Annotated in this window: 55 protein-coding genes (1 of these 55 running past the window's edge); 24 read left to right on the top strand and 31 right to left on the bottom strand. The window is 68.1% G+C overall.

Annotated features, from left to right (window positions below; genetic code table 11):
* Positions 1-127 precede the first annotated feature (127 nt).
* A complete protein-coding gene (locus OHA21_RS38740) occupies positions 128-2,563 on the bottom strand; it encodes a phosphoketolase family protein (protein WP_328463733.1) in 2,436 nt (811 codons plus the stop codon).
* A gap of 278 nt (positions 2,564-2,841) precedes the next feature.
* The gene (locus OHA21_RS38735) at positions 2,842-4,050 is read right to left on the bottom strand and encodes a globin domain-containing protein (RefSeq protein WP_328463731.1); all 1,209 of its coding nucleotides are present in this window, start codon (positions 4,048-4,050) and stop codon (positions 2,842-2,844) included.
* Positions 4,051-4,562: 512 nt separating this feature from the next.
* On the opposite strand from OHA21_RS38735, the gene OHA21_RS38730 reads away from it, so the two are divergent.
* The 8 genes from OHA21_RS38730 (at position 4,563) to OHA21_RS38695 (ending at position 16,736) form a co-directional block, all read left to right on the top strand.
* Positions 4,563-8,231 carry a nitrate reductase subunit alpha gene (locus OHA21_RS38730; RefSeq protein ID WP_328463729.1) on the top strand — a complete coding sequence of 1,223 codons (3,669 nt, stop codon included), beginning with the start codon at positions 4,563-4,565 and terminating at the stop codon, positions 8,229-8,231.
* Positions 8,231-9,913, top strand: coding sequence for a nitrate reductase subunit beta (gene narH, locus OHA21_RS38725; protein ID WP_328463727.1), 1,683 nt, complete (start codon positions 8,231-8,233; stop codon positions 9,911-9,913). Before OHA21_RS38730 ends, narH begins: the two co-directional genes overlap by 1 nt.
* Positions 9,910-10,530: a nitrate reductase molybdenum cofactor assembly chaperone gene (gene narJ, locus OHA21_RS38720; RefSeq protein ID WP_328463725.1), complete on the top strand. Its 621-nt coding sequence runs from the start codon at positions 9,910-9,912 to the stop codon at positions 10,528-10,530. The genes narH and narJ overlap by 4 nt, the downstream gene beginning before the upstream one ends.
* Positions 10,527-11,279: a respiratory nitrate reductase subunit gamma gene (narI, locus tag OHA21_RS38715; protein ID WP_328463723.1), complete on the top strand. Its 753-nt coding sequence runs from the start codon at positions 10,527-10,529 to the stop codon at positions 11,277-11,279. The genes narJ and narI overlap by 4 nt, the downstream gene beginning before the upstream one ends.
* An 81-nt stretch (positions 11,280-11,360) precedes the next feature.
* Entirely contained in the window at positions 11,361-12,599 is a 1,239-nt protein-coding gene (locus OHA21_RS38710; protein WP_328463721.1) for an MFS transporter, read from the top strand.
* A gap of 12 nt (positions 12,600-12,611) precedes the next feature.
* Complete coding sequence (locus OHA21_RS38705; RefSeq protein WP_328463719.1) at positions 12,612-12,944, top strand: cupin domain-containing protein; 333 nt, start codon at positions 12,612-12,614, stop codon at positions 12,942-12,944.
* 13 nt (positions 12,945-12,957) lie between these two features.
* On the top strand, positions 12,958-14,190 hold the full coding sequence (locus tag OHA21_RS38700) for a molybdopterin molybdotransferase MoeA (protein WP_328463718.1): 1,233 nt from the start codon (positions 12,958-12,960) through the stop codon (positions 14,188-14,190).
* Positions 14,191-15,047: 857 nt separating this feature from the next.
* Positions 15,048-16,736, top strand: a complete 1,689-nt coding sequence (locus tag OHA21_RS38695; RefSeq protein ID WP_328463716.1) for a hypothetical protein — start codon at positions 15,048-15,050, stop codon at positions 16,734-16,736.
* Positions 16,737-16,936: 200 nt separating this feature from the next.
* Here OHA21_RS38695 and OHA21_RS38690 read toward each other — a convergent pair whose 3' ends face one another.
* From OHA21_RS38690 to OHA21_RS38680, 3 genes are read right to left on the bottom strand one after another with little or no spacing between them, the layout of a single operon-like run.
* A complete protein-coding gene (locus OHA21_RS38690) occupies positions 16,937-17,338 on the bottom strand; it encodes a MazG-like family protein (protein ID WP_328463714.1) in 402 nt (133 codons plus the stop codon).
* Positions 17,335-18,144: a nucleotidyltransferase domain-containing protein gene (locus OHA21_RS38685; protein ID WP_328463712.1), complete on the bottom strand. Its 810-nt coding sequence runs from the start codon at positions 18,142-18,144 to the stop codon at positions 17,335-17,337. Before OHA21_RS38685 ends, OHA21_RS38690 begins: the two co-directional genes overlap by 4 nt.
* Entirely contained in the window at positions 18,141-20,009 is a 1,869-nt protein-coding gene (locus OHA21_RS38680; RefSeq protein WP_328478809.1) for an ABC transporter ATP-binding protein, read from the bottom strand. The genes OHA21_RS38685 and OHA21_RS38680 overlap by 4 nt, the downstream gene beginning before the upstream one ends.
* Before the next feature lie 605 nt (positions 20,010-20,614).
* Here OHA21_RS38680 and OHA21_RS38675 point away from each other — a divergent pair.
* Positions 20,615-21,169, top strand: coding sequence for an NUDIX hydrolase (locus OHA21_RS38675; RefSeq protein ID WP_328463710.1), 555 nt, complete (start codon positions 20,615-20,617; stop codon positions 21,167-21,169).
* A gap of 125 nt (positions 21,170-21,294) precedes the next feature.
* Here OHA21_RS38675 and OHA21_RS38670 read toward each other — a convergent pair whose 3' ends face one another.
* The 20 genes from OHA21_RS38670 to OHA21_RS38575 form a co-directional block, all read right to left on the bottom strand.
* A complete protein-coding gene (locus OHA21_RS38670; protein WP_442874956.1) occupies positions 21,295-21,954 on the bottom strand; it encodes a mycothiol-dependent nitroreductase Rv2466c family protein in 660 nt (219 codons plus the stop codon).
* A 3-nt stretch (positions 21,955-21,957) separates the two neighbouring features.
* The gene (locus OHA21_RS38665; protein WP_328463708.1) at positions 21,958-22,635 is read right to left on the bottom strand and encodes a 3'-5' exonuclease; all 678 of its coding nucleotides are present in this window, start codon (positions 22,633-22,635) and stop codon (positions 21,958-21,960) included.
* Between the two features lie 91 nt (positions 22,636-22,726).
* The gene (locus tag OHA21_RS38660) at positions 22,727-23,683 is read right to left on the bottom strand and encodes a phosphoribosylaminoimidazolesuccinocarboxamide synthase (protein ID WP_328463706.1); all 957 of its coding nucleotides are present in this window, start codon (positions 23,681-23,683) and stop codon (positions 22,727-22,729) included.
* A 23-nt stretch (positions 23,684-23,706) separates the two neighbouring features.
* Positions 23,707-24,483 carry a hypothetical protein gene (locus tag OHA21_RS38655; RefSeq protein ID WP_328463704.1) on the bottom strand — a complete coding sequence of 259 codons (777 nt, stop codon included), beginning with the start codon at positions 24,481-24,483 and terminating at the stop codon, positions 23,707-23,709.
* Positions 24,480-25,187 carry a dTMP kinase gene (locus OHA21_RS38650; protein WP_328463702.1) on the bottom strand — a complete coding sequence of 236 codons (708 nt, stop codon included), beginning with the start codon at positions 25,185-25,187 and terminating at the stop codon, positions 24,480-24,482. The genes OHA21_RS38655 and OHA21_RS38650 overlap by 4 nt, the downstream gene beginning before the upstream one ends.
* A 112-nt stretch (positions 25,188-25,299) precedes the next feature.
* On the bottom strand, positions 25,300-25,941 hold the full coding sequence (locus OHA21_RS38645; protein ID WP_328463700.1) for an HAD family hydrolase: 642 nt from the start codon (positions 25,939-25,941) through the stop codon (positions 25,300-25,302).
* Positions 25,923-27,017, bottom strand: a complete 1,095-nt coding sequence (locus OHA21_RS38640) for a DegT/DnrJ/EryC1/StrS family aminotransferase (RefSeq protein ID WP_328463698.1) — start codon at positions 27,015-27,017, stop codon at positions 25,923-25,925. The genes OHA21_RS38645 and OHA21_RS38640 overlap by 19 nt, the downstream gene beginning before the upstream one ends.
* Positions 27,014-28,045, bottom strand: a complete 1,032-nt coding sequence (locus OHA21_RS38635; protein ID WP_328463696.1) for a radical SAM protein — start codon at positions 28,043-28,045, stop codon at positions 27,014-27,016. Before OHA21_RS38635 ends, OHA21_RS38640 begins: the two co-directional genes overlap by 4 nt.
* Positions 28,046-28,168: 123 nt before the next feature.
* A complete protein-coding gene (locus OHA21_RS38630) occupies positions 28,169-29,032 on the bottom strand; it encodes a class I SAM-dependent methyltransferase (RefSeq protein WP_328463694.1) in 864 nt (287 codons plus the stop codon).
* Positions 29,017-29,508, bottom strand: coding sequence for a phosphoribosyltransferase (locus OHA21_RS38625; RefSeq protein WP_328463693.1), 492 nt, complete (start codon positions 29,506-29,508; stop codon positions 29,017-29,019). Before OHA21_RS38625 ends, OHA21_RS38630 begins: the two co-directional genes overlap by 16 nt.
* Complete coding sequence (locus OHA21_RS38620) at positions 29,498-30,211, bottom strand: 7-carboxy-7-deazaguanine synthase QueE (protein ID WP_328463692.1); 714 nt, start codon at positions 30,209-30,211, stop codon at positions 29,498-29,500. Before OHA21_RS38620 ends, OHA21_RS38625 begins: the two co-directional genes overlap by 11 nt.
* Positions 30,208-30,591 (bottom strand): 6-pyruvoyl trahydropterin synthase family protein, encoded by a 384-nt coding sequence (locus tag OHA21_RS38615; RefSeq protein WP_328463691.1) that lies wholly within the window; start codon positions 30,589-30,591, stop codon positions 30,208-30,210. The genes OHA21_RS38620 and OHA21_RS38615 overlap by 4 nt, the downstream gene beginning before the upstream one ends.
* A 33-nt stretch (positions 30,592-30,624) precedes the next feature.
* Entirely contained in the window at positions 30,625-31,170 is a 546-nt protein-coding gene (gene folE / locus OHA21_RS38610; RefSeq protein WP_328463690.1) for a GTP cyclohydrolase I, read from the bottom strand.
* A 423-nt stretch (positions 31,171-31,593) separates the two neighbouring features.
* Positions 31,594-32,307, bottom strand: a complete 714-nt coding sequence (locus OHA21_RS38605) for a creatininase family protein (protein ID WP_328463688.1) — start codon at positions 32,305-32,307, stop codon at positions 31,594-31,596.
* A complete protein-coding gene (locus OHA21_RS38600; RefSeq protein ID WP_328463686.1) occupies positions 32,298-33,458 on the bottom strand; it encodes a hypothetical protein in 1,161 nt (386 codons plus the stop codon). The genes OHA21_RS38605 and OHA21_RS38600 overlap by 10 nt, the downstream gene beginning before the upstream one ends.
* Positions 33,459-33,672: 214 nt before the next feature.
* Positions 33,673-34,131, bottom strand: coding sequence for a PPC domain-containing DNA-binding protein (locus OHA21_RS38595; protein ID WP_328463684.1), 459 nt, complete (start codon positions 34,129-34,131; stop codon positions 33,673-33,675).
* On the bottom strand, positions 34,128-35,201 hold the full coding sequence (locus tag OHA21_RS38590; protein WP_328463682.1) for an asparaginase: 1,074 nt from the start codon (positions 35,199-35,201) through the stop codon (positions 34,128-34,130). The genes OHA21_RS38595 and OHA21_RS38590 overlap by 4 nt, the downstream gene beginning before the upstream one ends.
* Positions 35,202-35,239: 38 nt before the next feature.
* Positions 35,240-36,802: a hypothetical protein gene (locus tag OHA21_RS38585; protein WP_328463680.1), complete on the bottom strand. Its 1,563-nt coding sequence runs from the start codon at positions 36,800-36,802 to the stop codon at positions 35,240-35,242.
* A gap of 131 nt (positions 36,803-36,933) precedes the next feature.
* Positions 36,934-37,155 (bottom strand): DUF397 domain-containing protein, encoded by a 222-nt coding sequence (locus OHA21_RS38580; protein WP_229070853.1) that lies wholly within the window; start codon positions 37,153-37,155, stop codon positions 36,934-36,936.
* A gap of 2 nt (positions 37,156-37,157) precedes the next feature.
* Positions 37,158-38,087 carry a helix-turn-helix domain-containing protein gene (locus OHA21_RS38575; protein WP_328463674.1) on the bottom strand — a complete coding sequence of 310 codons (930 nt, stop codon included), beginning with the start codon at positions 38,085-38,087 and terminating at the stop codon, positions 37,158-37,160.
* A gap of 511 nt (positions 38,088-38,598) precedes the next feature.
* On the opposite strand from OHA21_RS38575, the gene OHA21_RS38570 reads away from it, so the two are divergent.
* The 11 genes from OHA21_RS38570 to OHA21_RS38520 all read left to right on the top strand — a co-directional run bounded on the left by OHA21_RS38570 (position 38,599) and on the right by OHA21_RS38520 (position 50,192).
* On the top strand, positions 38,599-39,291 hold the full coding sequence (locus tag OHA21_RS38570) for a hypothetical protein (RefSeq protein WP_328463672.1): 693 nt from the start codon (positions 38,599-38,601) through the stop codon (positions 39,289-39,291).
* Between the two features lie 109 nt (positions 39,292-39,400).
* Positions 39,401-40,225: an SAM-dependent methyltransferase gene (locus OHA21_RS38565; protein ID WP_328463671.1), complete on the top strand. Its 825-nt coding sequence runs from the start codon at positions 39,401-39,403 to the stop codon at positions 40,223-40,225.
* A gap of 52 nt (positions 40,226-40,277) precedes the next feature.
* Entirely contained in the window at positions 40,278-40,670 is a 393-nt protein-coding gene (locus OHA21_RS38560; protein WP_328463669.1) for a hypothetical protein, read from the top strand.
* Between the two features lie 247 nt (positions 40,671-40,917).
* Positions 40,918-42,375 (top strand): SAM-dependent methyltransferase, encoded by a 1,458-nt coding sequence (locus OHA21_RS38555; RefSeq protein WP_328463668.1) that lies wholly within the window; start codon positions 40,918-40,920, stop codon positions 42,373-42,375.
* Between the two features lie 1,038 nt (positions 42,376-43,413).
* Entirely contained in the window at positions 43,414-44,286 is an 873-nt protein-coding gene (locus OHA21_RS38550) for a GOLPH3/VPS74 family protein (RefSeq protein ID WP_328463667.1), read from the top strand.
* 53 nt (positions 44,287-44,339) lie between these two features.
* Entirely contained in the window at positions 44,340-45,830 is a 1,491-nt protein-coding gene (locus tag OHA21_RS38545) for an APC family permease (protein ID WP_328463666.1), read from the top strand.
* 66 nt (positions 45,831-45,896) lie between these two features.
* Positions 45,897-47,024: an IS701 family transposase gene (locus OHA21_RS38540; RefSeq protein ID WP_328478805.1), complete on the top strand. Its 1,128-nt coding sequence runs from the start codon at positions 45,897-45,899 to the stop codon at positions 47,022-47,024.
* A 196-nt stretch (positions 47,025-47,220) separates the two neighbouring features.
* The gene (locus OHA21_RS38535; protein ID WP_328463664.1) at positions 47,221-47,814 is read left to right on the top strand and encodes a GNAT family N-acetyltransferase; all 594 of its coding nucleotides are present in this window, start codon (positions 47,221-47,223) and stop codon (positions 47,812-47,814) included.
* Between the two features lie 383 nt (positions 47,815-48,197).
* Positions 48,198-48,479: a helix-turn-helix domain-containing protein gene (locus tag OHA21_RS38530; RefSeq protein ID WP_328463662.1), complete on the top strand. Its 282-nt coding sequence runs from the start codon at positions 48,198-48,200 to the stop codon at positions 48,477-48,479.
* Positions 48,480-48,602: 123 nt separating this feature from the next.
* Positions 48,603-49,769: a hypothetical protein gene (locus tag OHA21_RS38525; protein WP_328463660.1), complete on the top strand. Its 1,167-nt coding sequence runs from the start codon at positions 48,603-48,605 to the stop codon at positions 49,767-49,769.
* Between the two features lie 66 nt (positions 49,770-49,835).
* A complete protein-coding gene (locus OHA21_RS38520; protein WP_328463658.1) occupies positions 49,836-50,192 on the top strand; it encodes a helix-turn-helix domain-containing protein in 357 nt (118 codons plus the stop codon).
* Between the two features lie 133 nt (positions 50,193-50,325).
* Here OHA21_RS38520 and OHA21_RS38515 read toward each other — a convergent pair whose 3' ends face one another.
* Genes OHA21_RS38515 through OHA21_RS38505 form a run of 3 tightly spaced genes read right to left on the bottom strand, consistent with a single transcriptional unit; the run spans position 50,326 to position 52,822 of the window.
* Positions 50,326-51,786, bottom strand: a complete 1,461-nt coding sequence (locus tag OHA21_RS38515; RefSeq protein ID WP_328463656.1) for a tyrosine-type recombinase/integrase — start codon at positions 51,784-51,786, stop codon at positions 50,326-50,328.
* Complete coding sequence (locus tag OHA21_RS38510) at positions 51,783-52,136, bottom strand: DNA-binding protein (protein ID WP_328463654.1); 354 nt, start codon at positions 52,134-52,136, stop codon at positions 51,783-51,785. Before OHA21_RS38510 ends, OHA21_RS38515 begins: the two co-directional genes overlap by 4 nt.
* The gene (locus OHA21_RS38505; RefSeq protein WP_328463652.1) at positions 52,133-52,822 is read right to left on the bottom strand and encodes a hypothetical protein; all 690 of its coding nucleotides are present in this window, start codon (positions 52,820-52,822) and stop codon (positions 52,133-52,135) included. The genes OHA21_RS38510 and OHA21_RS38505 overlap by 4 nt, the downstream gene beginning before the upstream one ends.
* Before the next feature lie 289 nt (positions 52,823-53,111).
* Between OHA21_RS38505 and OHA21_RS38500 the strand changes: the two genes are divergently transcribed.
* Positions 53,112-53,522 carry a hypothetical protein gene (locus OHA21_RS38500; RefSeq protein WP_328463650.1) on the top strand — a complete coding sequence of 137 codons (411 nt, stop codon included), beginning with the start codon at positions 53,112-53,114 and terminating at the stop codon, positions 53,520-53,522.
* Between the two features lie 404 nt (positions 53,523-53,926).
* Here the strand turns inward: OHA21_RS38500 and OHA21_RS38495 are convergent, their stop codons facing one another.
* Genes OHA21_RS38495 through OHA21_RS38485 form a run of 3 tightly spaced genes read right to left on the bottom strand, consistent with a single transcriptional unit; the run spans position 53,927 to position 55,684 of the window.
* The gene (locus tag OHA21_RS38495; RefSeq protein WP_328463648.1) at positions 53,927-54,793 is read right to left on the bottom strand and encodes a hypothetical protein; all 867 of its coding nucleotides are present in this window, start codon (positions 54,791-54,793) and stop codon (positions 53,927-53,929) included.
* Complete coding sequence (locus tag OHA21_RS38490) at positions 54,768-55,322, bottom strand: DNA cytosine methyltransferase (RefSeq protein WP_328463646.1); 555 nt, start codon at positions 55,320-55,322, stop codon at positions 54,768-54,770. The genes OHA21_RS38495 and OHA21_RS38490 overlap by 26 nt, the downstream gene beginning before the upstream one ends.
* The gene (locus tag OHA21_RS38485) at positions 55,319-55,684 is read right to left on the bottom strand and encodes a hypothetical protein (RefSeq protein ID WP_328463644.1); all 366 of its coding nucleotides are present in this window, start codon (positions 55,682-55,684) and stop codon (positions 55,319-55,321) included. Before OHA21_RS38485 ends, OHA21_RS38490 begins: the two co-directional genes overlap by 4 nt.
* A gap of 345 nt (positions 55,685-56,029) precedes the next feature.
* On the opposite strand from OHA21_RS38485, the gene OHA21_RS38480 reads away from it, so the two are divergent.
* The 3 genes in view from OHA21_RS38480 to OHA21_RS38470 are tightly spaced (at most 49 nt apart) and all read left to right on the top strand, a layout consistent with a single transcriptional unit that may run on beyond the window.
* Complete coding sequence (locus OHA21_RS38480) at positions 56,030-56,395, top strand: ArsR/SmtB family transcription factor (protein WP_328478803.1); 366 nt, start codon at positions 56,030-56,032, stop codon at positions 56,393-56,395.
* A gap of 49 nt (positions 56,396-56,444) precedes the next feature.
* Entirely contained in the window at positions 56,445-57,155 is a 711-nt protein-coding gene (locus OHA21_RS38475) for a cation transporter (RefSeq protein ID WP_328463642.1), read from the top strand.
* Positions 57,152-57,384, top strand: partial view of a methyltransferase family protein gene (locus OHA21_RS38470; RefSeq protein ID WP_328463640.1) — the beginning only. It continues 382 nt past the right edge of the window; the window shows 233 of its 615 coding nt (coding positions 1-233); the start codon lies at positions 57,152-57,154; its stop codon lies beyond the right edge, outside the window. Before OHA21_RS38475 ends, OHA21_RS38470 begins: the two co-directional genes overlap by 4 nt.

Below are 57,384 nucleotides of genomic sequence, written 5' to 3'. Positions count from 1 at the left end.
GAGCCCGGAGTGTTGACCCTGATCCGGCAACGTGCCTAACCTGTCGAACCAGCGCTGACAAGCGGCACCGGGCAGGAGCCGGAGGACCGGCACCATTGATGATGCCGGCCCTCGTGTGCGACGTGGATCAGTGCTCGGCCCAATCGCCGAGCGACCAGTCCCGGACCTCTGGCATGTCCTCCAGGTGGTCGACCACGTACTGCTCGTGCTTCGCGAGCTGCGCCTCGCACCACGTCTTGAGCGCGGTCGCGCCCGGCGGCAGCCGCCGGGCGTTGTTGATCGCGTCGATCACCAGGTGGTAGCGGGACGCCCGGTTGCGGACCGTCATGTCGAACGGCGTGGTGGTGGTGCCCTGCTCGATGAAGCCGCGGACCCGGAACCGGTCGGCGTCCGGCCGGCCGTGGACCAGCTGGTGGATGGCGCCCGGATAGCCGTGGAAGGCGAACACCACGTCCACGTGGTCGGTGAACAGCTCGCGGAACATGGTCTCGCTCATGCCGTGCGGGTGGTCCTTGGGCCGCGGCAGCGTCATCAGGTTGACCACGTTGACCACCCGGACCTTCAGCTGCGGCAGCTTCTCCATCAGGATCCGAGCAGCCGCCACGGTCTCCATCGTCACCACGTCGCCGGCGCACGCGAGCACGATGTCCGGGTCGCTGTCGCCGGTGTCGGTGCCGGCCCACTCCCAGATGCCGGCGCCCCTGGTGCAGTGCTCGATCGCCTGGTCCATGTCCAGCCACTGCAGCTGCGGCTGCTTGTCGATAACGATCAGGTTGACGTACGACTTGCTGCGGAAGCAGTGGTCGGCGACCGACAGCAGGGTGTTCGCGTCCGGCGGCAGGTAGACCCGGGCGACGGTGCCGCGCTGGTTCAGCACCACCTGGATGAGGCCGGGGCCCTGGTGTGAGAAGCCGTTGTGGTCGTTGCGCCAGGCGGTCGAGGTGAGCAGGACGTTCAGGCTGGGCACCTTGGCCCGCCACGGCAGGTGCGACGCCTCCTGCAGCCATTTGCCGTGCTGCACCGTCTGGGACGCGCTGACCATGGCGAACGCCTCGTAGGTGGCGAACATGCCGTGCCGCCCGGTCAGGTTGTAGCCCTCCAGCCAGCCGTGACAGTTGTGCTCCGACAGCACCTCCATCACGCGGCCTTTGTTGCTGATCTTCACATCATCGGCGGTGACCGATTCCATGAAACCGCGGTCGGAGACCTCGAAGACAGCTCCGAGCCGGTTGCTGTTCGTCTCGTCCGGGCAGAACAGGCGGAAACTGTCCGGGTTGCGCGAGTAGATGTCGCGCATCATCTCGCCCAGCTTGCGGGTCGACTCGGCTCGCAGCGCGGCGGGCTTCTTCACGTCGATCGCATAGTCGCGGAAGTCGGGCAGATCCAGGTCTCGGGTGAGTAGGCCGCCGTTGGCGTGCGGGGTGGCACTCATCCGCAGGTCACCGTCCGGCGTCAGCGATCGCACCACCTTCGTCGGTGCCCCGGTCGCGTCGAACAACTCCTCCGGCCGGTAGGACCGCAGCCATTTCTCCAGCTCCCGCAGGTGGTCCTCGTTGCCCTTCACCCCGGAGAGCGGCACCTGATGCGAGCGCCACGTGCCGGTCACCGTGATCCCGTCGATCTTGTCGGGACCGGTCCAGCCCTTCGGCGTACGCATGATGATCAGTGGCCAGCGCGGGCGCGTGCCGTCCCACGTACCGTTGCGGGCCGCGTCCTGGATGCCCTTGATCTTCCCCCAGGCCTCGGCGAGGACCGCGGCGAACCGGTGGTGCATGCCGGGAACATCGTCGCCCCCCACCTCGAGCACCTCGTAGCCGTGCCCTTCGAAGAGCTTGCGCACCTCGGCCGGATCCTTGCGGGCTAGCACGGTCGGGCCGGCGATCTTCGCGCCGTTGAGGTGCAGGATCGGCAGCACCGCACCGTCGTGCTCCGGGTTGATGAAGGAGACGCCCTTCCAGGAGCCCTCCAGCGGCCCGGTCTCGGCCTCGCCGTCACCGACGACCGCGATCGCCAGCAGGTCCGGGTTGTCCATCACCGCACCGAACGCGTGCACCAGCACGTAACCGAGCTCGCCGCCCTCGTGGATCGAGCCGGGCGTGGTCACCGACACGTGGCTGGGGATGCCGCCGGGCGAGGAGAACTGCCGGAACAGCCGCAGCAGGCCGCCGGAGTCCAGGCTCACCTTCGGGTACACCTCGGAGTAGGTGCCCTCCAGATAGCCGGCGGCGACCAGCGCGGGACCACCGTGCCCCGGCCCGGCCAGGTAGATCGACTGCTGCCCGGTCTGCTTGATCAGCCGGGACACATGCGCGTAGATGAACGACAGTCCCGGGCTAGTGCCCCAGTGGCCGAGCAGGCGCGGCTTGATGTGCTCGCTGGTGAGCGGCTCCCGCAGCAGCGGATTGCCCTGCAGGTAGATCTGGCCGATGGTCAGGTAGTTGTTCGCACGCCACCAGGCGTCCAGCCCGGCCACCTCGGCGTCGTCCGGCGCGGCGAGTCTGCGCACCAGTTCCTGCTGGTCACGCGGGGCGGTCCGGTGGTCCGAAACGGCGGTCACAGACATGGTCCTCTCCTGTGCGATGACATCTCGATCGGATGCTATTGCCGTGCTCGGTGGCTCGCAGTCGAAGTCTGGCTTCCTGGCCGGTGCCGACAGGTCGTGTCGCAGCTCAGGGCGGTGCAAGGACCGAATCTTCTCGGTGAACGCTCGGGCGGGCCGCATAGCGGGTGATGCCCGGCCAAGTGGTGCCGCTCGCAGGCCATGGCCGGTGGCCAGAGCGGCCGGCCATGCCGACCGCTACGATGGTGCGGCCCACGGCGCCCGACCGTAGTGAGGGCGGCTCAGTCGGTGTCCGCCTGCCACAGGTCCGGACCGAACACCTCGTACTGGATGTCGTGAACGGAAACTCCGCGAGCGAGCAGGTGTGAGCGGATCGCCTGCATGAACGGAATCGGCCCGCAGAGGTAGTAGACGGCGTTGCCGGGCAGGTCCACGCCAGTCAGATCCATCATGCCGGCATGGGTGCCCGTGACGGGTAGTTCGCTGCCGGAGCCGTCCTCGTACCAGACGTACATCGCGGATCCCGGCAGCCGGGCCAGGTCGGCGGCGACCTGGCGGCGCAGCGGGAACGAGGCTTCGTTCGCGTCGGCGTGCAGCAAGGTCACCTTCAGGCGGGAACCGGCCGCGACCAGGTGCGAGATCATCCCGGCCATCGGGCTGATCCCGATCCCCGCACTGACGAACACCACCGGCCGGCCGCCGTCGTCGAGTACGACATCGCCGTACGGCACGCTCATGGTCAATTCATCGCCGACCCGGATCTGATCGTGCAGCAGCGTCGACACCTCACCGTCGGGCTTCCCGCCGCCGTGCACCCGTTTGACGGCGAAGTAGCGGTGCTCACCGTCGTCCGCGCGAGTCAGACTGAACTGGCGGGGCTGCCGGATTCCGTCCGGCATCAGCACGTTGACGGTGATGTACTGGCCGGGCAGTGACGTCTTGACCGGCCGGTCGTCGATGCGTTGCATGACGAACAAGGTGACTTCGGTGGTCTCCGGGACCTTCTGAGCGACCCGCCACTGCCGCCACACCCGTGCCGCCGTCACTCCCCGGGCGCTGTACAGACCGCGTTCCTGATGGATCAGCGCGTAGGCCATCAGCCAGTACACCTCGTCCCAGGCGGCCGCGACGTCCTCGGTGACGGCGTCGCCGAGCACGTCGGCGATGGCCCACATGAGGTTGTCGCGCACGGTCTGGTACTGCTCCGCGCGGATGCCCAGTGACGCGTGCTTGTGCGCGATGCGGGTGAGCAGCCGTTCCGGCAGTTGTTGCGGACTCTTGATCAGCGCGGTGGCGAACACGGCCACCGAGCCGGCGAGAGCCTTCGGCTGGCTGCCCTCGGCCTGGTTCCCACGGTTGAACACGCCGTCCTGCAGCTCTGGATGTTCAGCGAACATGTGGGCGTAGAACCGGTTCGCGATCTCCTCGATGTGGGCGCCGACGACCGGCAGCGTGGCCTCGACGATGGGGCGCGCCTTGTCCGACAGCACGGTGGACCTCCCGGGAAGTAGGGGGCGGCCATCCCCCGACACGCGGTCGGAGGTGCCGGCCTGGTGGGTGTCGTATGTCCGCGAGGCGCAGGATGCCTGGCGTGACGCGCTCGCCCGAAACGGATCTTGTCCCCGACATTAATCAGGATCCGGTCGACAGCGGATGGATCGGGAAACGTGGGGCCCATCGGCACCGTAACTTGGGCCGAAGGGCCCGCCGTCGAGAAGTCCGACCCCGAAGCCAGACCGGAGGATGACGCCTTCGCCCGATCATCGGCAGCGGGTGTCGACCAGCGTCGCCTGGCGAACGTGCGTGCGAACACGCCCTGAACGTTGCGCCCTACGACTCGGCCGAGCATGGCGTCGAGCGGCTGCTTGCCGAATCGGGACCTTTGGCCCAGGCACTTTCGGCAAGATCGTAGTGGAGTGGCAGAGGCCGGTTGTTCGAGTTGCGTCAATGTGTTGCGGCTACCAATGTGGCTTTCAAGGTCTTCACGAGGGAACGAGGGCAGATGGCGAGCGCGACCGAAACCGCGGGACGGGCGTTACTAGCGGTCGGCGGGTTGGTGCGGCGGGCGGAGGTGTCCGGCGACGGCCGGACGCTGCACCAGATCGGCGGCCGGGAAGCGGACAGCTTCTACCGGGATCGCTGGTCCTACGACAAGGTGGTGCGTTCGACGCACGGAGTGAACTGCACCGGGTCCTGCTCGTGGAAGGTATATGTCAAGGACGGCATCATCACCTGGGAGCAGCAGCAGACCGACTACCCGAGTGTCGGGGCGGACCGACCGGAGTACGAGCCACGCGGTTGCCCGCGCGGTGCCGCGTTCTCCTGGTACACGTATTCGCCGACCCGGGTGCGCTACCCGTACGCCCGTGGTGTGCTGGTGGAGATGTTCCGCGAGGCCAAGCGCCGCCTGGGCGGCGACCCGGTCGCGGCGTGGGCGGACATCCAGGCCGACCCGGTGCGCCGGCGCCGCTATCAGCAGGCCCGCGGCAAAGGCGGTCTAGTGCGGGTGTCGTGGGACGAGGCGCAGGAGATCGTTGCCGCCGCGCACGTGCACACCATTGCGGAACATGGGCCGGACCGGGTCGCGGGGTTCTCACCGATCCCGGCGATGTCGATGGTGTCGCACGCGACCGGCGCCCGGTTCCTGTCGTTGATCGGCGGATCCATGCTGTCGTTCTACGACTGGTACGCCGACCTGCCGGTCGCGTCACCGCAGATGTTCGGCGACCAGACCGACGTGCCCGAGTCGGGCGACTGGTGGGACGCCTCCTACCTGGTGATGTGGGGTTCGAACGTCCCGGTGACGCGGACCCCGGACGCGCACTGGATGGCGGAGGCCCGCTACCGCGGGCAGAAGGTCGTCGTGGTGTCGCCCGACTACGCCGACAATGTGAAGTTCGCTGATGAGTGGCTGCCCGCGCAGCCGGGCACCGACGGTGCGCTCGCCATGGCGATGGGCCACGTGATCCTCAAGGAGTTCTTCGTCGAGAAGACCACGCCGCGGTTCGTCGACTACGTGTCGCGCTACACCGACCTGCCCTATCTGGTCGCTCTGGAGCCGGTCGAGGGCGGCGGCTACCGCCCAGGCAAGTTCGTCACGGCAGCGGACCTGGGCGAGACGGACGCCGAGGCGGCGTTCCGGCCGGTGTTGTGGGATTCCGCCACCGACGCGGTGGCGGTGCCCGGCGGATCTTTGGGGGACCGGTTCAGCGAAGCCGGAGTCGGCAAGTGGAACCTCGACCTCGGTGACATCGTCCCGCGGCTCAGCTGCGCAGGTGGGGACGGCGTCGAGATCGCGTTGCCGCGCTTCGACAACGACGTTCCGGAGCTGATGCGCCGCGGCGTGCCCACGGCCCGGGTCGCCGGCAAGCTGGTGACCACGGTCTTCGACCTGATGCTCGCCCAGTACGGTGTCGCCCGGCCGGGTCTACCGGGTACCTGGCCGACCGGGTACGACGACGCCGAGGTGCCGTACACTCCGGCGTGGCAGGAGCCGATCACCGGCGTACCCGGGGCTGCGGTGGCCCGTATCGGCCGGGAGTTCGCCGACAACGCCGAACGCTCCGGCGGCCGGTCGATGATCCTGATGGGAGCCGGCACCAATCACTGGTTCCACTCCGACACCACCTACCGGGCCATGCTCACCCTCACCACGCTGACCGGCTGCCAGGGCGTCAACGGCGGCGGCTGGGCGCACTACGTGGGCCAGGAGAAGTGCCGGCCGGTGACCGGCTGGGCGCATCTGGCGTTCGGGCTGGACTGGGTCCGTCCACCGCGGCAGATGATCGGCACCGCCTACTGGTATCTACACACCGACCAGTGGCGCTACGACCAGTACAGCGCGGACGTGCTGACCTCGCCGCTGGCCAAGGGCGAGTTCGCCGGCAAGCACACCGCTGACCTGTTGGCGAAGTCGGCGCGGCTCGGTTGGATGCCCTCGATGCCGACGTTCGACCGCAACCCGCTCGATGTTGCCGACGAGGCGCTCACCGCCGCCCCGGACGACCCGGCCGGGCACGTGGCGAGGGAACTGGTCGACGGGCGGCTCGGATTCGCCTGCACGGACCCGGACGCCGAGCAGAACTGGCCCCGAGTGCTGACGGTGTGGCGGGCCAACCTGCTGGGCTCCTCTGCGAAGGGCAACGAGTACTTCCTACGGCACCTTCTCGGCACCGACGCCTCCCTGCGGGCCGAGGAGGCGGCACCGGAGAAACGGCCGCAGGAGGTGGTCTGGCATGACCAGGCGCCGGAGGGAAAGCTCGACCTGTTGCTGTCGCTGGACTTCCGGATGACCTCGACCACGCTGTTCTCCGACGTGGTGCTACCTGCGGCGACGTGGTACGAGAAGCACGACCTGAACACCACGGACATGCACCCGTTCATCCACGCGTTCACCCCGGCGATCAACCCACCCTGGCAGACCCGCACCGACTTCGACGCGTTCCACGGCATCGCGAAGGTGTTCTCCGAGCTCGCCGGTCCGCGTCTGGGCGTGCGCAAGGACATGGTCGCGGCACCGCTGCTGCACGACACGCCGGACGCGATGGCCACCCCGGGCGGGGTGGTCCGCGACTGGAAGACCGGTGAGGTCCCGGCAGTGCCGGGAAAGACGATGCCGAAATTCATCGTGGTCGAACGCGACTACGGTGCGATCGCCGCGAAGATGGCTTCGCTGGGTCCGTTGCTGGACCGGCTCGGCACCACCACGAAGGCCGTCACGGTCGACGTGAACCCGGAGATCGAGTTCCTCAAGAAGGTCAACGGCACAGTACGCGGGGGCGTCGCGGACGGCCGGCCCCGGCTGGATACCGACATCCGTTGTTGTGAGGCGATCCTGGCGTTGTCGGGCACCACCAACGGCCGGGTCGCCACCGAGGGCTTCCTCTTCCTCGAGCGGCGCACCGGGCAGCGGCTGGCCGACATGTCCAGCGAGCACGAGGGCAAGCAGATCCGCTTCGCCGACTGCCAGTCCCGGCCGGTCCCGGTCATCACCAGCCCGGAGTGGTCGGGCAGCGAGCACGGCGGGCGCCGGTACTCGCCGTTCACGATCAACACCGAGCGGCTCAAGCCCTGGCACACCCTGACCGGGCGGCAGCACTTCTACCTCGACCACGACTGGATGCAGGAATTGGGCGAGGAGTTGCCGGTGTTCCGGCCACCACTGGACATGCACAAACTGTTCGGCGAACCACGCCTCGGTGCCAAAGGCGAACTCGAACTCACGGTGCGGTACCTGACCCCGCATTCGAAGTGGTCGATTCACTCCGAATACCAGGACAACCTCATCATGCTGACGCTGTCGCGCGGCGGCCCGACGATGTGGATGAGCGAGGTCGATGCCGCGAAGATCGGCGTCACCGACAACGAATGGATCGAGGCGGTCAACCGCAACGGCGTCGTCGTCTGCCGCGCGGTGGTGACCCACAAGATGCCCGAAGGCACCGTGTACATGTACCACGCCCAGGAACGGGTGATCGACGTGCCGAAGGCCGAGACCAACGGCCGGCGCGGTGGCATCCACAACTCGCTGACCCGGCTGCTGATCAAGCCCAGCCACATCATCGGCGGCTACGCCCAGCTGTCGTTCGCGTTCAACTACCTCGGCCCGACCGGTAACCAGCGCGACGAGGTCACCGTCATCCGCCGCCGATCCCAGGAGGTGCAGTACTGATGCGCGTCATGGCCCAGATGTCGATGGTGATGAACCTCGACAAGTGCATCGGCTGTCACACCTGCTCGGTCACCTGCAAACAGGCGTGGACGAACCGTTCCGGTGTCGAGTACGTCTGGTTCAACAACGTCGAATCCCGCCCCGGGCAGGGATATCCCCGCACCTACGAGGATCAGCAGAAGTGGCAGGGTGGCTGGACCCGTACCCGGACCGGGCGACTCAAGCCGAAAGCCGGCGGCCGGGTCAAGAAGCTGTTCGGCATCTTCGCCAACCCGAAGCTGCCGGCCATGCAGGACTACTACGAGCCGTGGACCTACGACTACGAGCACCTGCTCACCGCCCCCGCCGGCGGCACCGACACCCCGGTGGCCCGACCGAAGTCGCTGCTCACCGGCGAGGACACCAAGGTCACCTGGTCGGCCAACTGGGACGACTCCCTCGCGGGCGGCAACGAGATCGCCGCCGGCGACCCCGTGCTGCAGCAACTGTCGGACCAGGTGCGCCAGGAGTACGAGAAGGCGTTCCTGTTCTTCCTGCCCCGCATCTGCGAGCACTGCCTCAACCCGTCCTGCGCCGCGTCGTGCCCGTCCGGGGCGATCTACAAGCGGTCCGAGGATGGCATCGTCCTGGTCGACCAGGACAAATGCCGAGGCTGGCGGATGTGCGTGACCGGCTGCCCGTACAAGAAAATCTATTTCAACCATCGCACCGGCAAGGCCGAGAAGTGCACCTTCTGCTTCCCACGCATCGAGATCGGCCAGCCCACCATCTGCTCCGAGACCTGCGTCGGCCGGCTGCGCTACCTCGGCCTCATGCTCTACGACGCCGACGCCGTGGGTAAGGCCGCCGCCGTCAAGGACGAACACGCCCTGTACGAGGCGCAGAAGTCCGTCTTCCTCGACCCCCACGATCCTCAGGTGGTCGCCGCGGCGCGGGCCGCGGACATCCCGGACGACTGGATCGCCGCGGCGCAGCGGTCCCCGATCTGGGACCTCATCATGAAGTACGAGGTGGCGCTGCCGCTGCACCCGGAGTACCGCACCATGCCGATGGTCTGGTACATCCCGCCGCTGTCGCCGGTCGTCGACATCCTGCGCGACACCGGCCACGACGGTGAGGATCTGAACAACCTGTTCGGCGCCGTCGACGCCCTGCGCATCCCCGTGGACTATCTGGCCGGGCTGTTCACCGCCGGAGACCCGGCCCCGGTGACGGCCGTGCTGCAGCGGCTTGCCGCGATGCGTGCCTATCAGCGCCGGATCAACCTCGGCGAGGACCGCGACGAGTCGATCGCCGCCGCGGTCGGCATGACCGGGCAGCAGATGGACGACATGTACCGGCTGCTGGCCATCGCCAAGTACGAGGAGCGGTACGTCATTCCCGCCGCGCACGCCGAGGACGCGCACCATCTGGAGCAGCTCGGTACCGAATGCAGCCTCGACTACGAGGGTGGCCCCGGTATGGGCGGCGGCGGCCCGTACGGCCAAGGGCCCTTCGGTGAGTCCTCCGGCACGCCGGCGCCGATCCAGGTGGAGACGTTCCACATGCTGCGCGACCGGCAGACCGCCGACTCCGTCGCCGCACCCGAGGACAAACAAGCCCGGGTCAACCTGCTCAACTGGGACGGCAAGGGCCGCCCCGAAGGACTCTTCCCGCCGAAGAAGGACGGAGGCGAGCCGTGAGCGGATCCATCTGGCGGCCGGTCGCTGCGCGGGCGGCCTCGCTGCTGCTGCGCTACCCCGACCCGGACACGCTCGCCGTCCTGCCGACCCTCGTGACGGCGCTCGACGCGCTGCCCGACCCCGTTGCGCAACCGCTGCGGACGGTCGCCGGGCATCGCAGCCACGGCGATCCGGTCGAGCTCGCCGACGAGTACGTGCAACTGTTCGACTTCCGCCGCCGCTGCTGCCTGCACCTGACCTACTACACCTGCGGCGACACCCGCAAACGCGGCGAGGCCCTGGTCCTGTTCGCCGCCGCGTACAAGCAGGCCGGGCTGGAGGTCGTCGACGGGGAACTGCCCGACTACCTGCCCGCCGTGCTCGACCTGGCCACGGTTGACGACGACGGTTGGCGGCTGCTGCGCGAGAACCGGGTCGGCCTCGACCTGCTCACCAAGGCGCTCGCCAAAGAGGGATCGGTCTACCGGCACGCGATCGAGGCGGTCCGGGCGATGCTGCCGCCACCGGAACCCGGCGACATTGCCGCCGCCATCCGACTCGCCCAGACCGGCCCGCCCGTCGAACAGGTGGGCCTCGAACCGTTCGGACTCGTCGACACCACCGGAGGCCGCCGATGAACACTCTTCTCTGGGTGGTTTTTCCCTACCTCAGCATCGCCATCCTCGTTGGCGGACTGATCTGGCGTTACCGCTACGACAAGTTCGGCTGGACCACCCGCTCGTCGCAGATGTACGAGTCCGCGGTGCTGCGCTGGGGCAGCCCCATGTTCCACTTCGGCGTGCTGATGGTCCTCGTCGGGCACATCGGTGGCCTGCTCGTCCCGAAAGCCTGGACCGAGGCCGTTGGCATCACCGAGCACACCTACCACCTGTTGGCGGTGTTCATCGGGACCGTCGCGGGATTCTGCACGCTGATCGGCATGGCCATCCTCATCGCCCGCCGCCGGCTGACCGGCCCGGTGTTCGCCGCGACGACGAAGAACGACAAAGCCATGTACCTGGTGCTCGCCGCAGTGATCGTGCTGGGCCTGTGGTCGACCCTGCGGGCGAACGTCACCGGCCCCGGCTACGACTACCGCGAAACCATCTCGCCCTGGTTCCGGTCGCTGTTCTACCTCAGCCCCGACCCGCAGATCATGGCCGGCGTCCCGATCGGCTTCCAGATCCACATCATCGCCGCCTTCGCACTGTTCGCATTCTGGCCGTTCACCCGCCTCGTGCACGCCTTCAGCGCACCCGTCGGCTACCTCACCCGCCCGTACGTGCCCTACCGCAGCCGCGACACGAGGCCGGGCCTGCGTCCCACCCGACCCGGCTGGGAAGGCCCACCCACGCTGCCGGCGAAATCCACCCGGCGTCGCGAGTGACGCGCAGCCGGGCAGCACCCCCTCGAACAGTTCCTGTATGAACGCGCCGGTCGAGTCCGGCCCGACCTCTTGAGGTAGAGCATGGCGACAACAAGCGGTGGCGCGGCACGGACGGCGCCCAACCCCCAGCCGGACAAGGTCGTCCCGGCCGGAGCCGGCCGCAACCTGGTGTTGGCGACCATCGGGTTCATGGTCAACTTCTGGGCGTGGGCGCTGCTCGGTCCGCTCGGCCCGGGCGTCAAGGAACGCCTCGGACTGAGCTTCGCCGCGCAGTCGCTGCTCGTGGCGGTGCCCGTGGTGGTCGGCTCCCTCGGCCGCATCCCGGTCGGTGCACTGACCGACCGGTTCGGCGCACGCGTGATGTTCCCGGTCATCAGTCTGATCACCATCGCGCCCGTGCTCACCCTGACGGTCGTGTCGTCGTATCCGGCGCTGATCATCACCGGATTCTTCCTCGGCATCGGCGGCACCACCTTCGCCGTCGGCGTTCCGCTGGTCTCCGGCTGGTACCCGCCGGCCCGCAAAGGCTTCGCCATCGGGGTCTTCGGCATCGGCACCGCCGGTACCGCCATCGCCAACTTCAGCACCGTCAAGCTCGCCGACGCGTACGGCCAGAACACCCCGTTCCTGCTGGTCGCCGCGATCCTGGCCGGGTACGCCGTCGCAGCGTTCCTACTGATCCGGGACGCACCGAACAGGCAACGCCCGGCCGGGACCGCGTGGGCTCGTACCATTGACGTCTGCCGGCTCCCCGTCACCTGGCAGATGTGTTTCCTCTACGCCGTCGGATTCGGCGGGTTCGTCGCCTTCAGCGTCTACCTGCCCGCCTACCTCAAGACCGGCTACGGCCTCACCGCCAACGATGCCGCCCTGCGCACCGCCGGATTCGTCGTCCTCGCGGTGATCGCCCGACCGATCGGCGGTTGGCTGTCCGACCGGATCCACCCAGTGCCGGTGCTGGTGTGGAGCTTCGCGGGCGTCGCGTTGTTCGCCGTCGTCCAGGCGTTCCAGCCGCCGCTGATGCCGGTCGCCACCATCGCCTTCCTCGGCATGGCAGCCCTGCTCGGCGCGGCCGGCGGCGCCGTGTTCGCCTTGGTCGGCAAGGTCGCCCCGGCCGACAAGGTCGGCACCGTCACGGGTGTCGTCGGCGCCGCGGGCGGTCTCGGCGGCTTCGTCCCGCCGCTGATCATGGGCTGGGTGTACGGCGTCGAGAACTCCTACGCCATCGGCCTCATGCTGCTGTCCGACGTCGCGCTCGCCGCAGCCGTCTACACCGCGGTCAAGATGAGCGGCCTCGCCCGCCGGCCGACCACCACCTGAAGGAAGCCTGTCATGCAGAAGTCATCGTTGGTCTCCCTCATCATCCAGCACCTCGAAACGGCGCGCGGCTCCTCCAGCGGCCGCAGCGCCCACACCGTCATCGGCGGACACGCCCACACCCTGCGGCAAACCCTGATCGCCCTGCGCGCCGGCCAAGCCCTGGACGAACACGAGAACCCCGGCGAAGCCACCGTCCACGTCCTGCACGGAAGGGTCCGCCTCGCCACCCACGACACCTCCTGCGACGGCGCCGCGGGTGACCTGCTCACCGTGCCCGACGCCCGGCACACCCTCGAAGCCCTCGAAGACGCCGCCGTGCTGCTCACCGTCGCCAAACTCGCCTGAAGAGGGCCCCGACGTGACCATTGTCAGCAAACACCACGCCGGCACGCCCACCAGCGGAACCACCGCCGACGGGCATACGGGCCAAGCAATGCCCTGGGCACAGGCACGGCTGGTCGCACATCGGCTACCCACACCGCTCGGCGTCCAGCAAGCGCCGCTGGCACACGCTGCCGGTCGAACCGTCGCCGAGCCGGTTCGTGCGGCGAGCATGCTGCCCGGCTTCGACAACGCCGCGATGGACGGCTACGCGGTGCGCGGACCTGGCCCGTGGCGGCTGGTCGGCCACGTCCTCGCCGGCGGCGCCACCCCCGAGGGCCTGGCCCCCGGAGAGGCGGTCGAGATCGCCACCGGCGCCCCGGTACCGCCGCACACCGACCGCGTCGTCCCGTACGAGGTCGCCGAACGCAGAGCAGACCTTGTCTGCGGGCCTTCTTCGCCTTCCAGCAACCGCCGTCACATTCGCACAGCCGGCGAGTACGTGCAGGCCGGGCAAACACTGCTGCCGGCCGGCACGGTCCTCACCGCCGCCGCGCTAGGGCTCGCCGCCAGTGTCGGACTCGACACCGTCGCCGTCCGAACACGGCCCACCGTGCGGATCCTGGTGACCGGCGACGAAATCGTCACCACAGGCGTCCCACCGCACGGCAAGGTCCGAGACGCCATCAGCCCCGTCCTCAAGACACTGATGGCCGCGTGGAACGCCGACGTCGTCGAGCTGAGCTGGATCCCGGATCACCCAGCGACCGCTCTCACCAACGCAGTGCACCGGGCCCTGACCGACACCGACCTCACCCTCGTCTGCGGATCATCCTCCGTCGGCCCCGCGGACGGTCTCCACGACGCGCTCGCCGAAGTCGGCGCGACCGTCCACATCGACGGTGTCGCCTGCCGACCGGGACACCCCCAAGTCCTCGCCCAAGCAGGCTCTGGATGGTTGATCGGCCTACCTGGCAACCCCTTCGCCGCCCTCGCAGCCGCCTATACCCTGATCCAGCCACTTCTCGCCGGGCTCGCCGCGCGACCTCTGCCGAACCTGCCCGCTGCCGTTCTTGATGGTGACGTCCGACCAGCAGTCCGCCACACCAGACTCGTCCCGGTGCGATGGCACCACCACGAGGTGCGAGTCATCGACGGTGCCCATCCCGGATATTTGGGTCCGGCAGCCCAGGCCGACGCCCTCGCGGTGATACCACCGTCATGGCAGACGAAACGAGCCGTTGAGCTTCTGGCGATGCTGCACACATAGGTCACGACGTTCGTAGCAACAGCCGCCATCGATCGAGCCGCCAAAGCCACGATGTGCTTCTCTCTCGCGGTATCATGCCGACGCTCGGTTCACCGCACACCAGGCGAAATCGCCGCGTCCTCCATGGCCAAACAGGGCAGAAATCTCGTCAATTTCGGGCCCACCGCGGCGAGGCGTCTTCAAAATCCCCCGCCGAACTGCTGTGGTCGCATGCGTCTCGATATGTGAGATAGGGCCTGGCGCTAGGCGAAGCCATCAATTGCGTCTAAATCGGGCGGGCATTCAGATCTTGATGTACACCCTGACCTCGAGCGATTGCTCCGCTGTCTACGGATCAGAAGGTTAGGGGTTCGAGTCCCTTCGGGCGCACAAAAGATCAAGGCCGTGACCTGCGGGAACAAGGGTCACGGCCTTTTTTCTTCCCATTTTTGAAGCCCAAAATCCCGCCTAGTGGGACCGTGGTGATCCGATGGTGATCGCGTGTCAAAAGTCTGTCGATCGAGGCCCTATCCTCCACTTTTGCAGCTCGCCATCGGCCCGTCCGGTGAGTCGTCAGCCGTTACCGTGCGTAACCTTCGGCTGCGGGAAACTCGCCGAATTGGCGGTCGCGTTCTCGCGCCGCTGGCACCGGGTCGCGGTCGATCATCGTTCGAACTCAGGCCCGGTAATGGCTCCTCTTTCACGTTGTGTCGACCGTCGGCGCACCATGCCGGGCCGCACTTGGAGGATCGAAATAGGTTTGTCCCTTTGTGGGCATCGGTCTAGCGTGTCTGGGTATGAGCAGCTTGTGGCTTCCCGAGGGACGGCCGGGTTCTCGGACGCCGTGGAGCATTCTGGGACGTCCTCATGTGACCAGCATGGACATCTTCGGCGAGGTCATGGATCGTTCGGCTCGGGAGCAGCTGTGGGGTCAGGTCCAGGTGGGTCAGGCCCTCGCCTTGCTCAGCGGCATGCTTCGGGACCTGGACCTCGGCGATGTTTCACCGGCAAGTGTGGAAGCCGGTTGGGTGTCGGTGCTGCCCCGCCCGGCGGTTACGCGTGCTCGGGAAGCGCTGCGGGATGGCCGGCGTTTGTTGCCGCCGCAACTGCTTCTTGTTTCGATGATGGAGGCCTTGCGTTTTTGCCCGGCAGGTTCGGCTCGTGACGACCTGAGTGATCTGGATGTGGTGCTGCGGGCGGTGTGGAGCATCGCCGACAGCGTGGGGCAGCTGCGTGACGAGGCGGGACCGCGATGGGGCGGCCTGGAGGCCTCGTTGGCGGCCGAGATGATGGCGAACCAGTACTTCAACGTCGGCGCCTACCCGGTGCCGTTGTTCGCACGTGCCGAGGTCACCTGGCGCAGTGGTTGGGCGTCCTCTGTGGATCCGCAGCTGCAGACATTGGCGGGCGGAACCCCGGCCGAGCTGTTCGCCGAAGCGACGAAATGCGACCTGGACTCGTTCTTCGGGGTGGCGGTGCACCTCTGGGTGCAGGCTCAACAGCACCGTTACCTGCGCTTCCCTCCGGAGTTCTTTCGCCGCATCGGCATCGATCCCGCCGCTGTCGACCGATTCCTCGATGCGACATCGGTGTCGTTGGCGGACCTTCAGGCACACGCGGCTAGCTACGACGCGGCACAGCAACCGTGGGCCTTCAACGAGTTGCGCACACATCCGATCGTGCAGCTTCCAGACGGCTCGGTACAGGTCATCCGGCTCGGCTACGTCCTCGAACGTGCCTTCGGCCAGGTTCCCGAGTTCGATGTCCGTAAGCACCTCGGAAAGATGGACGGCAGCACGGGCCTGATGACGGATAAGGGCCGCGAGCAGGCGTTTCGGTCCAGCCTGAACAAGCAGTTCGAGCACAGCGTCGGATCGACACTGTGGAGAATCTTCCCTGCTACCGGGGTGTTCAAGCAGATTTACACCGAGGACGAGATGTGGGGTGCTTGGTGGATCAAAAGGGATCAGCCGAGTGTGTCCGACTGGGTCGTGGACTGTGGGAACGTCTGGCTCTGCCTGGACGCCAACAACCGGCGTCTTTCCCAAGCACTGGTCCGAGGTTTCGCGTCGCCGGACGACCTCAACACAGAGGTTAGCCGTGCCCTTGCCGGTCGTAAGGCTTCCCAGATGGCCTCTACCATCGACCTGCTCACCGAGCAGCTCCCTCTTTTGGCGAGTGGCCGCACCATGCCGCCCGACACCAAGTTCGTGCCGCTGATCGTGGTCCCGGAAGACGGTTTGCCCTGGAACCCCGCCGTACACAATCGGGTCCAAGAGATCACCAAGGGGATTGCGACCCTTCAGTCTGACCGCGTCATGCCACTGGGCGTCGTCACTCTCCATGACCTCGGTTTCCTCGAGCGCGCCGTCGAGGATGGTCATGACGCAGGCGGGCTCGTCACTGCATGGCGTTCGGAAAGCCCGGAGATTCCGCTCCAGCACTTCCTGGATACGCGTGGCGTACCGCTCCGGCGGCCGCAGTTCGAGACCGACGCCTTCCAGCAACTGACGGACGAACTGTTGGAACAGATGACCCGACATCTGGAAGAGCAGACCGAAGGCTGATCCACCGTGACGTCCAGGTGTCGCCGGCTGTGGGACGCGGACCGCTCGCCCTGAGCGATGTTGGCGCCGGCGGATGTCGCGCGCCCGTGCCGATGCCGCGGCCGGCCTGCGAGATCGCGTATGCCGCCCATACTCGCCGGACCTGGCGGCCACCGTCACGCCACGTCGGCACCAGCTCGGCCCCCGAAGCCGGGCGGCGGTCAGCGGTCACCATGCTGATCTCCGCCCGGCGGTGGCACCTCGATCAAACCCAGGGCAACGTGCCGCTGGTAGTGGTCGGTGATCGCCGTGCGCAGGTCGTCGACCACGTCGTAGTGCGCGGCGATCCCGACCGCGGCGCGCAGCACATCCATGACTTCCTTGACCAGGTGCGCCGGATCGAACGGGCCATGCTTGGCAAGCTTGATGCCGGTGCCCTCGGCGTGGTTGACCGCTGCGGCGAGCTCACCGGATTCCTCAGCCAGCCGGGTCACTCGTTCGAACGGACCGTTGTGGTTCGGGAACCGGAGGTTCAGCGCTTGCACCGTTGCCACGAGCGCGGTGAACGTGTCCGGCACCAGCGGGTCATCGGCGTGCGGCGAGGTCTCCTGGCCGGCGGTCATGAGGTGGTCCCGGGTCCGGTCGGCGGTGTCCTGGCCGTCGTCGTGGCGAGTCCGGACCGGGAGGTCGCGGTCTTCGGTGCGACCGCGGCCTGGTGCTCGGCGATCTCGATCAGCCGGTGCACGGCGGTGACCGCTCCGTCCAGCGACGAGCCCGCCTTAGAGTCGACACGGGCTGCGAGCAAGCGCCGTAGCGCAGCGGCATCGCCTGCGTGTGCCGGATCGCGCAGCTGCCGGCGGATCGAGGCTTCCCGCTCGTGATCGCCTCGGGCAAGGTGTTTCGCGGCTAGTTGTACCAGTATCAGAACGGTCTGTGGCTGGTACGGGTCGCTGTCTCGGGTGTCCCCGCTGGGGTACTGACTGATCAGCGGCAGGAAGCTCAGATCGCTGCGCGGTGGCGGGTCACCGCGCTGGAGCAGCAGCCGGGCGGCGGCCGACATCGTGGCCGTCGCCGCCGGCCACAGGTAGAGGTCGGCCAGGACCGGCAACGCCACCAGCTCGACGCACGCCGCCCGGTAGGCGCCGCCGGCCGGGGCGTTCTTCGGCTTGTCGCGGGTGTAGAGCACGCGGCCGGGCAGTCCCAGCCCTGCGACTGGATCCGCGAACACCGAGGGCGGCGCCGATCCGTCGATGGCCAGCACCAGGTCGACATCGCTGAACGCGTCGGCGTCGCCGCGCCCCAGTGACCCTTCGACCCACACCGCTGCCACGAACCGGTGTGCGGAAAAGACCTCGAGTGCCTGATGCAGCCAAGCTGTACGGGCCTGCGTCAGCCGGGCGAGCGCGTCAGTGGCGGCGGACGTGTTCATGCCGCACCGGCATCAGATGCAACAGCAGACGGTTCGCTCTGGTAACCGGCCGCCTGCAGGGTGAACAGCGATTCGTAGGCGCCTGCGGCTGCCATCAGCTGGCGATGGGTGCCGGCTTCGATGAGCGCTCCGTGCTGGAGAACCAGGATCTGGTCGGCGTGGGTGATGTTGGCGAGCCGGTGGGTGATGAGGATGGTGGTCTTGGTGCCCTGCCGGTCACGGAGCGCCTGGAACAGGGCGTGTTCGGCGCGCGGATCGAGCGCTGACGACGGCTCATCCATGATCAGGACGTCGGCGTCCCGGAGGAATGCTCGCGCGGCAGCCACCCGTTGCCACTGCCCTCCGGACAGGTCCGAGCCGTCCTTGAAGGTCTTGTCCAGCAGGGTGTCGTAGCCGTTCGGCAGCTCCAGGATCATGTCGTGCGCGGCCGCTTTGCGGGCGGCTGCCTCGATCCGTTCCGGTTCGGCGTCGGAACCGATGTCGCCCATGGCGACGTTCGTCGACGCGCTGAACGGCCAGCGGTGATGATCTTGCATGGCGACCGCAATCCGGCCGCGAAGATCGTCGATGTCGTAGGCGGCGTAGGGGTGGCCGTTCCACAGAAGTGTGCCCGCGGTCGGGGTGCGCAGACCGGCGATCATCGCCGCCAGGGTGGATTTGCCGGAGCCGTTCTCGCCGACGAGAGCGATCGTCTGGCCCGGCCGGATCGTCACCGTCACCTGGTCAACTGCCGGCCGTTGCCTGTCCGGGTACTGCAGGCTCACACCCTGAACGGTCAGCTCAGCCAACGGCTGCGCCACCCGCCGAGGGCCGGCGGCGCTGCCAGTGTCGCGGGCCGGGAGGTGGTGGGCTGCGGTCGACCGGAACCGCACGTACTCGTTGAAGAACTGGCCGCTGGTGTAGACCCTGTCGACCTGGAACGTCACGGTGGACAGGGAATTGCGTGCCGCCTGCACCGCGATCACGCAGGTAGTTGCGGCGGCCAGCGGGATGTGCCCGTTGATCAGCAGCACACCGAGCAGTACGTAGACGCCCGTCAAGGCGACGCCGCCGATCGTCGCTCCGATGCTCATGGTGGTGGTGACCCGCCGGGCCACCCGTAGCTCCTCGGCGACCTGTGCGCCCATCACCCTGTCGTACAGGCCGAGCAGGAACGGCCGCAGGCCGTACGACCGCAGCTCGGCGGCCGAGTCACGTTCGGCCATCAGTCGCTGCAGCACCCATTGCCGGCGCCGTCGGGTGGAGGAGGCCAGGTAGCTGCCGAACTTGACGTGGCCGGCGCGCAGGGCGGCATACCCGGTGGGGACGGTCGCTACGAGCAGGGCTACCAGCAGCAGCGGGTGGATGGCCACCACGGCGACGACGACTGCCAGCAGGCTGACCAGGCCGGCAAGCAGGTTCATCACCGTCTGCACCAGCTCGATCGCGGCTTCCGTGCCGCGGGTTGCCCGTTCCATGCCTTCGGCGAACTGGTCGTCGTCGAAGGCCCGCAGCTCGACTGCGGTGGTGTCGGCGAACAGTTCCTTCTCTACGTCGAGCAGCACGCGCGGTGTGAGCCCGTTGAGGGCGTATCCGACGACCATGCCGAGCGCGCCGCGGATCGCGGTGACCACGGCCAGCCACGCCAGCGCCGGCACGGCCGCACGGACCCGGTCCGGGGTCGGGCCGGCCGCGAACAGTTCGATCAGGATCCGCTGGGTCGCCAGCAGCCCGAATGCAGCCATCGAGCCGGCACCCACGGTCGCGACAGCTACCAGCACCGTGCGCAGCCGGTCGGCGCGCCACGCCACCCGCACCGCTTTGCTGATCAGGCCAGGAAGCTCGGCGAAGACCCCGAGCACACCGGCATCCGCCCGGGCACGCATGCCGGTCTCCCACCAGCTGCGCCGGAACTCCGGAAGGACCGCCTCGGTAGGCTTTCCCCCGTTCTGCGCCGGGATACTCGGATCAGCGTTGGGCTTGTCCACAACGGCGCTCACCTGCTCATTTCCTCCTGTCGGGCGGTCCGCATCGTCGGAACTGGGAGGGAGGCGGCATGTTGTGGAGTCACCCCCGTATCGGTACTCGCCTCCCGGGGTGGCGGGCTGTCGCTGACACGACGCAGTCCGTCTAACCGGGCAACGCATTCGCACAAATGGTCGAACACCGCGTGTCGTAGACCGCTCACGTCTACCGGCCTCGCCACTGTGGCGGCTGCCGCGATCGGCAGTGGCGTCCACGAGGCCAGATCGACGTTGCTGAGCGTGCGCTCGACGGGCTGCGGTCGACGGGTGCGGCAGTGACCCCGTCGCGCAGGTTGATCGCACCGCCGGGTGTTTGCGCCAGAACACGTGAGTCGTTGTGCGTGTGCGGGCTTGACGGACGCGGTAGGTTCGCCGGGTTCGGCCATTGCCGGCCAGCGAAGCCGTAAAGCGTGAGGCATGTGCTGTGTCGGCAAACGTAATGAATCCGACTGCTCTGGAGGCGTCTCGTGTCGATCGCTGACTCGGAGATTGCGCAAGCCCTCACCGCCTATCTCGACCGGTATCCCGAGGAGAAGACGCTGCTGGCCGAGCCGGTCGAGCTGCTGGCTCGAGGCAAGAACTTCGCCTCCCGCCGCAATTTCGACATGCACGTGACCGTCGGTGCGCTGCTGACCCGCGGCGAGGAGATCCTGCTCGTCGGGCACCTCGCGTATGGGATTCCGCTGCAACCCGGCGGGCATCTTGAGCCGGCCGACACGACGCTGATCGACGCCGCGGTGCGCGAACTTGTGGAGGAGACCGGCATCGACCCCGACGCGGTCGTCGCGGTATCCCAGGAACCCGTCTATGTCGAGTTCGGCCGGGTACCTGCTCGACCCAAGAAAGATGAGCCCGAACACTTCCATCTGGACCTGGGATACGCCTTCACGACGACAGGCGATGTGGGCAGCCTTCAGGAATCGGAGGTGACGAGTGCGGCGTGGTACCCGCTCGACGAGGCCGAGCGTCTGGTGGGACCCCGGATCCGCCGCGCGTGCGCGCCCTCCGGCCGGATGGGCTGAGCCGGACCGGCTCCCAGACTGCGCCGGCCGAAACAGCCCGGCACAGTGCCGCTGAGCAGGCAGGTCGACTCGCGCGCGGCTCAGCGCACACGCCCCGGCCGCGTCCCCACGTGCGACCAGTGGTCTCACTCGAATGACGCTTTACGGGTCCGGGTGCGTTTGAGCTCGAAGAATCCGTCGGTCCCCGCGATCAGAGCCAGGCCGTCCCACAGCCGGCCGGCGGCCTCCCCTCGCGGTGCCGGGGTGATGACGGGCCCGAACAGAGCCGTGCCCCTGATGCGCAGCACGGGTGTGCCGACGTCGAGCCCGACCTCGTCGAACGCCTGATGATGCGATTGCTTGATCTGCTGATCGAACTCGGTGCTGGCCGCGGCGGCAGCCAGCGACTCGGAAAGACCGACGTCGGCGAGGGCCTCGGGCAGGACCGCGGGATCGTCGCGGCGTCGTTGGTTGTGCAGCCGAACACCGATGGCGGTGTACAAGCCGCCGAGCACCTGAGGACCGGCGTGTTCGACGGCGGCCGCGCACACCCGCACCGGCCCCCACGCTCGCTCCATCAGCGCCCGGTAGTCCTCGCTGAGGCCCTCGCCCTCGCGTTGCTCGAGGTTCAGGTAGGCCAGCGACATGATGCGCCAGTCCGCGCGTACGGGCCGGACCTGCTCGACCTCCAGCAGCCACCGCGAGGTGATCCAGGCCCAGGGGCACAGCGGGTCGAACCAGAACGGGACCTCTTCGCGCTCCAGCGGGGTGTCGGTCGCCACGGTCGCACCGTCCTCTCGGCTCACGGGCTACTCAGCTTCCTGAGGTGCAATCTCGAACAGTTCCTCCTGCACGGGCGCGTTGCCTGGGGCCGCCCGCCCCGCGATCTTCACGAGTCCGGCCAGGCTGTCGACTTCACCGTTGTCGTGTGCCAAGGCGATGAGCCGGCGGAACAGTTGCGCGGTGACGGCGACGTCTGCGGGTGCCCGATGTCGGTCTGCCGGCTGGGCGATGCCGAAGTACGCAAGGAGGGTGTCCAGCCGGTAGTTGATCAGCCCGGGAACGCAGCGTTTGGCCAGCGGGATCGTGTCCAGCAGGTCGATGCGGGCCAGTGCCGGGCAGTGCTGCCGCTGGTGGTAGATCAGGTTGGCCTCGGTGGCGGCGTGCTGAGCAACCAGCAGATACGACGTGCCGGCCGTGAAGCGGCGGTCCAGCGCACCCAGCGCTTCGGCCGGGGTCGGTGCGGCCTGCAGCTCCGCGGCAGTCAGCCCGGTCTGAGCGGTGAACGCCGGTGTCACCGGTGCGAACGCGGGCGGCCGGATCAGCGAGGTCCTGCGCCCGGTCTCCCGCCATTCGCCGTCGTAACGCAGCGCGAGAACGGCGACCTCGACCGGTTGCGCCGGCGACCCGGTGGGTGTCGTGGCCTCGAAGTCGATGACCACGAACGTCGTCTTGCGGAAGGCCTCGTCGTCGGTCAGGCCGCCCATCCACTCACCGCCGTCCGTCCTGCCTCGACGCTGGTGACGTGGAGGCGAGCGATGCAGGTTCTCTGCGATCGGCGGCTGATGCCCTTGCTGCTCACCGGCCGATGACCTCGGTGACCACGCGGGTAGCGTCGTCCAGGCTGGGTGCGTTCCACAGCCGCTCACCTGTCCACGCCTGGCTCAGGGACCGATACAGGTCCGACATCACCGGCAGGAAGGCTGTGGGCAGAGATGCCGGCTCGGGCCACAGGTCCCGGGGAACGCCCTCGGCGATCAGCCGGCCGGTGGGTACCTCGAGTCCGTTGTTCACGTACCAGTTCCGCAGAACCTGCTTGCCGCAGTGGACGCCGTTGAACAGCAGGCGTGCCTCGTCGGGGGTGCCGGGGCTGTCGGCCAGCACGATGTGCGCGTCGTTCGTCAGAAGAAACTCGGCCTTGCCGTCAGAGAGGGTGAGGCCGACCCGTTCGGCGTGCCCGGCCAGCACCTCGTTGGCTTTGACCGCGATGTCGCTCATGACGTGAAGCTGCCCGGCGCGCAGGCCTGCCAGCTGGACGGCTTCGGAGCGGCTGACGAACCGGTTGACGAGCTCGAACATGGTGGCGAACTCGATCAGCGGCGGCTGCAGCCGCTCGCCGATGTTCGGTACGGCAGGCAGCCCGACCTCGTCGAGCGTTAGCGTTCCGCTGGCGAGCCGACGATGCACTGAGCTGCCCTGCGGAAGTTCGTTACGGACCAGGACCTGCACGGGGATCAGGGTGTTGTCGGCGAGTCGGCCGGTCCCCGGTTCGGGCAGCCGCGCCAGGTCGAACTCGATCCGGTTCGGGGGAAGAAACCGGCGGAAATGGGTGGGCACGCCGGCGGCTTCCAGCATCCGGAAGTTGAAGACGGCCATGCGGCAGGTCGCTTCACCCTTACCGGGTATCGAGTCCGGCATCCGGCCGTAATGGAAGACGGTGTAGTGGTCGGTGTACTCGAAGATGCCCACGCCGGTTCGGTCCGCCGTCGCAGGTTCGACGATCTTGAGATTCTTGGTGGAATGCAGGACGGGCATAACGCTCCTCGGGCTCGAGGGACTCAGTCGCCGGTGAGAAGACCGTCTTGAGGTCGGCCGCAGTACATGCATGGGGCCTGCGGGCCCTGCCACGGTTCGCGGACACAGGTGAGCTGGACGTCCGTGTTCTGGATCAACGAGCCGATCAGGCGCGTGGCGTCGTGTTCTCCGAGGGTGCGCCGATCCACGACGCGGTAGCGTGCGGGATCGGTGGCTGCTACTTGCTCGAAGAGGGCGCACACGGAGCGCATGAAGGTCGCCTGCTCGTCGGTGAAGACACACCGATCGCGGCGCTGAGCGCGGGTGATCGCCCGGTGAGGGTCGTCGGTGACCAGGATGGTGCGGTCCGGCAGAGGGCGGTAGGACGCCGCCAAGCTCAGCAGGGCGGTCGCCGTTGCGAGGGCGGCGGCCGGGTCGTCGGGGTGCAGCAGGACGGCTTGGCACACGGCGGTGCTGTCGACGCCGCGGCCCTCGAGGACGGGACGGCCGCTGGCGAGCTCAGCGAGGACGGAATCGAGATCGTGTCGTTTGATGGCCAGCAGCACCAGCGCCTCGGCCATGGGTGTCCCACCGCGCAGGAAGGGATCGCCGGCGCTGGCTTCGCGCAGAGCCCGCAACAGCGCCGCGCCCAAGTCCGGTTGGGCGTCCGTGCGCGCGGAGAATTCCTCCAGCAGCAACGGCGTGGTGTCCACCAGGTCGATGGCATGGCGGGTCAGGTAGGTCTTTCCGACTCCGGTGACCCCTTCGACGGAGACCAGCGTGCCGCGTGTGCACCGGGACAGTTCCGTAACAGCGGTCATGCGGAAGGTCTCCTCATGGCAGGGATGTGCCGTCGCCCTTCCAGGAGCCCGGTCACGGTCTGGTGCACCACACCGACGGTCTCCTGGGGTGACAGGTCGGCGACGTCGAGGACGATGTAGCGCTGGGGGTCGTCGTCGGCCATCACCCTGTACAGCCGGTCGATCTCGGTGATCAGATGGGCGTCCTGGGCAGACAGAGGCCGCTCGATGCGATGGCCGAAGCGCTGGGTGCACACCTCCGGGTCACCGGTAAGCAGGAGCGTCTTGTCGGGCAGGCCACACCAGCGCCGGGCATCGGTAAGGATGCGGCGCGCCACCTGTTCCGGCCGGGCCGCCAGGTATGCAGAGCACAGGATGGCGGCCTGGTAGACGGCGACGGAGTCCACACCGCGGTCCTCGAGGATCACGTCGACACCCGCCAGGTGCTGCCCCGTCAGGCGCTCGGTCTTGCGTACCTGCAGCGCCAGCAAGGCGAGGGTCTCCACCACCGGGTGACCGGTCCGCAGGAACGGGTCACCCGTGCCGCTCAGCGTGGCGATCACCCTCGACGGCAGCACGTCGTTGACCTGGTCGGTGAGCTCGTCAAGCAGGACCCCGCGGGCGCCGAGCAGAGCCGCCGTCATCTGGGCGGCGCTCGTCTTCCCCACGCCGTTGATGCCCTCGACGCTCACCCGGAGCGGACCAGCCTGTACTGAGGTGATCATGCAGGCCCCCGGCAGACGGCGAACAGGTTGATGGCCTCAGCGACGAACCGACTCGGGCAAGCCCACCGCCAGCCGGCGCCTTCGGCCGAAGCACGGGTGCCGGCGATCCGGCTCACGACGGGTCCGCCACGACGGCTGGAACGTGCGTGGAGACGAGCCGGCCCTGCCGCACGGTGAGCACACGCATGCCGGCCGCGCGGGCGGCGGCGATACCGTCGGCCGCGTCATCGACGGCGAGACAGCATCGCGCGTCGACGGCCAGTACGCCGGCAGCGTGCAGAAACAGGTCGGGTGCCGGCTTGCCGCGCGCGACGTTCTCACGGGTGATCGTGGCCGTGAACAGGTGGCCGAGGTTCAGGGCCCGGATACCGCCCTCGACTAGGACCCGGGCCGCTCCGGACGCGACGGCGCAGGGCAAGCCCCGGTCGGTGGCCGCATCGAGCAGCTCGATGGTGGTGGCGATGGGCTGAAGCTGGTCGAGGCTGGCCAGGAGCCGGCCCCGGCTGGTCTCAATGATCGTGCTGGTGGGAAGGTCGCCATGGATCGCGGCGATCTCGGTCAGCAGCTCGGCGATCGACAGACCGACGTGCTGCTCGTACCACGGCCGGTCGAGGCTCACGCCGTACGGCAGTAGCGCCGCGGACAGGGCAGCGAAGTTGGCGTCCTGGCTGTCGACGACGGTGCCGTCCCAGTCGACGATCACCGCGGCCGTGCCCTGGAGAAGGTCGTCGGTTGTCAGTCGCGCGGACACCATGCGCGAGCCTCCCTGGTGATGGTGTGGGCGTATCCGGCGATGCGGTGGTCGTCGTCGTGGTCGGTGAGGATCACCGCCAGGGTGCGGTCGAGCACCGCGGCGGCGTTGCCGCACGGTGATACGGCAGAGGAAGCGAGTTCAGGGCGTCGGTCCGCCGGCACCAGGTGGAACGTGCCGACGCTGTTGGGCACGCCGAGGCCTGCCAGGTGTTCACAGAATGCGCGGGGCTGCGGCACGCTGACCTCGGCGAGGAAGCTGTATCCGTTCCACAGGTGGCCGGGCGCGTCGGCGGGTTGCACGCCCGGGGTGCCGGTCAGCAGGTCGCGTAGCAGTGCTGCCTGCTGTTGGCGCCGGGCGAGGAGTGCGTCGAACCGGGTCAGGTTGGCGCGGGCGATCAGCGCCAGCGGTTCGGCCAGCCGATAGTTGTGCGCGACCTGGCGCCGATAGCCGGGCGGCGGCGGTGGGAGGCCGTGCGAGCGGTAGGAGCGAGCGGCGGCCGCGTACCGATCATGGTCGGTGAGCAGGTACCCGCCTTCCCCGCACCACAGCACCTTGCCGTCCTTCAAACTGAAGCAGCCGATCATGCTGCCGGTTCCGGCGGGGCGATCACCGGTGTGGCTGCCTTGGGCCTGGCAGGCGTCCTCAACCACCGGCAAACCGTGCTCGTCGGCCCAGCGCCGGAGCCGGGGCAGGTCGCCGGTGCGTCCCCACAGGTGGACGGGAAGCACCGCCTTGACGGCAGGGGTGAGCTTGGCGGTCAGGTCGGTGTAGTCGACGTCGGTGCCGTCGGGTGTGCAGTCGACGAAGACCGGGCGAGCGCCGGCGTGGATGATCGGCGCAACCGACATGATCACGGTCAAGGCCGGTACGAGAACCTCGTCGCCGGGCCCGACGCCCAGGGCTACCAGCGCGGTGTGCAGTGCCGCGGTGCCGGAGGAGACCGCTATGGCGTGGCGGACGCCGAACCGGTCGGCGAGTTCGGACTCCAGGGCGGTCACCTGCGCGCTGGCCGTCGGGTGCGGCATCGTGGCCAGCAGGCGTTGCAGGTCCTCGGCGAGTGTCAGGGCGGTGGTCATGACCGGACTCCGGCCGAGGGCAGGAAGCGCTGGAAGTCAGTCAGCGGCCACATGTTGACGCAGTCGCGGGAGTACAAGGAGCAGTCGGCGCACGCACCGCCTCGCCCGAACAGCGCCTCCGCAGTCGCGCCGCGGATGTTGCGGTGCCGGTCAGGCGGCGTTGCGCGGATCTTGAGACCGGAGGGGCAGTCCCAGACGCTGCCGTCCGGTTCGACGAAGAACAGGTCGGTGCCGCCGAAGCAGCCGGTGACCGTGCCGGGGGTCTCGGTGCTGATCGTGTCGAGGAACTGCCGTGGATAGGTAGGGGCGGGTAGCCCGATCGGGACTTGCTCGTAGAGTTCGGCGAGGTGCCGTGCGATGGCGGGGGCGTCCTGGTCGGTCAGTGCGAGTTCGGTGTGTAGCGGGTGGTCCCGCTCCAGCGAGATTGGCTGGGGAACGTAGTAGTCACAGCCGAGCTCGGCCGCGAGGGATCCGATGGCGAGGATGTCGTCGGTGTTCTGGCGTGTGATCACCGCGTACAGGCCGACTCGAGGGGTGGCAGCGGCGCCGCGAGCGGTCAGCAGCGCCTGAAGTCCGGACAGCACGCTGGCGTGCCCGTCGACGCGGTTGCGAGCCGGCCGCCAGGTGTCGTTGTAGCCGGCATCGGTGGAGTCCAGCGACACCGAGACCGCGTCCACTCCCAGAGTCAGGATCCGGTCGACCAGGTGCGGCCGGTTGAGCGGAATGCCGTTGGTGCAGAGCACCACCTCGACGCCGGCGGTCTTGATCGCCGCGACCACGTCCATGATCGGGGGCCAGATCAGTGGCTCGCCGCCGGCGAGGAACACCCGCTCGACACGGGAGCCGGCCAGCGTGTCCACGAACGCGGCGATGTCGGCCAGAGTGAGGTCCGTGCGGGCCAGGTGTGACAGCACACCGACCTGGTCCGGGGGTGTCTCACGATGTTCCTCGATGGTGCCGAAGTAGCAGTAGCGGCAGCCCAGATTGCATGGGGAGCGCAGCGCCCACAGCAGGGTGACTTCGGTCATGACACTCGTTCTCCTTCAGGCCGGACGCCGTACAGCGGTACCGACCATCGAGGTCGTCGTCGCGCGGAAAGTCGACTACCGGCGCCGGGAGCCTGTCGATGCTCGCCGGCGCCGAAGCGGGCCTTATGCCGGACGCCGGCACACGTACATCACTTCCATCGCCGCGTCCGGGATGGCAGCGGCGGCCACCGTGTCCAGCAGCGCCGGCGACACGGCCTCCCGCAGCCGCTGATACCACTGCCGAGCACCGTCGCCGAATCTCTCGGCCAGTGCCGCGGCGACCTGGTCCGCGGGCGGCGACAGCTGCCCGACCTTCTCCTCGACCACCAAGCCGCATGCGGCCAGGACGGGCTCCAGCTCGGCACTGTTCCACTCGTAGACGTGCACCCGGTACTGCAGCGGCCGCGGCGGCAGGCCCGGCGTCTCGGGCGTCGACAGGTACAACACCCCGCCGGGCCGCAGAGCGGCCGCGGCGTGCCGCAGGCTGGCGACGGCCAGCTCGCGCGGCAGATGCTCCAGAGCTGAGGTGTAGACGGCGACGTCGAACCCGTCACCGACCGCCTCGGCCGGCCACGGCGCGGCCACGTCACACTCGACCAGCTCGATCGGGAACGGCCGGGCGCCGTAGTGATCATCCAGTTGGGCGATCCGGTCCCTGGCCTCCGCCAGGTTCGCCGCAGCCACGTCCAGGCCGACGTACTGCTGCAAGCCCGGGGCGTACCGGTAGAGCGTCGGCAGCTGCAGCCCTCGCCCGCAGCAGATGTCCACCAGCCTCGCGCCCTGCTGAACGCGTTCGGCGACATACAGCCGTTGAGCGAGATTCATGATCCCGGAGGCCTTGACCTCGCCGGCGGGTATCGCCGTGTAGAGGTCGTCCATCTGGTTCACCGAGTACGGGCCGATCATCGGGGTGCCCGGGCGCGTCCGGGTGCGCGCATGCAGGTCGTCGGCTTCCGCGCCGGTGGCGATGGTCAATGGTTTTCCCACGGGAAGATCACCCATCCTTCGACGGTGGCGCCGATGTAGGTCAGCGCGTGTTCGGGGGGTTGCGGACGCCGCCAGTTGGCGGCGTTGACGATGCAGACCGCAGTGCGGACGCGGGTGGCGCCTGCTGCGGCAACCAGCTGTGCGGTGTAGGCCATCGTGTCGCCGGTGCCGGCGATGTCATCGACGATGAGTACGTCCAGGCCGGACAGGTCGCCCAGGCTGGCCACGTTCGATACCTGCGGGGCAGGCGTCTTGGCCGCGTTCATGTTGTCGCTGACGGTGTGGACGACCTCCACGGCACGGACAGTCCGCACCGCCAGAGCATGGGCGAACACCGTCGCGGGAATCATGCCGCCGCGCAGGATGCCGATCACCACGTCGGGAACACCGTCCCTGCTGACGTTCACCGCGGTGTCGTGGATTTTGGCGACGAGTTCCTGCCAGGGCAGCAGGATCGGTGGGCCCTCAGCGGCCACGCTCGTCACCCCACAGCAGCACGTGCAGCCGAGGACTGAGGTTCCAGCCGTGGGCCAACGCCGGCTCGGCGAGGTTGCGCAGCCCGGTGAGAACCGCGCTTTCCGTGGTGCCCTCGGGCATGACCCAGATCCGGCCGAGAGGCAGCTGGGCTTGGAGCTCCACCAGCTCCTGGATGTCGGCCGGCCCGGTGATGACGAACTTGAACACGGCTTTGCCGCAGTCACGAAACGCCCGCAGCGCCTTCGGCCGCAGCCGTCGGTGCACCGGCACTCCCGACCCGCTCAGCTTCGGTGACACGTTGAACGTGTCGACGGCAGCGATCAAACGTTCGTCGGGCGCGATGGTGCCGTTGGTTTCCATCTCCACGCGGCGTCCTGCGCCGGCCAGCTGAGCCGCCAAGGCGCCGAGGCGCTGCTGTTGCACCAGCGGCTCTCCCCCGGTGATGACCACCAAGTCGGTGTCCTGGCTGACCACCCAGCTCGCCACCTCAGCGACGGCCATCTCGGTGGCCTGCTCCTCGCGGTCGAAGCGATCCCAGTCCCAGGTGTAGGGGGTGTCGCACCAGCCGCAGTCGAGATTGCACCCGGACAGCCGCACGAACAGTGCCCGCTGCCCAGCCGAAGGCCCCTCGCCTTGCACGGTGGGCCCGAACAGCTCGGCGACCCGCAGCGTCGACCTCGAAGTAGTCAGGAGGTCGGTCATGCTGCTCTCTCCGGCCGGAATTCGGCCCACGAGGATGCAGTCTCGCTGACACGGAGGGCGAACAGCCTGCCGGGAATGGCGGGCTCGAGTTCTGTGATGAACCACTGCGCCAAGACCGCGGCGAGGTTCTCGCTGGTCGGCGCCACCGTCATGACTTCGTTGAGATGGCGGTGATCAAACGCTTCGGCCAGGTGCTCCTTGAACGGCGCCAGGTCACCGAAGTCGGTCACGAAACCCGGCTCGACAAGGTCCTCAGCGACGAGCGTGACCTCGACGGTGTAGCTGTGCCCGTGCAGGCGACCGCACTTGTGGCCGTCGGGGAGTCCCGGCAGCTGGTGGCTAGCCTCGAAGGTGAAGCGTTTGCCGATCCTGTGTCCCACGGAGGTGCTCCTCGTCCTGAAAGAGGTGATGGGCTACGACGACAGCCGGCGCTGCCATTCCTCCCGGCGGGCCGGGTCGTCAGCCAGAACTCCTCTGTTGGTCGTGGTGTCGGTGACTGCACCGATGGCCCGGGCGCCGCGCAGGCTCATGCACAGGTGCTCGGCACGAAGGCGGACACCGACCCCCTTCGGCTCCAATTGCTCCACCAGCCAGTCCGCGATCTGCTGCGTCATGGCTTCCTGGGTCTGCAGCCGTCGGGCATACAGCTGAACGACCCACGCCAGCTTCGACAACCCGACGATGCGGTCCTTCGGGGCGTAGGCGATCGTGGCCTCGCCGATGAACGGCAGCACGTGGTGTTCGCAGAGGCTGAAGAACGGGATCCGATCCACGACCACGAGCTCGTCGTAGCCGCCCGCGTTATCGAAGGTGGTCGGCTCGAACGACGGGGCCTTCAGCATCTCGGTCAGCGCGCGAGCCATCCGGGCGGGAGTGTCTCGGCGATGGTCGCTGTCCATGTCCAGGCCGAGAGCGGAGAGCAGTTGAGCCGCAGCGGCCGTCGCGCCCTCTAGATCCACCGGGCGAGAAGCGACGCGGCCGTTGTCCGTAACCGCGTCGAGGGATAGCGCTGGTGACGTCACGGCTGTACGACCTCCTATGGATGGGCGTGCCTGTTACACCCTGACGACGGATCGCTTCTGGCCGCGTCGTGCACCTCAGCGCACCTACGCCGGCTCTTCGGGCGGCCATCGATCGCCATTGTGTTCCTCCACCATCCGGCAACCGGACGAGGGCGGGAACGCCATCCAAGGGGGAATTTGGTGGGAATCTATGGGGAATCTACACGGCGAAGTTCATCGTGAACTGCAGAAACACGGCAGCGGTCGGACCGCATGGTGATCATAAATATCGATCTGTTCGGCATCCTTCGGCGCTCGGCCGACGGCGGTCTTGACGGCAGTTCGGCGTGTCGACGCAGGGGATTTCGACCGAGCCGGCCGTCACGATACGGTCAGCTGGCGCAGGTGCTCACCGAAAGAGGTCACGAGGCTGCCCAGAATCGCCTTGCCTTTTTCCGCTGTCCCGGCGGAGGGGCGGCCGATCACACCGCTGCTCGTGTAGGCGGCCATGCCTTCGATCAACAAGTGAGGCCGCGCGTTCGCCTGATGATCGGCGGAGTCGAAGCCGTCACGCAGGGCTCCCGGCGCGACTGCTTGCAGGATGGACACCTCGAGTTCGCCGGCGTGCATGTCTTCATGGTCGTTCGTCTCGAGTTCGGCATCCTGACGTGCCTTCCGCCAGTCATCTCGGCTCGGAAACAGAGTCATGGACTTGGGCGTCACCGCGTTCGCGGACTGGACTACGTTGCTGAGGAAATAGTTGCCACCGTGACCGCTGATGATCGCCATTTTGCCGATGCCCTGAGCGGTGAGGCTGACCACCACGTCCTCGATGACCGCACTGACGGTGCGGTGGCTCAAGCTGATGGTCCCTGGCCATGCAGCGTGCTCGTGCGAGCACGACATGGTGATGGGGGGTAGCACGAACACGTTGTACACCGCTGCCAGGCCATCGGCTATGGCTGAGGCGACGATCGTGTCGGTGGCAAGGGGAAGGTGCCGGCCGTGCTGCTCGAAACTGCCGACGGGCAGAAGAGCGATTTCTGGCCGGCGGTCCCGGATGTCCGCCGTGGTGGCGAGGGTGATCAAGTCCATGATTCCGATACTGACAGTTGGGCGGCAACGGCCGCGCTGTGCTGTTGGAGGAACCTGTCGACGAGGTCAAGTCCACGATGTGCTCTCAACGTCACAGCGACGGTGAGCAGAGCTTGCGTGACCCGGGCGGAATCCGCCGCTCGTGACAGTGCCAGCGCCTTCAACCCTGCCTCAGCGCTCTTCTCGGGGTGGCGTGGCGCCTGCGTTTCTGCGAAGTAGGCGTACCAGATCCCGCGGTCAATAGATCCTGCCGGCTGCTCGTCCGCCAGGACATCCGTCAGGAGTGCCGTTGCTTCGTGATGGTTTCCCAGCAGGTAGTGACACCGTGCCCGGATCCCGTCGATGTACCGCGTGTCGCAGTGTCGGGAGATGTGGTCCTCAGGCGAGGTCGAAGCGGCTTTCACGTTGTGGTGGGCGATCTCCAGAGCCTCCAGACCTGACTCGTTGCCAGCCAGTGCCAGCCCTTCGGCCAACCTCGTCAGGCACAGCGCTTGAGTGCGAGTCGGTAGGGGGCCGTATCGCAGCGCTTTGCGAGATAAGGCGACCGCGGAGGTGGGATCGCCGGCGTCGAGCGCTTGCTGGCTCTGCCTCATGAGCACGTACGCCGTTACCACGGCGTCGCCGGCGGCTTCCGCGCGGTGGTGGGCTCGGCGCAGCCAATCATCGCCGGGAACGCCGTTGTTTGCGCAGATCCAGCTCATGAACTCCGACCATCGGGCATCCGCGACGGCGAGGGGTTCTGCCAACGCGGAATCCTGACGGCGAAGTGCTTCCAGGCTCTGCATCTGCTTGGCTGCCAACGGCCGGACCGCGTTCCACCCCAGGTTTTCAGCTATTGCCGCGAGGTTGTCCAGCAAGACCAGCCATGGTCCGCTCACAGGCCCGCCAGCAGCGAAGGCTGCAAGCGGATCAGTCCCTTCCGGTACGCCAATTTCATCGAATCGTGCAGCCGAGAGGAAATCTGCCGGAAGAGCAAGATGCTCAATGCGCTGTTCGGTAGCCCCCGATTCAGTGAAGATTGCACGTGAGTTGACAAAACCCAGCTCTGCGTCGGTTGCAGCGCCGAGAACCTTCTTAAGCGCTGCGCGACGTTCGGATCCTGGCCAGGTAACCACGCCCCTTTCGATCTTGCCGATATCGTTGTCGTTCAAGGAGTGACGAGGCGTCAGGGACTGGTTTGCCGCGTCTGCGACTTCTTGCCGCGTGAGCCGGAGGCGTGCGCGTGCCACGCGGAACCGTTCATTCCGTTGAGGGTCGGTTCGCGCCACGCCGCTCCTTCCCGGTCCGGATGACGTCGGTCACAGTCCGGAAATGGTCCCAAAGACCACGCGAACCGCACAACCCGCTGAGCAAGAGTTCCGACGCTCAAATACGCAGGAGTGGCACGTTGTAGAGATCGGGTTGCTTGCGCCGGAACATCAAGGGCTCTGCCACCTCAACGATGACCATTTCCGTGAGGAACTGCACGGTTGCGCCGAGCAGGTGGCTGGTGTGCCCGGTAGCGCTGTGTTCTTTAAGTCCCACGGCTACGTGGATGTGTGGCGCTACACGTTCTGCACCTTCGTCCCAAGCCAGGGTGCCGCCGCCGACGGCTTCGACGTTGGACAGCTGCACTCTCGACCATATTGGGGCCTGCGGATCCTCGAGGCGCTCGCAGGTGCCCACCAGGTCAGCGGTGGCGAAGCCGGCAATAAATGTGGGGATATAGCCCTGACGGATTCCGTGCTCGGTGCATACCTGATGGAGAGCGGTATAGAAGTCGGCGCCGTGGTCGAAGACCGCGACGATGGTCCGGCCGGGGGTAGCCTGCCAGCTGCGGGTCATCTCGACACCGGTTCCCGGTGAGGAGCGGCTGCGCCGGTCAACGGCGGCGTGCGGTCTGTCCGGCTCATGGCGGTGAACGCGGCCACGGCATCAGCGTGGCTGCTGGTGGAAGCCAATGTCAGCTGCAATAGCAGGCGTGCTTTGTACGGATCGAGGATTCCAGCGGGGATGAGGCCACGGCTGAGTAGGTCACGTTCCGATCCCGGGAATCCGTAGGTGCTGGTAGCGGTGAAACCGGCTCCGGTGCGGGAGGCGAGGACCACCGGGATGCGGCTCGCGGCGTCTTCCAGGTGGGTGACCCAGGTGTCGGGGACGTGACCGACACCGAATCCGGCGATGATGAGCCCGTCGAGTCCGCCTGCCAGGGTGGGAAGCAGGGCGCCGTCGTCGCCGAAAGTTGCGATGTGAATTCCGACGCGTGGGAGCGGGCGCCGGAGTTGCTGTAGGTCGAGGGCGGCGCGGTGGGAGGGCTGGTTGAGAATGCGTGGTTGTCCCTCGGCGAGGTAGCCGAGCACGCCGCCGGTGGGTGAGACGAACGCGGCGGTGCTCATGCTGTGGCGTTTGCGGACCCGCGCGGCGGCGTGGATCTCGTCGGCGAGTACGACGACGCAGCCCAACTCCCGGGCTTGTGGAGATGCCGCGACCGTGACCGCGGCGAGCAAGTTGGCCGCTCCGTCGGCGCCGGCCAAAGTGGGGTTGCGCATGGCGCCGGTGACCACGATCGGTTGGGCGCCGGTGTGGAGCAGGTCGAGAAGGTAGGCCGTTTCCTCGATGGTGTCGGTGCCCTGGGTGATGACCGCACCGGTGACACCGTCAGCGAAGTGCTGAGTGAGCGTCTCGGCGAGTTCGAGGATGTCCTCGCTGGTCAGTGAAGCACCCGGTCGGTTGCGCAGAGACAGCGCGTGGACCTCGATTCCGGTGTCGGCGAGGCCGGGCACGGCATCAATGAGGTCACGGGCCGACAGGGTGGGCGTGACGCCGCCACCTCCGGTTCGAGTCATGGCGATGGTGCCGCCGAGCCCGATGACCACGACTCGCGGGCGCGGGGACGGTGTGACGGGTTCGGACAACGTTGTGGGTCCTTCCGGTCGGGCGCTGCGTGGGTAGCCTAATCGCGGTCGCCGGCGCAGGCTGCGACGAATCGGCACGCACGGTCGACGCCGTCGAGCGACAAGAGTCGGCTGCGGGGTTGTGCGATGCCGCTGGTGCCGGCTGCGCCGAGTTCCCGGCAACGGACGCTGAGCCAGGCCCAGTCCAGGTCGAGATAGTCGGCCAGGTGCCGCAGGCGCAGGGCCGGTGTCGGTGCCGCGGTGACCGAGTGGTGGGCGGCGTGTCCGGCTGCGTCGGTGTATTCGCGCAGGGTGCCGTGGTTGTCGGTGACATCGACGTACCAGATCCCGTCGGCGCCGATCCAGGTCGCGGTGATGGCGGTGTTCTCGGGGTCCAGGACGAAGCCGGGAATGGCCGCCAGTTCGGCGGTGTCGGTGGTTGTCGTGGTGATGCCGTGCGATTCCATCAAGGCGACGGCCAGCAACAGTAGGGCGCGTTCGCCGGCTGGCGAAGAGATCACGGCGGCTTCGGGTACGCAGAACACTCGGGTCGCCCCGCCGCCGGTTGTGGCGGTTGCGCGTAGATAGTCGTGCTTGTGCGTAAACAGTAGCCAGGCCGCGGCCTGCTCCCCGCTTTGTTCCCGGGTCCAGAACAGAGGTGGGGAAGTTAGGTCGCTCGCGTGGCGCAGGATGTGATCGGCGCAGAACTGCGATCCGAGCCACATGAAGCTGGCCGGGCTGAGGTCGGCGGCGATGTCGCGGCTGGCGGCTGATCGGCGCAAGGCGATGTAGCTGGCGGCGTCGCGTAGGCCGGCGGCGAGAGCAGCGTCATCGGCCAGCAGCTCGGCGTCGAAGTTCGCGACGGCCCACAGCAGCGCGTAGGTCAGCTCGTCGAGCCGATACGCGGACGGCACGATGAGTCGGGCGTCGGGTGGTGCGCCCCGCAGCATCCGACGCGCGTGTCGGCTGTCGAGCAGGTAGGCGCCCGGGTCGTCGGCGAGTGTCTGGCCGACAACCAGGGCTCTGCCGGGTCGATGCAGGAACGGGTCGGCGGCGTACCCGGCGGGGATCTGGACGACGATCTTGTCGTTGTGTACGGCGGGATGCAGTTGTGCGGGTATCTCCAACCCCGGCAGAGCTCGCCCGGCCGGGGTTGCCAGCACGTGAGTCGTCGCATCTGCCGACAGCCGTCCTCCTTGGGTTTCGGTCAGCGCGATCTCCCAAGGCGCTCTGCGCAGGATCTCACCATCGAGCCGCTGATTGACAACCTGCTTCGGCACGGCGCCCGTGCTGGTCGGTACCCGATGCTGGGTCAGCAGAGCCAAGTTTTCCGCCGCGTGGCGCGTCAGGGACTGTCCGGCACCCGGCTGCTGCTCTCGACGATCGAAAAAGCCGAGATCTTGGTCCGTGGCGGCCTGCAGTGTCTGCCGGTATGCGTCGCGACGTGGTCGGCGCGGCCAGGTGACCTGGCCACGTTCGATCTTGCCGATGTCGTTGTCCGATATCCGGTAGGCGTCCGGGACGAGCTGGTTCACGGCGTCGGCGAGGGACTGTCTGCTGCCGAACAGCCGGATGCGTGCCTCCCGGAACCGCTCGTTCGGTACCGCGTCCGACTCGGGCATCGCCGTCTCTTCCTGCGCGCGGGGTAGGGGCTGCTACGAGCAAGGCATACGTATGGTGATGAGTGGCCTGCCAGACCCGCAAGCCGTCGGCCGGAGCAGGCCACACATCGGTGTGGTCGTTCCTGCTGGCGTCAGCGGTCGAAGTCGCCGTCCTTGGCTCCGCCGACCCAAGCGTCGAACTCTTCGTCGGTGAAGATCAGCGACCCGGCATCCGGACGCTTGGAGTTGCGTACCTCCACCCGGCCGCCGGCGAGGTAGCGAACTTCGACGCAATTGGATGCGGGGTTTGAACGCCGGGATTTGAACCACGTCCCCATCGGGCGCGAGACTGGCGTTGCTGCAGTGGGCTCCATGGCTATCTCCTTGTTAAGTGCTCCTGCTCCAAGGCAGTGAGGAGTTCGAGGGAATCGGCCGCGTTCAGTGCGTCTTGACATAGTTCGGATCGCAGGCTGGCGTAAACCTTCACCTGGTCATGCTCGGTGAGGATCATGTCGTCGATGTTGGTGTCGACGGTGACGATCTCGATGTCGTCGGGGTCGGTGTAGGTGTAGTACGAAAAGGCGGTGCGGGCCTGTTGGCGGGAGGTGAGGGCGGTATCAAGCGGGAGGACGCGGACGGTGACCGCCCGCAGGTTCAGCGCTGCGCCGATCAGGTGCTCCATCTGCCGGTGCATAATCTCGGCCGTGACCGAACGCCGAAGCAGCGCTATCTCGTCGATGACCACCTCATAGGGTGTAGCCGCGGCTCCTGACAAGATCGCCTGGCGGGTCGTTCTAGCCTCCAAGTCGCGGGCCGTCGAGAACCGGCGAGATCGTGCGGTGTGAGCGGCTTCGGCACGAGCCTTTGCGAAGTCCGGCGTCTGCAGAAGGCCGGGAACGATGAACGGCTGATACTCGAAGATCGTGGCGGCGCCGGCTTCCAGATCGGCGGTCTGTGCCTGTCGCGGGCCCATCTCGTCGTCATAGCGCTTCCACCAGCCCTGCGCTGCGGAACGTTCAGCCGCTCGCATGATCTTGGTGTGGCTAGCTGCCGCAACGTCGAGGGCATCCAGGATGAGGCGGATGGCCGCAGGATCGACTGGCCGATTGGCGGTCTCGATGTGACTGATCTTCTGCCGCTGAATACCGGTCTCCTGCGACAGCCTGTCAGTCGTGTAGCCAGCTTGTTTGCGCGCATCGAGGATCGCCGCGGCAAGCCAAAGCCGATTCACATACGGGCTGAAGTTCACAACGCGACCTTCCCTGCTTCGCCGCATTCGATTGCGCCGCTCGACGAGAAGCGGCAATGGCGGCATCGTAACCCACCGCCGAAACGCAGCCAGACCCTCAGAAGCGGACCTCCTTGACGTTTTCGCAGCTCAGAACGCATAATTCCCGCGCCGATTCCCTTTTAAATTCCCGTCGATTCCCATGAAACAGGGATTCCTCTCGCCTCGTGCAGAGGCGATTGTGGAGCAACACAGATTGGGCATCACCTCGAATTGCAGATACCGCGGTGCCGCGCCTCACACCGCACTGCTGGCCAGATGCCGAGACCGATGCACGACCGCCAGCCACAAGACGATGCGAGGAACCGATCATGGCTGAGATCGCCGCGAGCACCCGTCACGCCGGGATGCCCAGCACCACGGAAGCCCGGGTCGTTGATGGCCCGCAGCTGCTCGTCGGCGTCGCCGCCTACGACAGGGAGCTGGGGGCCTGCCGCCGCGGCGCTTGGCCGCCGAGCGAATCCGCGCGTTGGTCCAGCCGGGCAGGCGTACCCGCTCCTGTTCCTGGCGCGAGGACGGTGTCTCGCTGATGTGGACAACCCGAGATGCGACCTACTGGGACATCCGGCCCCTGGCGGGTGTGCTTGCGGCCGCCGCGCTGCCCACGATGTTGGGCCGTTGGCTGGAGGCGGAGCCGGTAGCCCGCGGCCGCCAGCTGTTCCATCATCATGTTGCCCGGACGGCGGAGGCGATCCAGTACGGTGCAGCACGAATCGTTGAGAACGGCGATCAGGTGATCGCTGCAGCGCTGTGGCTGCCCTGTGCGGCTCCCTGCTCCGCCCGCGCGGTGACCGCACATGATGGCGGCGCGTTCGCCGCCAAGCTCGGCGAGCTCGATGCCGCATCCAGGCAGGCGCACGAAGGCCAGCCACATCGGCGGCTGGCCGGACTGGGGGTTCTGCCGCGTTGGCAGCGGCACGGTATCGCCAGCGTGCTGCTCACCGAAGACCTGGCGGGTGTTGCAGAGCCGGCGCGCTGTTTGCTCGCGGCCGATGATGCCGTCACGGCCGTGGCCTTAAGGTGCGGATATCGTCCGTACGGCGATCCGGCTCTTCTTGGCCGTGGATCGGCAACCGTCCAGCCGATGCTACGCACAGCCGACTGCGATGCCGTACGTGTTTACGTGCATGCCTTCGCAGGGAAGGGCCATGCGAGTTTCGCCGGTAGTGACACCGCCGGCTCCGTCAGCACGGCGTGCAGGCCGGTACAGGAGGCACGGTGAACGCCGCTGCGCCACCGGCGGGCCGCACCGCCCGCATCGATCGCCGACGCACGCCAGCAGTAGCCAGCCCGCGTTCCCGGAACGTACCCAGCGGCGGGACGGTCCTGGCATGAACCTCGACCATGGGTCCGCAGCCCCGCCGGATCACCGTCCGCCGACCGTCAAGATCGACGTGCCGCATTCCGCCCGGATCTACGACTACTGGCTGGGTGGCAAGGACAACTTCGCCGTCGACCGCGAAGTCGGCGAGGCGATGATCGCGGCGATTCCCGGCATGCGTTACATGGCCGGCGAGAACCGCAAGTTCGTCCACCGGGTAGTGCGTCACCTGGCGGGTGCGGGAATCCGGCAATTCCTGGACATCGGCACCGGCATCCCGACGGAGCCGAACCTCCATCAGGTCGCGCAGCAGATCGATCGGCAGGCACGAGTCGTGTACGTCGACAACGACCCGCTCGTGCTCGTGCACGCTCGTGCTCTGATGGTCAGCACCGCCGAGGGGCGTTGCGAGTATCTTGCCGCTGACCTGCGCGAATCAAAGTCGATCCTCGACAGCCCGGTGGTGAAAGAAACCCTTGACCTGACCGAGCCGATCGGGCTGACCCTGATCGCCGTGCTGATGCTGCTCGCTGATGCCGAGGATCCCTGGACCCGGGTCGCCGAGCTACGTGACGGGGCTCCCTCCGGCAGCTTCCTGGCGATCACCCACCCGACCGCGGACTTCAACGCGGCCGAGGTCGACGCGGCGGTGGCGGCGGCCACGGGTGCCGGGATGACGCTGGTCGCCCGCCCCCGGCAGGACGTGGCCCGGTTCTTCGGGGAATGGGAACTCGTGGAGCCGGGCCTGGTGCCCGTATCGGCATGGCAGCCCGACGGTCCTGTCGATGAGCCGCAAGCCGCGTACTACTGGGCCGGCCTTGCCCGCAAACCATGACGCACACCTAGAGCCACCCTCGTGGGCGGCGCGCAACGAGAAGGAGGAGACGATGAGCGAGCTGCCGGCCGGCACACCGGCCAGCACGTCAGGCGAGCGCCGGCACTACCCACCGGGGGTGGTTTTCCACGCGCCGCACTGCCTCGAGGGAGGTAACCGTCCGGCAATCCCCATCGAAAGCGCATTCACGACGTTTCCCACGCGTGAGCTGCACTTCTGCTTCGGCGGGATGGTCCCCGAAGGGTTGCTGGACGTCCTCGGTATCGCGGAGATCATGCCGTACATCGTGGTGGAACCCATCGCTTTCGGGGATCACCTGTACCGGCCGTCGAGCGTGAAACCGGCCGATTCCCTCGACTACCTGTGTGCTGTCTGCCGGGGAACTCACGGCGACGAAGTGGAAACACTGCTGCACGCGCTCGCGACGCCCTCACCCGGCCGGTAGCAACCAGCCGCTCGCGGGATGTCGACGATAGGCATCGACCGGTTGCCGGCCTCGGCGCGAGATCCGGGGCCAGGGGCCATCGGCGAAAGTCCCGTCACCGCACCGGCCTGATCGAGCCGAGAGCACGGCCCGCAGCCCGCCGAGTCGGCGAGCGGCCGACAACGCCGCACCAAGACCTTGTTCATCGCAAGCCTGCGTGGTGGAGCTGGTTCAGCCTTACCGGGCAGGTAGGAGACGGGGAAAGACCATGCCGACCCAGACCGCCGTCACTTACCCCACCCAGGCACGCCCGGACGCCCACGGCACGGGGAAGGGCAAAGCCAAGCCGAATCAGAAGCTGGTGGGGCGGCTGCTGCGCATGGCCTCCGCGACCGAAAGGCTTCCGGACGGCCGGGCCGCGCGCATCCAGCGGCCGGAAGTCGTCGCTGCCGTCAACAAGATCATGCCCGGGCTGTTCCCAGGCGTGGACCTCGCGGTGGTCAACGGCGGTTTCCTCGACGAACGCGAGCTCGGCCGTTACGAACGCGGCGAGGTCTTCTGGCCATCGAGGTACCGACGTGCCGCCTTCCGCGCGTTCTTCAACGTCGCGTCCGACGCCGATCTGGGGTTCTATCGTGCGCGAGTGTTGGAACCGGTACTGGATGATGACGAACAAGCCGACGGAGTAACTCCAAGCGAGCAGCCCGGCGATCGATCATCCTCCGCCCGTAGCCACGACGCACTACTCAGCGGCCAACCCGGGCCCGCCCAGAACAGTGACACCCGCGGCGGCGACACCAGCCAGCTACGGCGCATCCCACCGCCGCGGACCGGCCCAGCAACGACCGCAGTCGCCGGCGGCGGTACGGCGGCAGGCGACATGATTGGCGGGCGGCCGCAGCCACGACCGTGGAGGCCAAACAGGCTGGACGTGAGCAAACCGCATTCTGCGCGTCGATACGACTACTGGCTCGGCGGCAAGGACAACTTCCCCGCCGACCGGGAATCCGGCGACGCGATCGAGCAGCGTTTCCCGTGGGTGAGGACCGCCGCGCTGGCGAACCGCGCCTTCCTGGGCCGGGCGGTCCGCGCGGTCGCCCAGGCCGGTGTGCGACAGTTCCTGGACATCGGGACCGGAATGCCGGCTCCCGGCAACACCCACGAGATCGCGCAGCGGATCACGCCCGACGCCCGGGTGCTCTACGTCGACAACGACCCGATCGTCGGAACGCACTCGCGAGCCTTGACCGTCGGCAACCCGGCAGGGCGCATTGGCTATCTTGAGGCGGACCTGGGCCGTCCCGAGCAGATCCTGCAACACCCGGACTTGCCGGCCATCCTCAACCTGCGCGAACCGCTGGGCATCGTGCTGGCAGCGGTGCTGCACTACGTCCCCGACCTGGCCGAGGCGCAGCGGGCCGTGCGTGCCCTGCTGGACGCCGCCGCCCCGGGCAGCTTCCTGATCATCTCGCATGGCACACACGACTTCATGTGCGCCGAAGACGCCGCCGCATACGAGACGATGTACGCCGCGGGCGACATCGACGTCCGCACCCGCACGAGAAATCAGATCGCGACCTTCGTCGCCAGCCTGCAGATTGTGGAGCCAGGGCTCGTCGCCGTCAGCGACTGGCGCCCGGACGACGAGCTGGCCAAGGGGCCCACGGCTGGGCACGTGGGCCTCTACGGCGTGGTCGGGCACCTTGGGCCACGATCCACGCCGTAGCGACGAACGGGCTTACAGCACGGAAAGGCACAATTCCGTCGCTCTTATCGGCGTCTCAAATAGCGTCGCCGTAAGTGCCTCTCCCGGCGACAAAAGGCTCCTGCGCGAATGGCGGCATCTCTTGGACTCCCGTACCACCTCCACCTTCCGGTGAGTCAGTCGCATGCCGACACGTTCCGCGCTTTCGTATGGCGCCGGCGCCAGAGGAAAGCCTGAGTGGGCCGGAACTCGAACCGGCGGTCAATCTTGGACACGCTGGCGCGCGGAAGGTGCCGCCGCGCAGCTAAGCGAGCGGATTCCCCATGCGGGGTGAAGTCACCTCTGAAAGCGTTTCGGTTCCGTTACCTCCCTGCTTGAAGCTATATGGATGTTGATCTGGCATCGCGGATGCACATCGCTCTGGTATTTCCTCCAGTCGATGCACCTGTGATCCTTAAATGCGCTTGGTAGATGTCAGTGCCCAATTATCGGTGAAATTGCTGATGGGCTCCAAGCGAGATGGTGGACCTTGTGCCTGCGCTTCGGGGGCCGATGCACCTCATCGGTCAAGGGCGCCGACAGGGGACACCCGAAGCCCGCATTGTCAGACCGGCACCGCTTCTCATTGAGAGGTTCCTCGTGTTTCCCTACTGCGGCGAAGCGCTCTTACCGCGCCGTACCGCCGTATGTCCCGGAAGCGCTGGACCGAAAAGGCCCTGGTGGGCGATGCAGCCCCGGCTAAACGTCGCCGGTCTCGAGGCGCCGACAGCACAGGATGCACCCGCCCGCCCTCGCCTGGACGGGCCGCCGCAATCATCACCGCTGCCCTCACGGCACACGGTGCGTCACTGCAATACCGGCCCCCGGGCCTGTTCATGCTCCGGCTCCTTCGGAGAGCCGGCCCAGAGGTGCGGGCACGCCGATTCACTGGTGCCGCGGTTGGCGGCGTGCCCGCCCGCCTCTGCCATGTCGCCCCGGCGTCGGGGGCACCGCCTGTCGCCAGGTCGATGGCATATCCCGGTTCGCTGCCGTTTCTGCATCTATGGGGAGAGATTCGTCATGTCGTCAGTGCAGCCGCAACGGCTCGCCGACTGTCTGTGGCTTGCGGCGCACGACAGCCTCGACGGCAAACCACGCGTCGGCGAGTGGTCACTCGGGGTCGGCCTAGCCACGGCGTTGCTCGGCGAACTCGTTCACTACGGCTGCCTGGAGATTCGTGACGGCGAGCTGTTCCGCATCGACGGCGCCGGTACCGACGATCCCGCGCTGCGGCCCCTGCTCGACAAAATGGCGGCGGAGGAGTCCACCTGGCCGCCGGCCGCTGCCCAGCCGATACCCCCGCGTCCCCGCGCACCGACCGACTCTCACCAAGGGTGGCGCCAGCCGCACCCGGGCGGAGACTGGCCGACGCAGGCCTTCGAAAGTCCCGTCTGGGCTCCGCACCCCGATGGTTCCCCGCAACGGGCGTACCCACCCGACGACGGCTATCGCATCGCGCAGCAGCCCGAGCAGAACCGACACCGCAGACGTGGTCACGATCTACGTCAGTGGATGTCGTACCTGTCTTACGACCGGCGCGCCGAGATCCGCGTTGTCGACCGGCTCTCCCGCACCGGACTGGCCCAACGGCACGAACACCGCCGACTGTTTCGAGAGTCAACCGTGCGATATGTCCCGCGTGACTCCGTCATGGCGGGAACGCCGGCAAGCCGCGTGCGCATCGCCGTGCAGAGCGGCCGTGGTCTCGACCGGATGCAGCTACTGCTGGCCGGATTGTTCCTGGCCACCGGCTTACACCACCACGCGCTGGAGACCCTGTCCCCGCTGGAACGCGCCCAACTGGCCGATGAGCTGAAGACCGGCCTCGACGACATGTCCCGGGAATTGCTGCGCGCCGCCGATGCCGCCATCGGGGAGGCCGCCATGCGCTGACCCGCCACCCCACCCGCCCGTCAACCAATCCCTTGTCGCAGGAGGACTCTCCGGTGCGTGCATCACCGTTCCCGATCCGCGAAGCGAGCGTGGCGAACGCCCTCGCCGCCAACCGGCTCGGCCCGTTCGCGATCGGCTCCGCCATCGCCTCGTCCGTAGCGCCGCTGACCGTCGTCACCCTGGTCGTGCCCCTCGCGGCTGCCGCGACCGGTCTCATCGGCTTCCCCATCGCGATCCTTATGGTCGCTGCCATCCTCATGCTCTACGCCGTCGGCTACCTCGCGATGGCCCGCCACATCCCCAACGCCGGCGCGTTCTACGCCTACGTCGCCCACGGCCTCGGCCGACCCGCCGGCGTCGGCACCTCCTGGTTCGCCCTGGCCACCTACAACAGCTTCCAGCTCTGCTGCTACGGCGCATTCTCCGCCGCCATCGGCGCCCCGTTGTTGTCGGACTGGCTCGGCTTCGACGTGCCCTGGCTCATCCCCGCCCTGCTCGCCTGGGCCCTGGTGGCGTTCCTCGGCGCGAACGAGATCAAGGTCTCCGGCTACGTCCTGGTCTTCCTCGTCGTCGCCGAAACGATTCTGGTCGCGCTCTACAGCCTCGCCATCATGCTCAGCGACGGGTTCAGGTTCAACGGTGCGGCGATGTCGGTCGGCGACCTGTCCGGGCCGATGCTCGGCGTGCTGGTCATCCTCGGCGCGACCTCGTTCGCCGGCATCGAGCAGTCGGTGGTCTACATCGAGGAGTCGAAGAACCCCAAGCGCACCATCCCGGTCGCCACCTACGTCACCATCGCCACGATCGCCGCCGTCTACTGGCTCGGCTCCTGGGTGCAGATCTCCGCCGGTGGGCCGCAGATCCTCGACCGCGCGGCTACCGAGGCTGACAACCTGTTCTTCAACCAGGCCGCGGTGGTACTCGGGCAGAGTTCAGTGACGCTGGGCAAGATCCTGCTCGGCACCGGCACGCTCGCCGCAGCGATCGCGTTCCACCAGGCCATCGCCCGCTACGTCTTCGCCCTCGGCCGTGAAGGTGTCCTGCCGCGGGTGTTCGGCCGCACCACGATCAAGGGCGCCCCGCGCAACGCGTCACTGGCCCAGACCGTACTCGCACTGATCGTGCTTATCGCCTACGCGGTCGCCGGCTGGGATCCGCTCGTCCAGCTCTTCTACTGGGGCTCCACCGCAGGCGGCTTCGGCATCCTGCTCCTCTACACGCTGACCAGCATCTCCGTCGTCGCGTACTTCGCCAAGAACACCCACGGCGAGAACCTGTGGCAACGGGCGATCGCCCCTCTGATCGGCACCGCGGTGCTCCTCGTCGTTTCCTGGCTCGCGATCGACAACCTGCCCGGCCTGTTCGGCGTCGACCCCGGCACCGGCCCGGCCCGCGTCGTCCCGATCACCCTGCTGCTCGTCTTCATCGGCGGCACCTTCTGGGGACTGGGCCTCAAGTACGCCAACCCGCAGGTCTACGAGGGCATCGGCCGCGGCACCCGCAGCGCCACCGCCAGCGCCTCCGGCCTGTCCACCATTCTCTAATACTGCAACGGCACTCGGCTAGCGGAACGTATCGATGATCGGCTCGTTGCCTGTTGTGTGACGGCGATCGAGGTTGATCAGTGGTCGGGTGAGCTGGACCGGTTGTATGCCCGGTTCTCGGGCCGGTTCACCAGGTCAGAGCCGCGGCGGCGGGCTCGGCAGTATCTGTCCGGGCTGGTCGCGGGCCTGGATCGTAAGAACGGCTGGACGCTGGCGGAGCGGGCCGGTGATCTGTCGCCGGACGGGATGCAGCGGTTGTTGCGGTGGGCCGATTGGGACGTCGACGCGGTTCGTGACGAGGTCCGGGACTACGTCGTCGAGCATCTCGGTGATCCGGCAGGTGTGCTGATCATCGATGACACCGGCTTCCTGAAGAAGGGTGTGAAGTCCGCCGGTGTTCAGCGGCAGTACTCCGGCACCGCCGGGCGGATCGAGAACTGCCAGATCGGTGTCTTCCTGGCCTACCGCTCGACGCGCGGGCACGCGCTGATCGACCGGCAGTTGTATCTGCCGGCCTCGTGGACCGGTGATCGGGGCCGGTGCCGGGCTGCGGGGATCCCGGACGAGGTCGGCTTCGTCACGAAGATCGAGATGGCCCGGCAGATGCTCGAAAGAGCGTTCGCGGCCGGGGTGCCGGCCGCGTGGGTGACGATGGACGAGGTCTACGGGCAGGCCAGATCGTTGCGGACCTGGCTGGAGGATCACGACCGGGCTTATGTGGTCGCGACCCGATGCAACGACGAGGTGGCCACCACGAGCAGGGGCCGGGTCCGTGTCGACGAGCTGATCGCCGGCCTACCCGGACGGGCCTGGTCGAGGGTTTCCACGGGCGCTGGTGCTCATGGGCCGCGGGAGTACTGGTGGGCACGGGTGCCGATCGGCGTGTCCTGGCGGCCTGGCCGCGGGCATTGGCTCCTGGCCCGGCGCAACATCAGTACCGGCGAGCTGGCCTATTACGTCTGCTACGGCCCGCGGAAGACCCGACTGATGGATCTTGCTCGGATCGCCGGGACCCGCTGGGCGATCGAGGAATGCTTCCAGCAGGCCAAAGGCCAGGCCGGTCTCGATGAGTATCAGGTCCGTGACTGGCGGGCCTGGCACGCCCACATCACCTTGTCGATGGCCGCCTACGCCTGGCTCGTCGTCGCCCGAACGTTGACCGCGCAACAGCAAACGACAGCGAGGACGGCATGATGATCGGCTACACGGTACCGGAGATCCGGCGCCTGCTGGCCGCACTACTCGTCCGCCCCCACCAGCCCGAACACGTCTGGTGGTGGTCACGGTGGCGACGACGCCGCCAACACCAAGCCCGCCTCAGCCACTACAAACGCCGCGGCTACCCATTCCGATGAAGTGCCGTTGCAGTACTAACCGAAAGGCACCGATCATGAGCGCACTGCGTATCGCCGGCCCCGCCGATGTCGACACCGTCGCCGACATCATCGCGGCCTCCTTCCAGCACATGCCCGTCATCCACTACCTCGTCCCCGACGACCAGCGGCGCCTGCCGGTTTCCCGGGCCTGGTACCGGCTCTACATCGAGCACGCCATCGGCGGCGCCGGGCAGGTCGTCATGACCGAAGACGCCACCGCCGCCGCCGTCTGGTTCGACCGCACCGGCGAGGTCACCGAGCCAGAGAACTACGCCAAGCACCTGGCCGACCTGGCCGGCGACGACTTGCCCCGCTTCGAGCACCTCGACCACCAGATGGACTCAAGCCACCCCCGCGACCCGCACTTCCACCTGCTGTTCCTCGCCGTGCTCCCCGACAGGTGGGGCCAGGGCCTGGGCGGCGCACTGATGGACCACACCCATAACCAGCTCGACGCGGATGGCATCCCCGCGTATCTCGAAGCCACGAGCCCGGACAACCAGCGGCTCTACCACCGCCACGGCTACACCGACATGACCCCGCCGACCATCGCCGTCGACGGCGACACGGTCCTTTATCGCATGTGGCGGCCGGTCGCCAACGGCTAACACGCCACCCCGGTCCCGCCTGCCGGGGTACACCGTCAGGCGGCTTCCTCGCCGAGATCTCCTCGGCTGAGTTCCGCTGCTCATCATCGCCACTGACCACACCGACAGCCCCGGCCAACCACCACTCCAGTAACAGCAAAGCCCGTGCTGGACGCCTCCGAGCGGAGACCGTTCGGCGCACCGACGACCGCCAAGCGGGACCTCACTCCGCCCGTTGTCCCAGCGTTGCGCGGTCACGGCAGCCGACCCGACGTGCTGCCGGGGCGGTGCGCTCATGTCCCTTGCCCCCAAGGCCGGAGCGCACCGCCCACCCCAGCCATCGGCAACTCAACCCGAATCGGGAGCACACCACCCGCCCCGCCATGCCATACCGGGAGCCCACGATGCCCGAGCCCGCCCGCGCGACCACCACTGAGGCACAGCGCCCCGGTAAGCCCCGCCGAGTCTCTACCCCGGTCACCGGCCAAGCCCGCGACGACCTGCGCCAGCAAGCCGTGCAGCTCTACCAGCCCGCACCCGGCGCGGGACGCCGCCTGTCGATCCGCGCCATCGCTGCACAGTTCGACCGTTCATACGGGTTCGTCTGGAACCTGCTCGAGGAAGCCGGTGTGACACGCCGACCCGCCAACGGCCGCACCGCCCGGCTCACCGGCCCCCACCCGTGAACCTCGATCACCGCACCCAGTCACCTCCGACCCCAACGGCCTACACCCCGCGCTCAGATCGCTGTACCCGCTCAACTAGGCACCGGCCCGCGGCCGTCAACGTCCCGCCGAGAAAGGACCGTCGTGGCACCGAAACGCCGATCATCGCTCCCACCTCATGCCGAACCCGTCACCGACGGCTCGGCGGCGGTCAACGCCGCGCCCGCTGCCGGCGAGGTCGGCGACCTGTCGGAGGCCGTCATGACCGCGCTGCTCCTGAGCACCACCGGGCGTCCTACTGAAGCTGCCACCACACTGCGCCCGTACGTCACCACCGCCGACTTGACGCAGGTTCTCGCCGAGCCTGAACTCATCGACGCCTGCACGCTGTTCGCCACACTCGCCACCGGCACCGACCAGATGCGGGCCGCGCACCACGCCTACCACGCCAGCCACGTCCTCTACCCGTGCGGACACCCGCGACGGCTCGCCGCCGCCGACGCGTACGGCGCCACGCTGCACCAGCACGGCCTGCTCACCGACGCGATCGACGTGCGCCGCCGCGTACTCGCCGGATACCGCATCCATCAGCCGCAACGCGCGCTCACCGCCGCCATCGACCTCGCTACCAGCCTGCACGCCACTGGCCGATGCACCGACGCCCTGAACACCCTCGTCGGCGCCTGGCACACCTGGCACTACCACCCGCACCCTGATGCCAGCACCGGCACGGCTGTCCTGGCGGCGTTCATGAGGATGCTGCGTGCCTGCAGGCAGGACCTGCACCTGCTCGCCCTGCTGGCCCAAGCCCGCGACACCACAGCCTGGGACGACCTCGTCGCCTCGTACACCGCACAGACCGCCGCGGATGACACCGCCTACATCGACACCCACCGCACCACCGTCTGCACCCACAAGCACCAGCCCCTGACGGCCACATCGTCCGGGAGCCCTTCGGAAGGCCGAGCCTTGCCGACGCCGGCCAGGCTCCTACCCACACCACCCGCCCGCACGCCGCCCCCCACACCTGTCATCAACGGCCACGACGCCCAACGCCGCCATCCGCTGACCGGCTACCGCGTCGGCGACATCGCCGGTGCGATCAGCCGGATGCTCACCGAACCCGATGCTGCGGTCATGCTCGCCGCCGACCGCATGCCGCAGCCGGACGACAGCGCGGTCCGGCAGCAGCTCACTGACACGATTGCCGCGTACCTGGCCCACCGACGCGCCCGCCGAGCCGCACTACGCACAACTGCGGTCCTGCTACCCGTGATCGCGGTTGCGGTCCTCATTCACCTTCTCACTTGACGGTCGCGGTTAACCGTCTTCGCCACCGCTCGGCGGCACCTTCTCCTCACGGTTCAGGAGGAACCGATGGGTTCACGACAGCGCAGCACGACGAACTCCGAACCAGGCCGCACGCCCCGGCGCAACATGTCGAAGCCGCAGCAGGCCGAGGCTGGTGCCGCGATGGCCAAGCGGTACCGCGAGGACGACAAACCGTCCACCAAGCAGATCGCCAGCGAGTTTGGAGTCTCGTACGGCACCGCCTACCGCCTGATGAAAGCGGCCGGCGTCGAATTCCGCCCGCACGGCGGCGTCCGACACCGCCAGCCTCGGACCGCCCGGGCCAGGACGGGAGCAGCAGGTGCTCGTGATTCGAGTCAGACGGGAATCGGGAGCATGACCGGGTCGCCAGCCCACGCAGCGCTGGAAACCACCGGGCCATGACCAGCGCCCAAGCCACGAATCGTGCCTGCCCCGGCACGGGGGAACCGGGGCAGGCACGACCTCACCATAGGCAGCTTCCCGCATACCCGCACGTCAGCGGGTGGCTGATGGCCAAGGCGCGGCGGGCGGGCGGTCAGGCTGCCTTGTCGCCGCGAGGGATGAGGTCGGCGGCGGCGTCGGCGTGCTCGCGCTGCAGCTCGAGCACGACCGAGGTGTACAGGTCCGAGGTCACGCTCTGACGGGAGTGGCCGAGGACCGACTGGACCTCCTTCATGTCCGCGCCGCCGCCGCGCAGGAACGTGGCCGCGCAGTGCCGCAGGTCGTGCAGTCGGATCGGCGGTAGGCCGCTCTTGGCCACGAGATTGTCGAACCGGTCGCTGATCGTCTGCGGGTGCCACGGCTGGCCGTCGGGCCGGACGAAGTAGTAGTTGGTGTCGGGCCATTCGTCGCCGCTGGCCTGCCGCCACCGCTCGCGCATCGCCACGTACTCCTTCTGGGTGGCCACGGTTTTCGGCCCGAGAGCGACCGTGCGTTCCCCGGCTCGGCTCTTCACCTTCTTCTTGACCGGCTTGTATCCGACCGGGGTGATCTGGTCGATGACCGTCAAGATTGCCTCGTCGAGGTCGACGTCCCAGTCGGACAGGCCGCAGCACTCACCGCGCCGCAGCCCACGATGCATGATCAGCTCGAACATCGGATAGAGGACGGCGTCGTGGCGTGCCGCGAAGTCGAGGAACTGTCCGGCTTCCTGCGGTCGCCACACCATTACCGGGCTGGGCCGCTCGCCGGTGGCCTTCCACTTCTCGATCGCTTTCAGCGTCCAGACGCGCGGCGGTGTCGAGTCCTCCGGGTCGAGTTCGACCCCGAGGGCAGGGTTGAACGGGATGAGCCGACCAGGCAGGACGGCGTGGTTGAGCGCGACCCGCAGGGTGGCGAATAGCCGCCGCATGCTGGTGGCGCTACGCGGGCGGATCCCGCGATAGCGGGCACGCACGACGGGATCCGGGCTGGCGCGGCCATCGCGGATCTCGGTGTTACGTGCATCCAACGCCGTGAACATGGCCTGGACGTGGCCGATCCGCAGCTGCTGCAGCGGGATGTCGCCGAGGTGCGGGACGAGGTAGAGGCGGATGTCGTCGGCGTAGCCGCGCAGCGTCTTCTCCGACAGGCCACGGCGTCCGGCCAGCCAGTCGTTGAGGTATTGGCCGGTGGTGACCTCGACCGATGCGGGGACTCCGGCGCGGACACGGGCGGCGACGTCGTCGCGGCTGGGCAGCGGGTCGCCGCTCTTGCAGGCGTGCAGCATGTCGCCGATCTGCAGGGCGGTGATGGTGTCGTCGGCGGCGATGTCGAGCAGCGACCGGACGTGGTCGAGTTCGGCGCGTGCCTCGTCTTTGCCGTCGAAGCCGCTGCGCCGCATCGGGCGGCGATGGGGTCCGGCGGTGGGCAGTTCGATCTGGTAGCCCCACACGCCGTGGGTGGTGCTCCACGCCCCGCCGGGGCGACGCAGCTTCGGGCACTTGTTGTTGAGCCGTTTCTTGGTGACGGGATCTTTGCAGGTGCACCGCTTGGTGATGGATCCTTCGCTGCTCACGTTTCTCCTTGCTCCGATGGCGGTTGGCCAGGCGTTACGACGGATCTGATTGCGTCGTGGTGATCCACGCTTGCCATCGCGGACGTGGTCAAGTCGTGGCCGTCGGGGGGTATGCCGAGGGCGGTGAGGATGCCGGCGACGGGCACCCGGAAGCGGGCACCGACCGCGATGACCGGTGCCGGGAACTCGCCGGTCCGGGCGAGGTCGTAGGCCTGGGCCCGTCCTATGCCGAAGATGCGTCCGGCCGTGGGTAGATCGGTGATGACACCGAGGGCGCGGATCCGTTCCTCGGTCCAGACCGGGCCACCGGCGGTGACGTCGTCTTCCGGGGGCTGCTGGCGCGACGTCACCGTGAATTCCTCCTCGCCGCGCGGCAGGCCGGCGCCGCGACGCCGGGATCGGGCGGCCCGGCCGACGTGTCGGTGGGCGGATCGTCGAGGCCGGTGAAGCGGTGCGCGCCGAGGTGCCGCATCCGCTGCACGTCGGCGTCGATGCCGGCGAGCCGGGGGAACTCGGCGGCCAGGCGTACCGTGGCGGCGGCGTGCGCGGCGGCCGCGCTGTCGGCGCTGACCATGGTCGCGAGCCGGGCGTCGGCGCTGATCTGGTAGATCCCGCCGACGGGATAGCCGGGGCAGGCCTCGGCCCGGCGGTAGGTCAGGCCGGTCAACGAGCGGCGGGCGGGCTGATCGGTGGGGACGGTGATCGCGCCGGGCTGGGTGAGGTAGCCGGCGCGTAGCCGGCCGAGCGCGGCGACGAGCTGCCCGACGCCGGCTTGGACGGCGTACCGGTTGTTGGGTGCGGTGATGGTGACGGTGACCGGCACGCTGACGGCGACGGCCCACCGGTACGGCAGGACCTGCAGGCCGAGCCGGGCCAGCAGGTCGGTGCCGTCACGGTGGTTTAGGGCTCCCCGGGCGACTAGGGCGCGGATCTCCGCCCGGATGGTGCCGGCGGTGATCGTGGCGTCGTCGGTGCTGGGGCGCAGCAGGGTCGCGAAGGGACGATGGTGCAGGGTGGACTCGTCGGTCCTGGTCATGGGATGCCTTCCGGGAACGAGAAAGCCGAGCGGGCACCCCCTGCGAAGAGGGCGCCCGCCCGGCGAGCGAAACGAAACGGGAAGATCAGCGGCCGTCTTCGTCGTGACACGCGCTGATCGGTGTGGTCCGACGACACGGCCTGTACGCGACGCAAAGGCCTGGTCGAAGTGGTGTGGCAGTGCACTTGAACTGTTCGGCAAGGGCGCGGTTCATGGTGTCGCGCCGGATCGGATCCGGTGTCGGCGCGCGGATCTCGCACGCCGCCGCACCACTTGTCAGGAGTAGGACATGGATGTTGTAAGCGCTGACTCGCCACCCACGGTCGCCGCCGAACCGGTCGAGTCGGCAGCACCGGCGCAGACGATCACGATCGATCCGGAGGACGAGCACGTGGTACCGGAGGCCATGGCCCGGCTCGTCGCCTCCGCCCGGTTCATGCTGCGGGCGATGGAGGTCAACGCGATCTATCCGCCGCTGGACGCCGTGGCCGCGATGGAGCAGACCACCGAGGTCCTGCACCGGGTCGGCGGCCACCTCGATCTGTACGTGGGTGACTTCTCCACCGCCGGAGGCAAGGCGATGGGCCGGGCCCGTGACCTGCTGCGGCAGGTCCGCTCGGAACTCAGTGACGCCCGCAACCACCTCGCGATCGACAGCGAGTCATCGCCGGTGACCGCAGCGGAGCCGGTCGCGGTGTAGTCGCCCCACCACCGGACAGGATGGGATCGCCCGCACTCGCTGCGGGCGATCCCATCCGTGGTTCGTGTTACCTGCAGAGACGGCGGCCCGCCGGACTTAACTGCCATGAGCCACCGCGTCGGCTGCACCCATGCAGCCGGAACGTCCCTCCCTTCTGCGGCCTTTCAGCGCGTGCGCTGATCACGGTGGTGGTTGCCAGCGATGGCGGGCCGTATGCCCGGTCCCGTGGTCGTGGCGGGGACGACTCGGTCGTGACCAGCCGGGACGCGTTGGCCGGGAACCCACGATGCGCCATCCGGCCGCGCGCAGGCTGGCCCCGGCACCATCCGAAAGCTCACCCGCCCGGCCCGCCGCAGGCTGCGGCGGGTAGAACGGCGCGATACCGCCACGCCGCCGATCGAGGGCTACTCATGAGCCCACCGATGCGGGCACAGCAGGATGCGCAGCGCGACCGCGGCCTGCTGCCAGACCACGCCGTTGCCGAGGACCCGCAGCGCCCCGGTGCGCGGCAGGTCTAGGCCGGTGACCCAATCCTGATCGAGGCCCATCAGCCATTCGACGAACGGCGGGGCCAGCACTGGCCGTCCGTGTTTGCCCGGCTGGGTCGGTTCCGGCACCGGCCTACCCAGCAGGACCTCCCACCGTGCGACCGCCAGGGCGTAGACGCCCCACCGTTGCTCGTCGGGTTCACCGAGCGCGGCGACCGCGGTGACCAGATCGGCGCCGCCGTCGCCGTGCACGCAGATGCCGTGCCCGTCGCTGGCCCGCGGTGTGGGCAGCATCCGGACCCGGACAGCCGCCGACGGCAGGGTGAGATCACCGTGGCTGCCCCGCTGCCCCGGACAGCCCTTCTCCCCGTCGCTGGCGCGCGGAGTCGGCAGCAGCAGCACCTGCGACAGCGGCGGCCGGAACCCTTCGCCGGCACGCCGGCCCGGGGTTCCGGTGTCGCTGGCGCGCGGTGTCGGCAGCAGCCGGGTGGCGTCGGTCAGGGTGTGACCGACGTGCCCGGTTGCCGGTTTGGTGCGTCCGGCGGTGGCGTTGGCCGAGCTGCGGCTGTCGGCCACCGTCGGGGTCGGCAACAAATTGCCGGCCAGCTGCGCCAAGCCGGGCCTGCGGGCCGCCCCGGCCGACACGGACTTGTTCGAGCCGTACGTGACGGCGGTCGGGGTGGGCAGCAGCGGGTTGCGGCTGCCTCCCGGCTCGATCAGGTCCGGCAGCCCGTACGGGTGGCCGGGGCCCTTGCCGTCACGGGCGCATGGTGTCGGCAGCACCGGCCCCGACGAGCTCGCGACGGATGGCCAGCAGGAACAGCCGATCTCGGCGGTGGGCGGCGCCGACGTCGGATGCGCGTAGGCATATCCACCTTGAGTCGTACCCGCTCGCGGCCAGGTCGGCGTGGACGACGTCGAAGCCGCGCCGGAGGAGCGCGGCCACGTTCTCCACGAAGACCAGCGGTGGTAGAAGCGCGCGAACGGCGTCGGCGACCGCCGTCCAGACGCTGGAGTTGCGGCCGGTGATGCCGGCCCGCTTCCCCGCGTTGCTGATGTCTTGGCAGGGGAAGCCGGCGGTGATGATGTCGACCGGCTCGACCGTGCTCCAGTCGACGGTGCGGATGTCGCCGAGGTTGACGACGCCCGGCCACCGCGCGGCGAGGACTTTCTGGGCGTGCGGGTCGGTTTCGGCGTACCAGCAGAGCCGGCCGCCGAGGACCGCTTCGACGGCGAGGTCGAGCCCGCCGAACCCGGTGCAGAGTGACCCGATCCGGAGCTGCCCGGAACCGGCTGCGGACGGCTCAATCACGCCACCTCCCGCAACCCGGACCGCGCACCCGCCGCGTCAGCCGAGGTGTCCTCGGCAGCCACGTCCGCCGGATGTGGGCAGCTCCACGGCCCGCACCCCGGCGTCTGCTGCTCTTCGGTACGCGGGCGTAGCACCGCCTCGTCGAGCGGCACCCGCTGCCGGTGCAGGAAGAACCGCCCGCGCAGCGGATGCCCATCGGCGTTCGCCCGCGCCGACCCGTGCCGGATCGCGGCGTCGAACGCGACCGCGTCCGCCCACCCCGCCGGGTCCTCGTCACGAAGCTTGACCCATTCAAGATCAGTATGAAAAGGGCAACCGAGACACGCCGAGCGCGGCGTGTCCGCCAGCCCGTGCTCGGCCAAGAACGCTGAGCAGTCGCCGCGCCGCCACATGAGATCGAGCGACCTCCGGGAGTTCAGAAAAAGTGAAGGGTGGCCGGCCGGAACTCCGGGGCCACCCTTTGTGTCTTGCTCGGGACGTTGGGGAAGTTCGTCATGAACTCCAGGACAGGTTTTCAGTAGGTAGTGGGTGCTCAGCAAGCGTGCTTCCTTCTTTGAGGGAGTGATGAGGTGCGCTTCTGGGAGCGCGGAGTGTGCTGGTGGTGCGGTGAGCGAGTGGGGCCATGACGGCTGCTCCGTTCGATCGAGGGCTGACGGTGGTGTGGCATAGATGGAGCCGGTGCACTCCGCTATCATCGCTTCGTGGCGATGACAGCGGATGGACACGATCCCGCATGCAAGGCCGATCTGTCCCCGGCGGTGGCGTTGTTCCGCAGCCTGGGAGACGAGACGCGGCTGACGATCGTGCACGAGTTGGCGCGAGGCGAGCGCCGGATTGTCGATCTGACGCGGACCCTCGGGCTGGCGCAGTCGACGGTGTCGGCCCATGTCGCCTGCCTTCGCGATTGCGGCTTGGTCGAGGGCCGTGCAGTGGGGCGGCAGATGCTCTACCGGCTGACGCACCCGCAGCTGCTCACGTTGCTGGGCGCTGCCGAGGAGTTACTGGCCGCGACCGGGAACGCCGTCGATCTGTGCCCGGTGTACGGCCACAGCGAAGAAAAGCTGACCGCGTGAGCAGGCCATGCCTCGCGGAGACGCAATGCCTGACCGGAGGGCGGATCTGATGGCTGGCACGACGGTGAGCGCCGAGCGGCGCCTCGCTCTGAACCGGCGCAGCTTGCAGCTGGCGTATGCGACTGCCGGCTACAACCTGCTGGAAGGCATTGTCGCGGTCACGGCGGGCGCCGCCGCGTCGTCGGCCGCGCTGCTCGGCTTCGGCTTGGACTCGTTCGTCGAGGTCTCCAGCGCCCTGGTGGTGATCTGGCAGTTCCGCTCCCGTGTCCCGGAGGCGCGCGAGCGGCTCGCGTTGCGTGGCATCGCCGTGTCGTTCTTCGCCCTGGCCGCGTGGATCTCTTTCGACGCCATCTCCGCGCTGGTCAGCGCGGAGCGGCCGGACGCCTCTCCGGTCGGCATCGGCATCGCCGCCGCCTCCGTGGTGATCATGCCGTTGCTGGTCTGGGCGAAACGGCGTACGGGCCGCGAGCTCGGCTCGGCGACCGTCGTGGCCGACAGCATGCAGACCATGCTGTGTACCTACTTGTCGGTGATCGTGTTGGCCGGACTGCTGCTCAACGCGACGCTCGGCTGGTGGTGGGCTGATCCGGTCGCCGCCCTGGTCATCGTCGTGGTCGCGGTTCGCGAAGGTGTCGAAGCGTGGCGAGGCGAGCAGTGCGATGACTGCGCCCTGCCGGCCGCCGGCGCTGCGGAGTCGGCCGACTGTGGGTGCGGCCCGGGCTGCACCGACGCGTGCTGCGCGGGGGAGGTGTCCCGGTGACCGTTTCTGCTGTCGCCGCCTTGGTGGTATTCGTGCTCGCGATGGTGGCCGCGTTCGGATGGCGCACGGTGGTGCAGTTGCGGACCACCGGCGACACCGGACTGCGGCTGGACGCCGGCCCGATCGGGTCGGCCGGATGGTGGGGAAAGCTGCTGTTCATCGGCGCGTTGCTGCTGGCCGCCGCGGCTCCCGTCCTGGCATTCACCGGCGCGGTCCGGCCGCTGGTGTG

It is taken from the genome of Actinoplanes sp. NBC_00393 (assembly GCF_036053395.1).
GTDB lineage: Bacteria > Actinomycetota > Actinomycetes > Mycobacteriales > Micromonosporaceae > Actinoplanes.
This window is presented reverse-complemented; position numbering and strand designations above follow the sequence as displayed.

Bases quoted from the DNA above. Each gene is read 5' to 3' on its own strand.
- OHA21_RS38505 (WP_328463652.1), bottom strand. From the start codon at position 52,822: ATGACCAGGACCGACGAGTCCACCCTGCACCATCGTCCCTTCGCGACC.
- narI (WP_328463723.1), top strand. From the start codon at position 10,527: ATGAACACTCTTCTCTGGGTGGTTTTTCCCTACCTCAGCATCGCCATC.
- OHA21_RS38665 (WP_328463708.1), bottom strand. From the start codon at position 22,635: ATGGGCGGCCTGACCGACGACGAGGCCTTCCGCAAGACGACGTTCGTG.
- narH (WP_328463727.1), top strand. From the start codon at position 8,231: ATGCGCGTCATGGCCCAGATGTCGATGGTGATGAACCTCGACAAGTGC.
- OHA21_RS38560 (WP_328463669.1), top strand. From the start codon at position 40,278: ATGAGCGAGCTGCCGGCCGGCACACCGGCCAGCACGTCAGGCGAGCGC.
- OHA21_RS38685 (WP_328463712.1), bottom strand. From the start codon at position 18,144: ATGAACACGTCCGCCGCCACTGACGCGCTCGCCCGGCTGACGCAGGCC.
- OHA21_RS38620 (WP_328463692.1), bottom strand. From the start codon at position 30,211: ATGACCGACCTCCTGACTACTTCGAGGTCGACGCTGCGGGTCGCCGAG.
- OHA21_RS38570 (WP_328463672.1), top strand. From the start codon at position 38,599: ATGTGGACAACCCGAGATGCGACCTACTGGGACATCCGGCCCCTGGCG.
- OHA21_RS38740 (WP_328463733.1), bottom strand. From the start codon at position 2,563: ATGTCTGTGACCGCCGTTTCGGACCACCGGACCGCCCCGCGTGACCAG.
- OHA21_RS38645 (WP_328463700.1), bottom strand. From the start codon at position 25,941: ATGGTGTCCGCGCGACTGACAACCGACGACCTTCTCCAGGGCACGGCC.
- OHA21_RS38655 (WP_328463704.1), bottom strand. From the start codon at position 24,483: ATGACCGCTGTTACGGAACTGTCCCGGTGCACACGCGGCACGCTGGTC.
- OHA21_RS38650 (WP_328463702.1), bottom strand. From the start codon at position 25,187: ATGATCACCTCAGTACAGGCTGGTCCGCTCCGGGTGAGCGTCGAGGGC.
- OHA21_RS38730 (WP_328463729.1), top strand. From the start codon at position 4,563: ATGGCGAGCGCGACCGAAACCGCGGGACGGGCGTTACTAGCGGTCGGC.
- OHA21_RS38605 (WP_328463688.1), bottom strand. From the start codon at position 32,307: ATGGACTTGATCACCCTCGCCACCACGGCGGACATCCGGGACCGCCGG.
- OHA21_RS38500 (WP_328463650.1), top strand. From the start codon at position 53,112: ATGGATGTTGTAAGCGCTGACTCGCCACCCACGGTCGCCGCCGAACCG.
- OHA21_RS38530 (WP_328463662.1), top strand. From the start codon at position 48,198: ATGCCCGAGCCCGCCCGCGCGACCACCACTGAGGCACAGCGCCCCGGT.
- OHA21_RS38660 (WP_328463706.1), bottom strand. From the start codon at position 23,683: ATGCCCGTCCTGCATTCCACCAAGAATCTCAAGATCGTCGAACCTGCG.
- OHA21_RS38535 (WP_328463664.1), top strand. From the start codon at position 47,221: ATGAGCGCACTGCGTATCGCCGGCCCCGCCGATGTCGACACCGTCGCC.
- OHA21_RS38520 (WP_328463658.1), top strand. From the start codon at position 49,836: ATGGGTTCACGACAGCGCAGCACGACGAACTCCGAACCAGGCCGCACG.
- OHA21_RS38710 (WP_328463721.1), top strand. From the start codon at position 11,361: ATGGCGACAACAAGCGGTGGCGCGGCACGGACGGCGCCCAACCCCCAG.
- OHA21_RS38585 (WP_328463680.1), bottom strand. From the start codon at position 36,802: ATGCCCGAGTCGGACGCGGTACCGAACGAGCGGTTCCGGGAGGCACGC.
- OHA21_RS38550 (WP_328463667.1), top strand. From the start codon at position 43,414: ATGTCGTCAGTGCAGCCGCAACGGCTCGCCGACTGTCTGTGGCTTGCG.
- OHA21_RS38555 (WP_328463668.1), top strand. From the start codon at position 40,918: ATGCCGACCCAGACCGCCGTCACTTACCCCACCCAGGCACGCCCGGAC.
- OHA21_RS38680 (WP_328478809.1), bottom strand. From the start codon at position 20,009: ATGCGTGCCCGGGCGGATGCCGGTGTGCTCGGGGTCTTCGCCGAGCTT.
- OHA21_RS38690 (WP_328463714.1), bottom strand. From the start codon at position 17,338: ATGACCGCCGGCCAGGAGACCTCGCCGCACGCCGATGACCCGCTGGTG.
- OHA21_RS38480 (WP_328478803.1), top strand. From the start codon at position 56,030: ATGACAGCGGATGGACACGATCCCGCATGCAAGGCCGATCTGTCCCCG.
- OHA21_RS38595 (WP_328463684.1), bottom strand. From the start codon at position 34,131: ATGACCCGCAGCTGGCAGGCTACCCCCGGCCGGACCATCGTCGCGGTC.
- OHA21_RS38565 (WP_328463671.1), top strand. From the start codon at position 39,401: ATGAACCTCGACCATGGGTCCGCAGCCCCGCCGGATCACCGTCCGCCG.
- OHA21_RS38580 (WP_229070853.1), bottom strand. From the start codon at position 37,155: ATGGAGCCCACTGCAGCAACGCCAGTCTCGCGCCCGATGGGGACGTGG.
- OHA21_RS38475 (WP_328463642.1), top strand. From the start codon at position 56,445: ATGGCTGGCACGACGGTGAGCGCCGAGCGGCGCCTCGCTCTGAACCGG.
- OHA21_RS38695 (WP_328463716.1), top strand. From the start codon at position 15,048: ATGGACATCTTCGGCGAGGTCATGGATCGTTCGGCTCGGGAGCAGCTG.
- OHA21_RS38635 (WP_328463696.1), bottom strand. From the start codon at position 28,045: ATGACCGAAGTCACCCTGCTGTGGGCGCTGCGCTCCCCATGCAATCTG.
- OHA21_RS38705 (WP_328463719.1), top strand. From the start codon at position 12,612: ATGCAGAAGTCATCGTTGGTCTCCCTCATCATCCAGCACCTCGAAACG.
- OHA21_RS38640 (WP_328463698.1), bottom strand. From the start codon at position 27,017: ATGACCACCGCCCTGACACTCGCCGAGGACCTGCAACGCCTGCTGGCC.